Origin of the sequence: Cellvibrio sp. QJXJ, from assembly GCF_024452345.1 — a bacterium.
In the GTDB taxonomy this organism is placed as follows: Bacteria; Pseudomonadota; Gammaproteobacteria; order Pseudomonadales; family Cellvibrionaceae; genus Cellvibrio.
In genome coordinates, this window is record NZ_CP101663.1 from 1 (window position 1) to 57,671 (window position 57,671).

A 57,671-nucleotide genomic window follows, 5' to 3' on the forward strand; every position below is an offset into this window, starting at 1 on the left:
AACTCAGCAAATTGGTGGTTGCTATGACAGCCGCAACCGCATTCTCAACCGTGTCGCCGATGCTGGTGGCGCAAGATGAGGGATTGGAAGAAGTGATGGTTACCGGTATTCGCGGCAGCCTGCAAAATTCAGCCGCAATTAAACGCAATGCGGGTGAAGTTGTTGAATCGATTACCGCAGAGGATGTGGGTAAATTGCCTGATCCTAATGTTGCCGAAACCTTGACTCGTATTCCCGGTGTGCAAGGTTATCGTTATGGCGGCGAAGGTGCATCGCCAGTGGGCGAGGGCAGTGGCCTCACTATTCGTGGTCTGTCTGGTCAAACCGCGTCACGCTTGAATGGCAGAACCTATTTCACTGCCGGTGGCCGCGAATTCAATATTGAAAGTGCAATCCCAGGCATGATTGCCGGCATCGATGTATTTAAAAATCCCAGTGCAAAACATATTGAAGGAGGTATTGGGGGTTTGATCGACATTAAAACCCGTCGCCCGTTGGATATGGATGAGCGGGTGATAAGTGGTGCTGTCACGGCGCGCTATAACGATTTTGTAGGCGATATAGATCCGGAAATTTTTGGTCTTTACTCTGAAACCTGGAATTTGGAAAGCGGTGGTGAGTTGGGCTTTTTATTTGCGGCAACCCAACAAAAAAGTCACAACCGTTCCGACTCCACGCCGAGTAATACCGGTGCAAATTTGCGTCGTGCCGTACGTGCCGATTCAGCTGAGTACACAACCCTGGCCGCTGCCAATCAGAGTTATGTAGGAAGAAGCGATGTTTGGCATTTGGTAGATGCAACGGCATCGGATGATCCATCAAATTTAATTGCAACCACTTCGCAAAATGCCCACGTATTTCAGGAAGATATTATCCGTGATCGCAAAGGTGTAAATACGGCAATCCAGTGGGCGCCCAACGACGATTTTGAGCTTTACGCCGAAGGTAATTACAACTACTACAAATACGAGCAGGATTATCGTTTCATGATTATGAGCGATAGTCGCACGGTTCAGGGTTTAGAGACCGAGGCCTTTGATACTACTGAAGCGTGGGTAAATCGCAATGCCAATGGTGGCGAAAATGCAGTGCTGGCAACGCAAGCCTTAGCGTCGGGTACTTTTTTAAATTCAACCTTCAACTCACTGGGCGGTAAAGAAAATCGCCCTTATGAAACCTGGTTGGTTGCTACCGGTTTTGATTGGAATATTACAGATCGTTTGAATATGACTACCGATGTGTCATATGTGAAAGCGGATCAAACCCAGGATAACCGCAGCGTGACTTTGCGTCCAAAAGTAGGGAATACTTGGGATATCACCCGCGATTTAAAAACATCGCCACATAACATCAGTATTTCTGGGCCCGATTTGGCAGACCCCAACAATTTTGTATTTGTTGATTACGGCAACGGTACCCATCAGGTTTTTGATGATAGTGGTTATGCCGTACAAACGGATTTTAAATACGAAGTGGATGGTTTCTTTAATGCTGTCTTGTTTGGTGGACGTTTTGCATCGCAAGAATCCAACTACAACAATTACAGCTTTGGTGGTAAAGCTTTGACCACAAATGGCTCGGGATTATTGGCAGATCAGTCAAATGCGATTTCTGTTGCTGACTTTGCAGAACTTACTGAAACTGCACCTAAAGATTGGGTGAAAAATAAAACGGATTTTGCCGGTGGTTATTTGGTGTTTAGCCCCTCGTTATTAAACAGCGATGCGCTGCGCACGAATTTCCCACAAGCAAATATTCCTGCTGATGGCAGTATTCCGGAGAATTTGGGTGGCCGCCGTTACGCAAAAGAGGACACGCTAGCCGCTTATGTAATGGGTGAATTTGCAACTGCAGGCGAACGTATTCGCGGTAATCTGGGTGTGCGTGTTATCCAGGCTGATGTCGATGCGCGCGCAATGGTGTGGGATACGACTGGCACAACGGCGCAGTTTGTTCCTTTCGCAGCATCCAGTTCCTATACGGATGTATTGCCATCATTCAACATAACCGGCGAGTTGCAGGATGATTTGTTGTTGCGTTTTGGTTATAGCAAAGGGATCACTCGCCCCACCTTGGGCTCGCTTAATCCAACTATTTCTGTGGATCAAACAACTGGCCGCGGTAGTGCTGGCAATCCCGACTTGAAGCCGCTTGAAGCTGACAGTTACGACCTTTCTTTAGAGCACTATTTTGGTCCTGCAAACTATGCATCGATTGCCGTATTCAATAAAGAAATTGATGGCTTTATTAATACGGCAGAATCTTGTGAAACGGTTTCTGTTGCACCTGCCTACACGGGTGCGGTCGACAACCTATGCAGCAATGGCCAATATTTTATTACTCGACAAGTGAATGCAGAAGCAGGTAGTGCGCGCGGTGTTGAAGTGGCGGTACAAACCTTCTTTGATATGTTGCCAGGTGCCTGGAGTAATTTCGGTGTATCGGCATCCTACACGCACGTTACAACCGAAAACCCGATTGTGCGTGATGGAAAAGTGGTAAATGTTCCGCAAGCATTCCAATCGGATGATAGTTATAGCGTTGCGGGTATGTATGAAAACGAAGGCCTATCGGCGCGCTTAGTTTACACCTATCGTTCTGATTTTATTTTGTTTGGTGTTGCGGCAAACCCTGCTGTTGGGCGTTATGTGAAGGGGTATGGTGTGCTTGATGGCTCGATTAACTACAACATCAGCGATACTTACTCAGTAACTTTTACGGCATCAAACCTGACAGATTCGGCTCCTGTTCGCTACGTGGGTGAACCCGGCTCAGTTACCACCGGATTCCAAAATCAGTACTACATTAATGGCCGCAATTTTGCAGTTGGCTTAAGAGCCACCTTCTAGCGTTCGTCTATGGGAGCCGCATGGCTAACCGTGCTTGGGGCATTACAAAATGCCCCCTTTTTATTGAGAAAAATAAAACGATTTCGCAAAACCGGAGTGTTCGATGCCAACATGTAAATTTATAACCTTAATGGCTATTTTGTTTCTGCTGACTATTAACCTCAATGCGGTTGCAAAGCAAGAGCAGGTTAAATCCCTAAGCTCTCCAGATGGTAAAATTAAATTTACATTCTACGCCGGGCAAAACCGAAAAAAACAATCTTTATTTTTCTACTCTGTCAGTAAAGAACAGCAGGATGTAATCAAAAAATCCCGAATGGATCTGGATTTGGATAACCATTATTCCGAGTGGGCCCTGGCTATCAAAAATGTTCCCCAGGGATATTGGATGCATGGTTTGACATTAACCGACAGTCAAATTACAAGTCATGATTCGACATGGAAACCGGTTTACGGTGAGAGGGCGCTGGTACGTGATAATTATGCAGCCTTGAAGCTTTCATTTGTTCATCAACAGAACCCAGCCTACACCATGGAAATTCGCGTTCGTGTGTATAACGAAGGGGTGGCTTTTCAATATTTTTTCCCTGATAACCCTACCGGAATTTATTACCGGGTGATGGCGGAGAATACGGAGTTTGCATTGCCCCCCAACACCTATGCGTGGCATACGCCCTGGGCGCAGGCATTGGCAACTCGCGTGCCATTAAAAAATTGGGAAAATGAAAGCGAGCGGCCATTAACGCTGGAACTTGAAAATGGGCTTTACGCGGCTTTGGCTGAAGCGAATGTAAAAGACTATGTGCGTACTCGTTTTTCACTGTCAAGCGACAAAAAAAATACTGTCATTACTAAAATGCACGATCCGGTTAATTTGATTACCGGCACTGGTACGCCGTGGCGCGTAGTAATGATTGCCGATAGTGCAGCGCAATTACTGGAAAATAATGATTTATTATTGAATCTCAATGAACCATCCAAAATTGCCGATACTGACTGGATTAAGCCCGGAAAAATTGTCCGCGACATGAGCCTTACCAATGAGGGCGCATTGGCCTGGATTGATTTTGCTGCCGAACATAACCTGCAATACCTCTTATTCGATTGGAAATGGTATGGGCCATCCTTCACGTTTGATTCCGATGCAGGAAAGGTCGCCATTGATCTTGATATGGAAAAAATCATCAAGTATGGCAAAGAAAAAGGCATTGGCATTTGGTTGTATGTGAATCAACAAGCCTTGTTAAAGCAAGATGAAGAAATATTTCCTATTTATAAAGAGTGGGGAGTTGTTGGCGTTAAATATGGGTTTGTGCAATTGGGTTCCCATCGCTGGACTGCCTGGTTATACGATTCCATTAAACGTGCGGCTGACAATAAATTAATGGTAAATATTCACGATGAATTTCGGTTTTCCGGCGAGCAGCGTACCTGGCCAAATGTCGTTACCGTAGAAGGTATTCGCGGCAATGAAGAGATGCCGGATGCGAACAACAATACCACCTTACCATTTACGCGTGGTCTGGCAGGTATGGGTGACTACACTATTTGTTATTACGATGAACGCATAAAAACCACCCATGCCCATCAGTTGGCGTTAGCGGTTGTTATGTACAGTCCATTGCAAACCTTATTTTGGTACGACGAAGCGGCGGATTATACCGGGGAAAAAGAAATCGAATTTTTTGCCAAAGTGCCAACGGTATGGGATGACAGTAAAATCCTTGCGGGAGATATCGGACAATTTATTGTTACTGCAAGACGTTCCAGCTCGGATTGGTATCTTGGTGCTATTACCAATAATGACGCGCGCAAGGTGACCGTTGATTTTAGTTTTCTTGAGGCTAATACCAACTATATTGCAAGAATTTACTATGACGACAATACCTCATCCAGTAGAACCAAAGTAAGCATGCGCGATGTTGACGTGAATAATCGCAGTAAAATAGATATCGAGTTAAAGGCATCTGGTGGCGTGGCTTTATGGATTCGCAAAAAATAATTTATGGGTAAGTCCTGGCTACTAAGAGTGCGATCAATGAGATTAATAATGCTTAAAAAACTAAATTTCATTCTCTGCTTGGCGCTATTGGCCATAAATATAGTGAGCGTTGGTGTACACGCAAAAACCTACAAAATTGCTACTGATGTGCAGGCGAATGGCACTGCCGGTCGTTTGCTCAGCGAATTTGCACAGAATGTACAGCGCCGCACCAATGAACGTGTCAAGTTTAAAATATTTCACGGTGGCGTACTGGGCGATCAATTGCAGTACTTTCAGCATGTACAACGCGGTGTGGTTGATATTTGTTTGATCAATAGCGCTTCGCTTGAATCCGTTATTCCGGCGATAGGTGTTATGAATATGCCTTATCTGTTTCGCTCTGCCGAGGAATATAAGGAAGTCATGACCAATGGTGATTTTCGTCGCGCGTTATTTGATTTTTCAACCAAGCATCGTTTTGCTTTTTTAGGGTTTTTAAGTAGTGATTTCCGCAGTATTTACAGCACCAAATCTATTCGCACCATTGCAGATTTAAAAGGGCAGAGACTGCGCACAATCTCCAGCCAAACTTATATTGATATGCTTACCCGCTTTGGTGCGGTGCCAAGTGTATTGCCCTTTGGCGAATTGTATTCCGCTATGCAACAAGGGGTAGTGGATGGCGCCGAGGGTGGAATAGCCGGTTTGTATGAAGCCAGATTTAGCGAGATTGCCAAGTATGTGGTGCTAACTGAACATACACGCTTAACCGATTTTGTTCTCAGCAGCGTTCAGTTTCAAAATCAGATTTCTCCGGGGGATTTAAAAATAGTAAACCAGGAATTTGAAAAAATAAGCCTTAAATCTATTGCCTATGCCGATGCCAAGGAGAGTGAATATAAACAGCGGGCAATGGATGAGTCTGGTGTGCAATTCTTTGAGGTAGACAAAAGCCCGCTTATGAAAGCGGTTGAGCCTATCTACCAAAAGGCGCTTGAGGACGAAGAGAAGTCCAAATTGCTAAATGCCATCTTAACCATCGAAAAACGTAAGCTGTAAGTATCGCCTGCTGGTGTTTTCCCTACGGAATAAGACAATGAAAAACATAAAAGTAAAAAATAATTTTTCTTCCGGTTCCGTGTGGATAAGCAGGCCGTTTGTAGGTGTGTTGCGCGACTTTCTGGTAGCTTTGTTGGCTGCGATGGTGGTGGCTATTTCCTTCCAAGTGATTTCCCGTTTTGTATTCAACTCACCCAGTATGTGGCCCCAGGAATTTTTACGCTACGCCCTTATTTGGCTGGGATTATTGGCGGGAGGATACTGCTTTTTAGTGGGGCGGCATCTTACTTTGCCTTTTTTGCTGGATAGATTTTCCGGTACAACATATGGCGTTCGCCTTAATCTATTGAATTCCCTGTTGATTATGATTTTTGGCTTTATCTTCATCTTTGCTGGTTACCAGTCCTATTTGGATAATTTATTGATGAAGACTGCGATATTCAAAATACCCGTGGGAATTTTGCAAACAGCAATGTTGTTATCTGGTGTTATTACAGTCTTATCCCAGTTTTCTGAAATTTTTCGTTTATTTAAATATCAATCTGCGAAATTCATCGATCTCGCTTTGGTCATTGGTTTGCTGGTCGGTACTGGCTTGTTAATAATCCTCGTTGCTCATTCATCAATTTTTAATTTATTGGTGGAGGAAAATCTGGAAATAGTTTCCCTATTGGTGTTGTTTGTCAGCTTTTTTATTTTTTTGATTATCGGGACACCTATTGCTATAGGGCTTGCTTATGCAGGTTTATTTACCTTGGCGTTGCAAATAGATTTTAACCAAATATTTCCAACAGCGGGTCAAACTATATTTAATGGCTTGGATAGCTTTGGTTTTCTTGCACTGCCATTTTTTATCCTGGCGGGTAACATTATGAATCAAACCGGGCTTGCAAGAAGGTTAATTGACCTTGCTATGTTAATTGGCCGGCGTATTCCTGGTAGCTTGTGGCAGTCCAACATTTTGGCGAACATGTTATTTGGTACCCTATCGGGTTCGGGCATTGCCTCTGCCTCAGCAATCGGGGGAATAATCACTCCGGTTGCACGGGAAAAATGTTATGACATGCCAATGACTGCTGCAGTTAATGCTGCATCGGCTCCCTGCGGCATGCTTATTCCACCTTCGGGTGCACTTATTGTTTATTCGCTGATTACGGGGGGCAGTGCATCGATTATTGCTTTGTTTCTCGCGGGTTATTTGCCCGGTATTATCATGGGCATAGCAGTAATGATTGGTGCCTATTTATACGCAAAGCGTAAAGGTTACACAGCGGACGACAATAAACAGAGTATGTCGGAAATGGTCACCATTTTTCTCCGTGCGCTGCCGAGCTTAATGCTCATCTTCATTGTTATAGGGGGAATACTGGGCGGCGCTTTCACCGCTATCGAGGGGTCAGGAGTTGCGGTTATTTATAGCTTGCTACTTGCACTTGTTTATCGCGCGCTTTCGCTACCAAAATTAATCGAAATTTTTCTGGATACAGCAGTAGTCTCCGGTGTTATTTTATTTTTAATCGCCTGTTCCGGCATGATGAGCTGGACCATGACTTTTGCTTCTATCCCTGACACTGTTGGCAGTTTACTAACCGGGTTTAGCGATAATAAATACCTGGTTTTGTTACTGATTGTCGCTATCTTGTTGTTGGTTGGTGTTTTTATGGATATGTCACCCGCCATGTTAATTTTCACCCCGATATTTTTTCCCGTTGTTACTGCGCTAGGTGTTGATCCGGTTCACTTTGGCATTATCCTTGTTTATACCTTGTCGATGGGCTTGGTTACACCACCAGTAGGTACGGTGCTTTTTGTAGCTTGTAGTATTTCAGGCGAAAAAATCACGAGTGTACTGCCCCCCCTCATGCCTATTTTCTTGTTACAACTAGCGGGTTTGTTGTTAATTACGTTTGTGCCTGCTATCAGTTTGGCGCTGCCTGAATTATTTGGCCTATAGCAATAAAAAGTACCAATAAAAAGTAAAGATAAAAAGTGGTGCTCTGTTACGGGCTTGCCATAATCAGCCGCGGCGAGGATTTATCAGCATGTTGAATTTTTTCAGATGGTATTTCGCACTGTGCGTACTTTTTTTGTCAGCCGCGATTACTTGGGCAAATGAACCACCCCGCATGACAATTGATCAAACTGCAGCGACAGGTGTGTGGATATCTGACCAAGGCGATGGAACTTATATTAATCCTGTATTACAAGGCGATTACTCTGATCCCGATGTGGTCAGGGTAGGAGATGATTTTTATCTCACATCATCCAGTTTTACCAATGTCCCCGGTTTACCCATATTGCATTCTAAAGATTTGGTGAATTGGAAAATTATTAGTCATGCGCTGCAGCAAATTGAACCTGTTGCGCATCACTCTGTTCCGCGTCGCGGCGGAGGTGTGTGGGCGCCCTGCATTCGCCACCACAATAATCAGTTTATGATTTATTACGCTGACCCGGACTTTGGTGTATTTGTAGTTACCGCAAAATCAGCTACAGGCCCTTGGGCTAAACCCCAATTAATTGATTCAACCAAAGGTGTTATAGACCCTTGTCCCTTTTGGGAGGAGGGCGGTAAAGGTTACATGGTTTATGCCTATGCCCATTCACGTTCCGGAAAAAGCAATATTATTGAGTTAAAAGAATTAGCTAAAGATGGTTTGAGTGTGAAGGGCGATGGAAAAATCATTATCGATGGAAATTTATTGCCTAAAGTGAAAACCTCCTACGGTGATTTGCCCTGGTTTACCTTGGAAGGCCCCAAACTTTATAAACGCAAAAATTATTACTACCTATTTGCTCCGGCGGGCTCCGTAAAAGGCGGTTGGCAAGCGGTGTTTCGCGCAAAACATATCACCGGCCCTTATGAGGCACGTTCAGTGATGGATCAGGGCGACACAATAATTAATGGCCCTCATCAAGGTGCTTGGGTAAATACCGTAACAGGCGAAGACTGGTTCTTACATTTTCAACAGACAGATTCTTATGGTCGCCGCGTATTATTGCAACCTATGCGATGGATGGCTAATGACTGGCCAATTATCGGTTCACCCCAAAAAGAAAATCATTTTGGACAACCCGTGCATTCTTATAAAAAACCGGATGCGTTTGTTCAAACCCGACAGGCGCCCATAGTAAATGATGAGTTTAATCAGGGATTTCATTTAGGCTGGCAATGGAGCGCCAATCCGCAATCTGATTGGGTGGATTCAACAATCACAAACAAGTTGCGGTTGAAATCTGTGTCCTCCTCGGAGAATTTGTGGGAGGCGGGCAACTTATTAACACAGAAATTACCGGGAATGCGTTTTACGGCGAGCACGCAATTCACACTTGAGCCAAAGCGTATCGGTGAGCGAGCCGGGTTATTGGTGCTCGGTTACAACTATGGTTGGATAGGTTTGGAAAATACCGCTGACGGTATTCGATTGGTGCAGGTCACGCGAGAAAATGCCAATTTATTTGCCGCTGAAACCAAGCTGACCGCACCGGTCACAGTGAGTGGCGCGGTTTATGTTCGCATCCATATTAAACCGGTAATCGTGGCGCAACCCGAACCGGACTATCCGGTAATTTATCCCTCGCTCTTGCGCGCATATCATGCTCAAGTCACGTTTAGTTACAGTCTTGACGATACGCATTATTATGCAATTGGCCCAGGTTTTATTGCGCAGCCAGGTCGTTGGGTGGGTACTCAGGTAGGATTATTCGCGCAGGCCGCAAGTGGAACCCCCGCTTATGTTGCAACCTCAACGGGGCACGCGGAGTTTGATTATTTCCGTATTGAGTCTGGTGATAAAGAGCGTTGATGCCGGGTGTACTTTTTCTCTGTGACATAAAAATATACGGTGAGAGCAGAATGAGTTTATCGATGCACAATAATAAATTGATACAGCTGGTTGCCATTTTTGGAATGGGTTTTAGCAGTAGTTTTTTTGCAGTCGCTGGCGATCTCGTTACCTATGAGGTACCCAAACAAGCGTTTTATACGCACCATAACGATGACTACACCGTTCGTGTGAGAAAACTGGGTGGTGAGTGGCAGGACTTATATGAGTACAAGGTAAAAGTAGACTTGGATAACCCGCAAAATGCATCCATGGTATATTTTGATATGGGGGAACCGGTTGAAGTTTCCGTTAAAAAAAATAATGGTGATATACGACGCGTTGAAATTCGCCCCAAAAGTGCAGGAATAAAGCCGAAACTAGCGGGAAATGTAGCGCTATTCAAACTTTCAAAACCAGCAAATATATCTATTGAATTTGATGGCGATCGCCTTCACAACCTGCATTTATTTGCCAGTGCGATCGAACAAAATATTCCAGATAAAAATGATCCCGATGTTATATGGTTCGGTCCCGGCTTACATCTTCCACCGGAAAATGCCGAAGGCGCGTTCCGTATCGCCTCAAACAAAACTGTGTACCTACACGGCGGTGCAATGTTGCGTGGGAAATTGCTAATAGACAACGCCATTAATGTGACAGTAACCGGGCGCGGTTTAATTGATCAAGCGGGGCGTGGTTTTGAAATTACTAAATCCAGTAACGTGGTGATTGATGGGCCAATAGTTATTAATCCAAAACACTACACGGTGTATTGCGGCCAATCCAATCATGTAGATATCCGCAACATTAAAACATTTAGTGCGGCATCCTGGACCGATGGCATAGATATGATGGCCTGCTCTGACGTTAATATTAATAATGTTTTTTTGCGAACCTCAGACGACAGTATTGCTATTTATGGTCATCGCTGGGACTACTATGGCGACGCCCGAAATATCATGGTTAGCAATTCTGTACTCTGGGCTGATGTGGCGCACCCTATCAATATCGGCCTGCATGGCAATAATAAACAACCTGAACTCATTGAAAATATCCGGTTCAATAATATCGATATTCTGGGGCATGATGAAGATGATCGGAATTATCAGGGCGCAATGGCGATTACCAACAGCGACGATAATCTGGTTAAAAATGTTTACTTTGAAAATATCCGTATAGATGGCGTAGAGGAGGGCATGTTATTTAACTTCCGCGTAGTGTTTAACGAAAAGTACAGTCACTCTCCTGGTAGAGGCATTAAGAATGTTTACCTGAAGAATATTTCTATAGTAAACAGCAGTCTCAACACATCGGTCATTGGCGGGTACAGCAAAGAACGGGCGGTTAACAATATTGTGTTAGAAAATATTCGCCTTGACGGTAAGCGCTTAAAACCGTCCGATTTCACTCTGGGTGAGCATGTTAGCGATGTGATCGTTAAGCCCTAATATTTTCTTCAGGTTTCTTTGGTATTCCTCAAAAATGCTCCCGTATTTGCAGTGGGGCATTTTCCCTCTGTTAACTGTGTTGAGTTGTTATTCAATTTAGATATTTACTCGCAGCCCAGCGCTTTCTCTGTTGTTACCCTTGTTCGCATTAATATCCTTCCATGTAAAAAATGGTAACGATATTTATTGCACATGGCGTCTAAATAAATCAATTACCCATTAGTTTTTGCACCATTAGAATAAATTTTTAATGTTGCTATGGGGTTGTTGCAATTCAAACATGGTATCGATACCATAATTAATGCCATATAAATATGATTAATGGCTTGGTGGTTTTTATCACACCTAAAACGCGGTGCTATCAACTGGCTTGCCCGATGTAAAGTTGGGTGGGTCGCATTTTCAATCAGCTAGCAGAGGCAGCAATGATAAATATAAAAGTTACTCGCTCATTTACATTTTTGAGGTGTTTTTCCCGCAAAGTATTTATTGGTGGAGTTAAAGCCCTGTGTGTGTCGGTGATATGTATATCCGCCAATGCACAGGATTTGCCGGCCATTACCGACTTTAATCCCAGTATTCAAGAATCAACCGATACAGCAGGATTCATCCACCCTGGGGTGGGTTTAACCAAACCGATTTTGGAAAATGTGCGTGCGCAAGTGATTGCACAACAAGAACCCTGGTATAGCTATTACAAAGATATGCTGGCGACCTCTGCGGCTTCGCGTACTGCAATTTCAAGTAATGCCAGTTCGGCCAACCCCACAACACCCTTGTCATTGGCATTTAATAGTCAATCGTTTAATTCGCGTTTTATCGCGGATGGTTTGAAGGTGTATACCCAAGCCTTGCTGTTTTACATCACGGGCGATGATGTTTATCGAACTAACGCGATGAATATATTGCGTGTGTGGGGGCAGATGGACCCTGCGCAGTATGCTTATTTTAGCGATGCCCATATTCACACGGGTATTCCGATGAATCGCATGTTGGCCGGTGCGGAAATCCTGCGTTATACAAACTCACAAAATAGTGCGTCGGCATGGACTGAAGCTGATACACAGGCGCTCACGAATAATTTAATTATTCCGGCTACTGAAACCTTCATGCATCGCAATAATGAGTTTATGAACCAGCATGGCTACCCACTGATGGGCGCCATGGCGGGTTATATTTTTACCGGCAATAAAGATCGTTACACCGAAGCGGTCGAGTGGATGACGGTTAACAAGACTGCATTGAACCAAGGGTTTAATGGTTCTATTAAACGTTTATTTCGTTTGGTTGATCGCAACGCAAAAACGGGTGAGCTATTGGCAACACCCGTTGTGCAGCATGTTGAAATGGGGCGGGATCAAGCGCATGGTGCGGGCGATCTCAACAATGCCACGATTATTGCGCATATGTTTTACGCACAGAATTCCAAAGTTGACCCTGTTTCCGGTGAGCTATCCACGGCGCCCAACGCTGTTGGCATGTACGAGTTTTTAAATGATCGTGTACTCCATGCCGCCGATTTTTTCTGGCGCTATATGGCCGGTAATCCTACCGATTGGGTGCCCACAGAATTTTCTATTTTTGCGGATGGTCAAGTTGGTGGTTTGTATAATTTTATTTCAAGCCAATATCGCGGGCGTATGTTAACCACCAACTTTTGGGATCTTTATTATTACTACACCTACACCAAAGGTGTCGATCTCTCGGTGGTGGCTCCCTATTTTTATAAGGGTTTTCAGAGCCGGGTGCCCGGTCGTTTTTATTACGCACGTGGTTTGGCCAATGCGTGGGAAAACGTCGATGGTGGCGGTGATTTTTGGCTCTATATTCCGCCGGAAGTAGCAAACGAAGGGGCTGCTAGTTTGCCCAAACCCCAGCTAAACGCATCGCTTATTGAGCCTGAAGAACGCTACACCGCGTTTGATTCAAACAGCCAAACTCTTAGCGAAGCGGGTACGGATTTTGTGCGTTTGATGGCGACGCCTGAAGGCGCAAAAATTTGCTTGTTTAATTTCTCCTATGGTGGGCGCCCCAGTGTTTTACCTTATGGTATTAAGGTCAGAACTAACGGCGTTGCAACCTTGGCGCTGAGTACTGGATTGGAGGCACAGCCTTATCAGAAAATTGAGTTACCCAATACCAATAATCAATGGCGCTATGTGGTTTATGACGCGGGAACCGGCGCTATTCCAAGTGGTATTGGTGGTAGCTACAGCTTGAATTATGTATTTATTGAAGGTGATGGCACTCAGGTTGATATCGATAATTTTAATGTGAATGCGGGTACCGAATTAAGTGCACCGGTGTTTGTCGAGGGTGTGGGGAACCAGGTAATTTATACCTATGTAGGCGCCGCTATTAACAAAAACTTCGCCGCGACTGATCCCAATCCTGCCGATGTAATTTCCTACAAACTTGATCAGGCTCCTGCGGGCGCCGGGTTTAATGAGCAAACCGGCGCGTTCACATGGATACCGCAATCCGCTGGTCACTATTCTTTTGTGGTTTCTGCAAATGATGAGTTGACCAGCACCACTAAAAAAATTGACGTTTATGTCGAGCAAGATCGCAGTGCAGCACTGTCCAGTATCAATGCGGGGTTCGATGGCAACGCAATTTATTCAACAGATTCTTTGGAAAATTATGAACAAGCGTATGCGGCGGCGACAACTGGTTTGAATAATGCGAGTGAAGCAGAATTTGCAGCACTGCTTCAAGCTCTGTTTGTCGCGGTGAGTGAATTGCAATTGGTGACGCCGTTATTGGGTGATGGAAGTTTGAATTTCGCAAGTACAGTTGCGAGCACAACATTCGGTGGTGTCTATTCACTTGTTGATGCAGACCCTGACACCTTTACCGGTTTTTTATCTGGCGCTAATCTTTATCACATTCTCGATTTTGGCATAGACCATAAAGTCAGTGCGACCGCATTCGGTGTTCAAGCACGGATGAATTTTGCAGATCGCGGCGCGGGCATTACAGTATTTGCTTCCAATGATTCGCAAAATTGGACGCGTATTACACCGGATGAGTCCCCATTTCAGGATGACCTCGCTATTTTGCCAGTCGATGCCGCTTACCAAAACAGTAAGTATCGCTACTTCAAATTGCAAATGGTTAACCCGCACCCCGATGCATTACGCAATCAAGTTCTGAATTTGATGGAGCTGGGTGAGGTGCGTATTTGGGGTGAGCGCTTTGAGACAAATAATAAAATTGAAGCGATCAACGTAGCGCCAGAGCAAGTGGGTACGCGCGGAATTGTTTTTACTGGCAGTGAGCTGACGTTGAGTTTGGTTGCGAAAGAGGCGATTGAAAATCTGGTGTTCAATGTGCAGGGCGTCAATGCGGTAGTTTCAACGACCGATGGTATTCATTGGACTGCCAGTGTGACCTTGCCGGTGAATGCTAATGCGGGTGCGCTGTCGTATTACTTGAGCTACGTTATCAGCGCTACCGGTCAAAGCAATGATGCTTTTATTAAATCCAATTTATATGTGACCAATGGCACCAATATTATTGATGGAATTTCCAGCCTTGCTGATTTGATTGACCCGTCCACTTCATTCGGGCGGCCAAGTGCAGCGGTAACGGCGCAACAGGTTGGCAATCTGTTTGATAATAATGCTGACACCATTTCCGATTTTAGATTAGGTGGTAATGGTGCTGGTGGTTACATCACGTTTGATTTTAAATTCGGCGGCTCTGTTGCGCTAACCGGGGTTGATATTTTGGCCCGTCAGGATGGCTACTACACACGCATTAATGGTACGCGTATTCAGGCTTCACAGGATAATCAAAATTGGATCACTATTTCCAGCTCAGCGATTTCAACTAACGAATGGCAAGCGCTGACAATTACTGATCCTCAGCATTATCGTTACATTCGCATCTACAACAGCAACAGCTGGTTTGGAAATATGGCGGAAGTGAAATTCCACGGTAGTCATCGCGGCCCTGTGGATTTGATCAGCACCGTTGGTTTGTCTTCTACCTCTGCGGATGCAACCGGGTTGATTCATATTGGCGATGAGGTGAGCATTTCTATAGGTGCAGTTGGTTTAATTGCAGATATGGATGTGATTATTCAGGGGGTTCCTGCCAGCGTATCCCAAATCAATGATAACGCCTGGATCGCAACCGCAACTATGTCAGCCGACGTCAACCAAGGTTATGTTGGGTTCACGATTAACTACACCAGCACAACTGGCGCAACTGGAACGCCTGAAAGCAGCACGACCGATGGCTCAAGGTTGTATCTCATCAATGGCGATGACTTGCTGCTTAATATTGCTGAAATTGCAGATCTGATTGACCTCTCAACGACTTTTGGTCGCCCCAATGCAGCGGTAACCCTGAGCAACATAAACGCGCTTTTTGATGGTAATGCCGGCACCGTTTCCGATTTCCGAATCGGCACCAATGGCAGTGGTGGTTACATTACCTTTGATTTTAAAGAAGGGAACTCGGTGTGGTTAACCGGTGTGAATATGCTGGCGCGCCAGGATAACTATTACACCCGTATCGAAAGTGCAGTGGTGCAAGGCTCGAATGACAATATCAATTGGACCACAATCACCTCGCCAGCACTTGCTACCCGGGATTGGCAAAACCTGAGTGTTACCACTCAGTCTGGTTACCGATATCTGCGCTTATATAACTGGCGCAACTGGTTCGGCAATATGGCGGAAGTGAGGCTGCATGTGGACAATAAACCGCCTATCACTCAAGCGAATATTCCTGCGGGCTGGGTGAACTCCGATGTCCTGCTTGAGTTCAATGCGATTGATGACGCTTCCGGTGTTGATGCGACTTACTTTGCGCTTGGTGATGCGCAATCGCAATCGGCAACTTCAGTTGTTGTCAGCACCGAAGGTAGTAATGATCTGATGTTCTGGAGTGCAGATAGAGCGGGGAATGTTGAAAATATTAATTTTTCCCAGGTGAAACTTGATAAAACCTTGCCGCAATATTTGATTGAGTTGAATGGTGAACCTTTTGTTGCGGGGGAGTCGATACAAGATAATCAGACGCTCAGTTTGACCATTTCAGATACATTGTCTGGCTTGGAACTTCAGCAGGTATCTTTGGATGGTCAGATCATTGCACCCAGTGTGAATACAACTAGTTACCGAATTTATCTACCCGGTAAAATTGGTTCTCACCAATTGCATATAACTGCAAAAGATTTAGCGGGTAATCAACTCAATGAACAGCTAACCTTCAGAGTAGAAACTAATCTGGAGTCGCTAATCTCCCTGTTCATTGAAGGTGTAAACTCGGGCGATATCACCGGAAAATTAGCTGATAAGCTCAGCCGTATCCTTAGGCAGATACAACATATTGTTTCGCAGTCAGAAATTGCACATGGTATGAACAGCGATCGAATTATTTTGCAATTGCTAACAAATATGTCTCATGAGCTTTCCAGGAATTCAAATGTGATAGATGCTAATACCTTGGAAATTCTTAAAAATGATGTTGAGGCATTAATACGCCTCTATCGGGAAAGAGTCGAAGGGCTTTAACGAGTATTTTATTCCCCTGATATAAGTTTTTTAGTCGAATAAACCTTATCTTGGCTGGGCAATCATGCCCAGCCATTTTTATGTTTTTAGGATTAGCACCACTAATCAACCGCCGTGAGAGTCTCCAATCAATAGCAGTGCAGCACTTCCTATGATAGCAGTCTCATCCCCTGTTGAACCGCTGCGAATCCTGTTGCGAAGCAGGGTTGATGCTTTACTTTTGACGTTATCAGTCAGCGTGAAAAGCCAAGTTTTTGGCATAGAAGAGACAATAATGATTTCGTCAAGATGGTGCAGACTGGCGCTGGTTTCAATGGAAAATGCCAGTGCACTGGCGGCATTTTGGATCCATGCAGAAATTATCTGATTGGTTGCCGGGTTTTGGTCTTGATAATTAAAATGCATTAATTCTAATGTGGATGCCACGCCAAGGTGTCGGCATAAACTAGCAAGGGATGATTGCTCATTGAGCGAGTTGTATTGTGTTGCTTCAGTTCTACTATGAGCTGCGAATACGATAGGCATGGATCCAAGAAACTTTTTTTCAACCGGTCGATGCAGATTTATTTCGTTGGCAAAAATAAAGCAGCCGTCAATGTCCAGATCTATTTGAATATAGAGCGAATCTTTTTTAATACTTGTGGGATTTTTTATGATCTCTGCGGCGGCCGCCGTAATTCCTGCAGGAACGATTACAAGCACAAGCTTGTAAAGTGATTGATCGTTTTGATTTTTTAATCGGTGGCTTAGGCGAGCCTTTATCTCACGCACGCAGATTATTTCATCGCCGCTGTCGATAAGGCCGATTCCAATTAATGCCCGTTGCTCCAGTTTCAGACATTTAACCAGCTCAACGATCTGATGATAAATTTGATCTGCAAGAGCTAAATTTGTTTGCTGGTGGACTGGATACTCCTGAATAACCAGAATGGTTCCATGAAAATTAATCACGGCGATCAGAAAAATGTTTTCTCTAATCTCAATCCCTATAGCCAATCGGCCATTAGCTCGAATCTCGTACTGGGCTGTTGGCTTTCCTCGCGGTTTCTTCTGGGGGTAGCAGGAACTTCCCGCCATGGATTACATAAACCGCTTAGAGGCCTTGCGGCGCAAGGGTTTCACGCCAAAACTGATTTAAAAACTGACACATTTATTCTCACGGTACGATGATTCGCGTGAATATGTGGGTTGAGCCCAACTTGGTTAGTCGGCCTTGGTTAGAATCCGCCCCTTTTTAAGGGCAACCAATGGTAAGCACAGATAATAGAATCGAAATCTTAACCAAGTCGGAGATCAACGACCTTTACGCAGTACCAAACTTATCTGAAGCCGAGCGAGAAGAATACTTCGTCCTGCATGGTGAAGAAACCGCACTCTATTCTCCACGTAACGAACCTATTATCAACGCATACGGCATTTTATTACTGGGGTACTTAAAGTATAAGCCAGTAATGTTGGAGATATCCCTCGCAACAGTAAAAACGGATCTAGCCTACATCAGGAAGAAATATGACATTCCCCTCAATCTGATAAAGGCAAAACTCTCACCTACGCAAAAGTCACGCATTTATCAAAGCATCCTTAAATATGGCGGATATCAGCAATTTGATGACAAATCCGCAGATCAACTCAAGAAATTCGTAATTCAATTAGCCAAGCAAATTGTCGAGCCTAAGGAGATATTTGACGGGTGTACTAATTATCTGAGCTCGGCCAACATCTTGATCCCTGGTTACAGCACCTTACAAAAGATCATTTCTGCGGGCATTAATCATGAAGAGCGTCACCTTGAGAAAAAGATCCTTAGTAAATTAACGGAACATGATATTGCCACCCTCAAGAACATGGCTCAATCGGCTGACGGCAAGCCGTTAATAACTAAAATTAAAAACCTGCCAAAAAGCTTTCAGCGTAAGGAAATGTACAGCGAAATAGATGTTCTAAATAAACTTACTGACATATTTCCTCTTATTTGCAGTGCCGTTGAATCGTTGGACTTATCGCCTAAAAATATCGATCATTTTGGACACTACGTTAATCTGTACAGCATTACCCGACTGCGTAATCTGTCTACCGAGAAATTTGCACTCTATCTCTCATGCTTTATTTATCGAAGATATCACCAAATAATTGAAATTCTTATAGAAGCTTTTCGATATCACGTGCGTAAGCTGGAGACCGATGCACGGATGCAAGCTCAAGACAAGTATGTGCAGGAAATGGAAAGCATGGCAAAAAAGATGGAACGGGCTGGCGACTTGGTTAGATTATGGGTCGATGAACGCTTTGGTGGAGAAGATATTGCGCACTGTGACGTTAGGAAAGAGGCATATGAAATTATTTCAAAAAATGATATTCCCACGGTCAGCGACTTTATAACGAAGGCTACAACCGACGTGAAAAAGCACCGGTGGCAGTTCTATGACGAAAAAAGTCACGTGATAAAGGGATTGTTGCGAAAAATTTTTCTGTGTCTGGATTTTGATTCTCACGATGAGTCTGCTCAAGCTTGGTTGACTCAGGTAAATACCGCGAAAACCGAGCTGTTAGCACATGGTACTTTACATACTTTCGACGCAAGACTAATCAAGCCAGAATTCAAACCCTATTTGATTGACGAGGTTGACGGCAAGAATAAAATTAACATGATCCGTGCCGAAATGTTGCTTTACATAAGAATTGTCGCAAGGATTGAAGAATGCAAATTTTTTGTGGACCGGAGTGTTTCTTACAAATGGTATGAGAGTGATCTTGTTAACGCTAAAGATGTCCCGGAGTTGGTTTCGCTTTGTAATTTGCCAACAATTCAAAAACCGATAAGGGAACTGTTGGATGTAAAACTTGCCGAATTTGATCGAAAACGAAAAGCTGTAGGGGCGCGAATTGCGACTGGGGAAAACCAATCGGTTATTTTTACTGAAATTGATGGCAAGAAAAAATGGAGCGTTAAAAACGTAGTTAAGAATGGAAAAGAGAAACAAGAAAACTATCTCAATAAGTTAAAACAGTGGCATATTGGCGATGTACTTGCGGAAGTTAACATTCATACCCAATTTACCAAAGCATTGACTCATCGTCGGTTAAATAAAACTGTTCCTGATCTTAATACGATTATCGCATGCATTGTTGCAAACGGCACTCGGTTTGGTACGCACCGTATGGCTAAGCTTTGCAACATTCCTTACGATGTGTTGGTAGAGAATGAAAAAAATTATTTATCTAGTGAAACACTTCATAATGCAATTGACAGGGTCAGTGACGCAATAGGTAAGCTACCTATATTCAAATATTACAACATCCAGGAGGAGGTTTTGCACGCGAGCTATGATGGGCAGCGATTTGAAAGTCATTTCAATACCATCACTACGCATTTCTGCAGAAAATATTTTGGTCGGGGTAAAGGCTTCTCGGCGGTGAGTATTAATGCCAATCACGTCCCGGTGAATGCGCAGATTATGAAGCCGTATAGCCACGAATCCCATTATTTATTCGATGTGCTTCATAACAACACCTCCGAAATAAGACCCGACGTAATATCCACCGATAATCACGGCACGAACCAATTTAATTTTGCAATTCTTGATTGTTTTGGGTTTAGTTTCGCGCCGCGATATGCTCGCGTCGGTAATGAATTGGCGAAATCGTTCAATTTAGTTAATAGTGAGGACTCTGCCGAAATTGTGTTGACTAAACCGATTAACCGTAAATTAATTGAGGATAATTGGGATTTTATTCAGCAGATAATGGTGAGTTTAGATAGTCTCCAATCATCGCAAGCAAATATTGTTAGAAAGATGTCGCGGTTCAAATCGAAAAGCAATCCATTCAAGGCTTTAGCTGAGTACGACAGGTTAATCAAAAGCATTTATTTACTTGATTTCATTGATGACGGTACATTTCGCAGTTATGTGCACCGAGCGTTAAACCGGGGCGAGTCCTACCATATGCTCATGCGGAGAATTGAAGAAGTGAATGGCAAATTTCGCGGCAATTCCCCTGACGAGATAGCTAACTGGTATGACTGTAGTCGCTTGATTGCCACCTGCATCATTTATTTCAATGCACGTATATTGTCATTTATGATGCAAAAGTTTGAGCTGGAGAATAGACTGGAAAATCTTGAGAGAGTGAGGTGCTGCTCACCAGTGGCTTGGCTGCATATCAATTTCAACGGGAGCTATAGTTTCTCTTTTGATGGAGAGCAACTAGACATGTATGAGTTGATTGACGAGATGCTGGGTAATTAGAAAGTTCTTGCTCCTCCACTCAAGAAACTTAATTCGACTCTACTAAGGTTTCGTGGCATTCGCCGCAAATTACTGCGAGGTCAGGCTTGCCCCAAAGTTGCATATGGCATTTGGGGCATTTGTATTTATGTTTGTTACTGGCGTAACGCGGTTTGGTAGTGGAAATAAACGGTCGAGGTTGCAAGGATTGTGGAAAGTACGTTTCGTTGAAGGCCGCTTCAAGCTCTTCTATGGAGTAGGGAACACTATGAATGGTGGCCGTATCCTGATGGCGGGTTTCCAGCATTAATGCGTTGGGACCAGGTGCGGTTGAACTAGCGGGGTAACCATCCTTTGTATATATGAAAGTTTTTTTCTCCTGGCGAATTACTGGATATCGGTCAATCCAGGTTAATTGAAATCCAGACGCTATTAATTCATCGAAAACTATTTTAAAGCGGCCGTCCTCTATTATGTAGTCCATTATCGACTGCCCAATCATTTCGCCCCCGGGTTCACCTGTGGATGAGGGCATCAATCCGATGGATATCATTTTTTTCGCCCACTCCATATTGTGGTATCCCTGCCGTCCAGGATTGCCGAAGTGAGACTGCCAGATATGTACCATTTCATGACAGAGTGCTTGGCAAATTTCGATCAACGGAAAGTTGGCAAAATACTCTGGGTTAATTGCGAGTTCGTGGGTATACTCCTTTTGGCTATTCACCCACCGCTCCAAAGAAACATACCCCATTATGCGTTTTTGCCGCTGGAAAGTGATGAGGCATGATGGAAGCTTACCTTCAAAAAGCCGCTCGTTAAAGAAGTCATAAGCGGTTTGAAATGGGAGATAGGATTCTATGGTGGGCTTCATTAATAAGAATAATTCTCGTTTATTTGTATCGTACGAAACAGTAAAATGCAATTTTAGTTATTAAAATTTTATTTATATTCTTTTTTACTAAAAAGCCATGCGTATCTAGTTTACCCTTTGTAGAATCGTACGTTAATAATTAAATTAACTAAATGCGGCTGGATAGCAGTGTTTGGTTGAACTCTTCGAAGTGATCCTTTGCATCCACATACCGGAGGGCACTTCGCACGTCTTTCCAGCCTACGTATTCCATAATTGTTTTGATATCCCATCCGCTGGAACTCGCCCAGTTAGCGAACCCCCGTCGCAGTGAATGGCCAGAAAGACGATCCCCGTCGATAACACCTGCATCGCTGGACTCTTTGCGCAGCACACTAATGAAACTGTTGGGATGCATACCAGTATTGCCTAAATGGCCCCATCGACTAATTGAGGGAAATAGTGGGCCTTCGGTCAACCCTATCTCCATCAACCACTCGTGACAGGCGTTGACCGGGCACAGCCATTTCAGTGCGGGTGTTTTGTAGGTGACGCCAGCGAACTCTGTTTTGGTGTGCGGTAGATACAAAGATATGCCCTCATCCCGAATAATCGAAACGTGTTCGACTCGAAGGCGGCTTAGTTCATCGCTGCGAAAACCCCTCCAGAAACCTAACAAGATAATTGCACGATCCCGTAATGCTTGCCGGAGCAGACTTGAACATTGATCAGTGCGAGCTTTCGAGATTTTATGTTGAAGATAGAGGTCAATTGTCTCTATATGGTGTAGTGCTAACGGTTTAGCTTGTTTGGGCTGTACTGGGTGAAGTGCTTGTATCCCTTTGAGTACCTTTTTTACCATAGGGGTTTTGGTAGGATCCGGGAATCCTTGGTCAATGTGCCATTGGGCAATTGCCGCTAGTCGTTGGCGCAACGTGCTGACTGCTAATTTATCTGCATAAGCGGCCAGATATTTGGCTATTGAATCGGCAGTGGCAGGTAAAAAACCTCCCCATTCCACCTCGAAATGTTCAATCGCAGCACGGTAACTGCGTCGGGTATTGTCACGTGTAGCGGCATGAATGTAACGATTTATATCGCTCATAATCGGTAAGCAGTCTGTTTCGTAGATGATTGCATGAGGCTAATCAGCTTTTGGCATTCCGGCAAGCGATCACTGGGTTACCGAGCGTACAGATGAGATAGCTGTAGCAGCTCCTGCCGGAAACGGCCGAACATATTGATGGTGGTGTCGTATGATTGTGCCAGGATCGAAATCGCTAGTGGCTGGGGTGCTTCGTTATCTGAGATACCTGTCAATGCAGGAAAATTTCCGAAACTAATTTCTGTTTCATCAATAACGTCGGGAAAGTTGGCTATCGATACCGGCAAAGTAACTTCAACGTCATTTTCAGACATAGTTTCCCGTTTGATTTTCGCGGATTCCGGTATTTCTTCAGCAACCCGCCGCGCATATTCAATCAGGTTAGGTTCTGCTGGCAAATAAAGGTAGCTATCTCCTGGCGCGTCGTTACCTACGCGCAAAATACGTCCCAATACTTGCCTGAAATGTAACTCAGTCTTTACCCGCGTCAGATGGCAGCACACTCTTAGTCGCGGGATGTTGGTTCCTTCGCTAATCATGCCGACCGAAATAATCCACGCTTGATTATCATTGCGAAAGGTATCAATTATCCGATGAGCATCGTCCTCCAGATAAGTCGCAATAACAGCTCGTTGACCAAGGTGCCGTTCAAGCAAGCCCGCTATTTTATGCGCATGGTCCACCGAAGCAGCCACAATGAGTCCTCCCGCATTGGGTTGTACTTTGCGGACCTGGGTGAGCTTTTTAGCGGATTGCTTAAGCAAGTAAAGAATCAGTTCATCGTTATCAATCAGCTGTTGATACGAACAGCGAGCCTTGCTTAATAGCTCGGCGAACGATGAATATTTGTCGATTTTGTTTCCACGCTTTACCTGAATACGATCATTATCGATTAAGGTGATACTGGGAGCTCGACATACGTTTTCTTTAATCGCTTGGGCGAGCCCATAAATGTAATCGCAATGAATTTTGTCGTCCTGACAATAGCTGGCCAATGCGATTGGAATGCGGTCAGATCGCCAGGGAGTTCCTGTTAGTGCGAGAGTATAGGTTGCACGCCCTTGAATACTTCGGATGATCGTTTGACCCCAGGCATTAGCATTATCAATGGAATCGCCGGCGCAATGATGAATCTCGTCAAAAATAACCAGGATGTGATGGCTATTGAAGAGTTCCCAAAATGCCTGATTTAATCGCAACATTGATTGGTAAGTTAATGAACATCCTCGGGCACCAAGAGATCCATCCATGCGTTTACCGGTGTGGGTTTCAAGCGCAACCTGGAAATCGGATGAAACGATAATGGAAGGCGAAAAGCACAATACCAAATCAATCATATTGTGAGTCAGGAGCTGGTTAGCCAGCGTTGCTGCCATTGCTGTTTTACCGGCACCTGGTGTGGCCAGGCATAAAAAATGGCTGTCCTCACGTTGAAATTTGCCAAATGCCTGATCCACACAATTGGCCTGCCATCGCCTGAGTTTCATTGCGCAAATCCTGTTTCCCGTGCAAGCAAGCTTTCAAGCGCCTTTACCTTTCCGAGCAATTTCGAACATTTATCTCTCGACGAGTTGTATAGCACCTGCACTTGGTCACGCAGCTCTGGAATCTCCTTGCAGATTGCATCGTATTCCTCGGTTTCCCCCATTGCAGTTAGCATTTCCAATTTATGATGATTTAATCGTTCCCGGAGACTCTGCCGTGGATCCGGTTTAACCGACTCAACATTTACCGCAGCCTGTGCTTCTTCTTTGACCAAAGGTGATGACGAAGATATAGCAATAACGGATTTAGACCGCGCGAAAAATTGCGGTGTTAGTCGGTACTGCGGCCATCCTCCATCCACCACAACCCGGGTTAAATCACCGCTGTCGATCAGCCGTAACATGTTGCGATAGACAAATTGGCGGGCTGCTTTCTTGGATTGATGAAGACAACCATGATCATTCCGATAAGCTTCCGTCAGATCGTCAACGGTGAAATCCCGCCCCTTCAATTGCGGTAGGACGGCGAGTAACCCGGTTTTCACTTTGAGAGATTTCACGATAGAAATTGACGCCTTATGTCTCGAATTTCGCGACACCCTATCTTGTCTCTATTATCGAGACAATGAAATCATCTCCTTATTCCCCTCATTATGAAAAGCTGCGAGCCTGGCTGAAAGAGCAGCGGGATGAGAGTGGTTTGTCCCTGCGCGAAGCCTCTCTTGCTATGGGGCGGCATCATTCTGTGCTGGGAAAGATGGAGCAGGATCGACGAAAAATTGAAGTGCTGGAGTTTGTGAGGTACTGCCAGGTGTTAGGTGTCGATCCTCATGAGGGTTTGGATATCCTCATCACATCACTCAAAGATGGTGATTGAAAAAGCAATGAAAAAATAAAATGCCCGACACCGAATGCCCTCTGCAAGACAATTGATCGGGCAAAAAATTAAGCGTGCCTTTCAGAAAGCCTGCAAAAATTGGCCTTGATTCCAATCGTGAAAATGTGTTTTGGTTAATATTGAGCATGGATATTAGCTCTCAACAACAGTAGAAGCTTATTTGTCGGTATCGACCGGTTTTATTGCTTGGAGGCATTAATTGCATTGGTCCTGTCGAAACAAGTCGCCTCAGAGTGATACGCTCAAAAAAACAAAAAGCCCGACGATCTCAAGAATGGTCGGGCCTTTAAACTGTGGTTTCACTCTGCTTTTTCAAGCAGCTTTATATCGTTTTCTGTGTATTCCATCCCGTAAATATATTTCCTGAATCTCAATCATTTTTTAAGTTTTGATCTTCCTACGGTAGGTTTTAAGCCAATTAACACTGAAGTATCCCCATGCTATCAAAGCAACCGCTATCTGTGCAGTAAACGTCTCCAGCGTCGGATAAAGTCCGAGCCATTCTACGCGCGGAGTAGCAATTAAACTTACACTAATCCATCCTGCTTCTTGCAACGCTGACACACCTTTGCCAGTCAATATTACTGCTAGGATCATTACCAGAATGGAAGTGAAAGAGAAGAACTTCTCTAACGGCATGCGTGCGGTGGTGCGTAACAATATCCATGCAATCACAGCCAATAATAATACTGCTGTGAAAAAACCGGCTATAAGTGCTTCACTATTTCCATCTGCTGCCAGAGCGGAATAGAACAGCACAGTTTCAAAAACTTCTCGATACACCGCGATGAACGCCAGCGCAAATAGCGCCCATGCTGATCGACTCGAAACCGCCGCTGATAATTTTCCTTTCAGATAATCTTGCCACTTACCCGCACTGCTTTTTTGATGCATCCATAGCCCAACACTCAGCAAAACGACAGCGGCGAGTAATGACCCAACACCCTCGGTCACCTCGCGGTTAGCACCACTGATTCCTATCAAATAAGTTGCTACCACCCACGTCAGGACTCCCGCTATCAAGGCGCTTATCCATCCCCTGTGAACGTGGCGGAGCGCATCGGGTTTATCAGTCTTTTTCAGGAATGTGATCATGCCGATAACAATTAACAATGCCTCAACACCTTCGCGCAAAAGAATGGTGAGCGCCCCGATGAAAGTAGTCGCAGGGTCTGCTTTTGCTTCTTGTAATACGCCATCAACTTGCGAAAAAAGCAGCTCCAATTGGATGGCCGCCGCTTCAGCATCCTCGATTGTTCCTTTGGCAACCGCTGAGCGATAGTCGAGCATCGCTGTTTCAACAGCAATCATCAGTGTGCTGTCGCGAGTGGCGACTATGGGCTCAAGTGGTTCGAAACCATCCAGATAGGCCGACAAGCTCAAACGGGTAGCAAGATTTCGATCTCCGGCTCGCACAGCGGCGAGACTTTCTGCAAGACGCAACCGCGATAACGCCAAGCCTATGGGTTTATTTGCTTCTACTACAGTGGGATTGGCCCTGAGGTATGCCGTTATAGTATGAGCTGTACTTTCTTTTACTGTCTCGGCCAGACCTGCCTCGGTGATCGTTGTAAGCGCGGTTAAATCGACGAAGCGGCCCTTTATCTGATCATGGTTGTTAGCCCACAGTTGTTTACCGTGTTCGCGCATGGTCTCATCGTGGGAAAGTGTTCCGATATAAAATGCGAGCGACCATCGATCTTCTTCCGATAGTGAATTAAAACTCACCATCGAAGTGCCTTCCACACCTTGGGAAATTACTTGGTAGAGAGCCATCAGACTCCTTGTACGAGCACGCTCCGCATCCGTAAACGCAATCGGTTTAGGTTCCAGGTTTTTTGCAAGCAAACCATCGCCTTTTCCTTCTGCTCCATGGCATGAAGCGCATTGCGCTGCATACAGAGATTGACCACGAACAAGATCGGGAACAGTTCTTGGCGCTACCGGAAAGGGATAGGCGGTTATCAAGAGTGCGTTTGCTTGTTGCGCTAGTTGGGCGACGTTTTTACTCGCTTCCTTCCGCAGAACAGCTGCTCGCAGTTCAGCTATCTTGTCGGCAATATTTTGTTTAGATTCATGCTCGGGTAACAACTGTAATTGCGCGCCTGCGTTCTCCGTGAAATCCAACATTTCAGCATATTCGGCTTCGCTGATGATGACGCCGTCTGCAACCGCTCCACTGTAGTCAACCGCGACGTAATCAAGCAGCTGCCATAACTGCTTCGAATCTCCGGGAGCAACACTTTGTGCAAATGCAGAACCTGCAATAAGAAACCAGGTTACAACAACACTGACGATACACATATGGAAACGTTTCAAATCATTCACCTTTATTTTTACCTTCGAGCTTAGGGAGTGGGCAGATATAAATCAGTATCAAAATTTCATCCGCTGAATTCGCACCGCATTTAAAATGGCCAGTAATGCCACACCAACATCGGCAAAAACAGCTTCCCACATCGTTGCCAAACCACCTGCACCCAATATCAATACCACCACCTTTACACCGAAGGCGAGGGAAATATTTTGCCAAACGATGCGTTTAGTTTGCTTGCCGATAGCAATGGCAGTGGGAATTTTGCTGGGTCTGTCATCTTGAATGACGACATCGGCTGTTTCGATAGTTGCATCGCTGCCTAAGCCGCCCATCGCTATACCGACATCGCTCAATGCAACTACGGGTGCGTCATTAACACCATCCCCTACGAAAGCAACGGTTTCGTTTTGCGCTTTGATTTCTTTTAGCTTGTTAACTTTATCCTCGGGTAACAAATCGCCAAACGCGTTTTTGATACCTAATTTTTGCGCAACAAATTGCACCACAGAGCTTTTATCACCACTTAGCATTGTGATGTTAACGCCGAGTTGTTTAAGCGTATCTATTGTTAATTGCGCGTCCTCCTTTATGCTATCAGCAATGGTCAAATAGCCTGCGAATTTACGGTCGTAACTGATGGCAATAACCGTATGCACAATGCTGGCAGGATCTACATCGTATTGAACAGAAAATTTGTTGAGCAATCGAAAATTTCCAACTAGCAATTCTTTACCGTTGATTTCAGCTTTAAGTCCGTGGCCAGAGATTTCTTCCACATTGTTCAATGTAATATCGGTATCAATAGCACCAACAAATTGACTGATGGCGGTGGCTACTGGATGCGTACTTTGACTTTCCAGTGCATTGACCATGTTGAGGATTTCATCTCGATTGAAGTCAGGCTTGAGATTTACTTCTTGTACTTTGAATGCGCCCTCCGTCATGGTGCCAGTTTTATCCATCACCACGTTTTTAATAGTTGACATGGTGTCCAGGAAGTTGCTGCCTTTGAATAAAATTCCATTTTTACTTGCAGCGCCTATGCCCCCAAAATAGCCGAGCGGAATACTGATTACCAAAGCACAAGGGCATGAGATCACCAGGAAAATCAGTGCGCGATACAACCATTGGCTGAACACATAAGTCTCAACAAAAAAGTACGGCAACAGACAAATCACAACACCTAATACAACCACAATCGGAGTGTATATTTTGGCGAATTTACGGATGAACAATTCGGTGGGAGCTTTTTGTGCAGAAGCGTTTTGCACTAGTTCTAAAATTCTGGACAGCTTGCTGTCGCTATAGGCGGCGGTCACTTTGACTTGCGATACCACATTTAGATTAATCATGCCTGCTAAAACAGTCTCACCTTTGGTTTTGGTGTCAGGATTACTTTCACCTGTCAGTGCTGCTGTATTGAAGGAAGCGGTTTCGGATAAAAGCGCACCATCCAAACCTAATTTTTCACCTGCTCTAAGCTGGATAATATCCCCAATGCTGACTGTTTCTGCTTTCAGCATAATTGCTTGATTATTTCGTAATACAGTTACTTCATCGGGGCGTTGGTCAAGCAGTGTTTTAATATTGGTTTTCGCTCTTTTGACTGCAAGAGTCTGAAATACTTCACCTACGGAGTAAAACAACATCACGGCAACACCTTCAGGGTATTCGCCAATAGCAAAGGCGCCAAGAGTTGCAATGCTCATCAATAAAAATTCAGAAAATACTTCACCTTTGACAATGTTCTCAACCGCTTCTTTTAACACAGGTAGACCAACAGGTAAGTAGGCAGCAACGTACCAACCAATGCGCAGCCAGCCAGTAAACCAAGTTTGCGGAACATAATTATCCAGAATTATCGCAATTAGCAATGCAATTAAACTAATCGCAGCGGGTAGAAACAGTTCGAAGTTACGGTCGCTACTGCTGGCATGATTATGGTCATCATCATCGGTATGCTGTTCGTGATCGTCAGCCGCACAACAACAATTTTTCACGGATTTGTTTTTTATTAGCGCATCAGCCTGGACATTTATTTTTCCTTCTTCTGTGCAGCACAGTTGTTTTCCCTGTGCATCGTAGCTGTGTGTATGTTCCATAGCGTTTTTCCTTGACTCGAAAAATTGCGATAAAAATGGGCGTCATTAATAGTGCTGACCCAGCACCAGCTCACAGTAAGTAACGTGGGCATGAAAGACGATCAGTGAGCCTCATGCGGCTTTTTTTGATAACTGGCTTTAATGATCAATGCCTGTTGGTGAATGTCATTGATCACTACCGAAAAAGATCCTGTACGTCGGGTATTGGGGCCGTAATGCAGGTGACAGGGTGAATAATCTGTATTGAGAGTTTTTAATAAAACACCTTGGGTATCAAGTATGCGAAGCTGCAATTGTCCGCAAGCGATATGCGGTCTTTTTTGTGTTGGGCCAATGCCACCGCTTATGGTCAACGTGCCGTCGTTAAAGTTGGCTGTCGCATTGCTTAATTCAAGGTTGTGCTGACGCAACGCATCCTCTTCAAACACAATACCGGAGGTATTGGGTACTGTTGTTTGGCAAGCGCTAAGAAATAAGGCAACGACGATTGCAATGAGTATCCGGGAAAGAGTGAGCATAAAAATTTTCCTGTAGTGAATTGAAAGGCGACGGGGAAAAACTTTCCCGTCGCACATTTTTCAGTGCCTACACTTAGGAACCCCCGATGGGCCACGCCTGTTCAATAGCACTCACATAAACCCATCCGGATACATCGGTGCCGATACGACCAGTCTCGCGGATAATGCTGGTAATCGATTCCACTTCCCCGTCTTCACAGGGGAGTGACAATTGCACCTCAGAAATAACTAGCCGGGCTTCTGACGAATAGGTCAATTCAAAATCACCCAACGGTTTAAGTGTGCCTTTGACATCTTGCAAATTGAGATTGCGATAACCAGCATCATTCAGCGCATCAATAACAGCAGTTACCCGCACGTGGTGTAAGAGAGCAGTGATCAGTTTCATAGTTCCAGTCTCCTGACAAAGGCGCGCCTCAGGTTTTCAACGCGCCAGAATTGGGTTGTCACCAGCGCAGGGCTGGTGACAGCTCAGGTTATTGACCTTTTAGTGTTTCGCGATAAGCCATACGGTATAAGCCCGGCAAGACCAGCAGGGTCAATATGGTGGATGAAATAATCCCGCCAATGACCACCGTAGCTAATGGCCGTTGCACTTCTGCGCCGGTACCAGTATTTAATGCCATAGGCAGGAAGCCCAATGCCGCTACCAGCGCTACCATCAATATCGGCCGTAACCGCAGCATGGCGCCCTCGCGAATGGCAACTTCCAATGGTAAGCCGCTCTTCAACCCATCGCGGAATGCCGACACCATCATCACCCCGGTCAATACCGCGACACCGGATAGGGTGATAAAACCTACACCTGCTGTAATCGACAACGGAATGTCCCGTAGCCACAGGAAAATGACTCCGCCCGTAAGCGCCAGTGGAACACCACTGAACACAAGCAGCGCATCCCTGGCCGAACCAAAAGTCATCAATAGCAATGCGAAAATCATCAGTAAGGTCAAAGGCACCAGTAGTGTTAGGCGCGCAGATGCGGACTGTAACTGTTCGAAGGTTCCACCGTAATCGAGCCAGTAGCCTGGTGGCAGCTTGACCTGCTGCGCGATTTTTTCTTGTGCTTCGGCCACAAACCCGCCCAGATCCCGATCACTTACGTTGGCTGTCACCACCAGCCGTCGCTTGCCGTTCTCACGGCTGATTTGGTTGGCACCGGGAGCCAGGGTGATACGGGCAACTTCACCCAAGGGGACATAACCGCCGTCCGGGAGGGGAATGGGTAAATTGGAGAGTGCCTTCAGGTCATTGCGCAGAATTTCTGGAAGCCGGACCACCAGTTCAAAGCGCTGGTCGCCATCAAACATCTGTCCTGCCTCTTCACCGCCCGTCGCGGCAGCCAGCGTGTCCTGGACCTCGGAAATGTTCAGGCCGTAACGCAACAAGATATCCCGATCAGCTTCCACAGAGAGGATGGGTAAACCCTCTGTCTGTTCGATCTTCACCTCTTCAGCGCCCTCAATGCGGTTAAGCACGGCAGCAATACGGTTTCCGGCTGTGCGCAACTGTTCCAAATCGTCGCCATAGATTTTCACACCCAGATCGGAGCGGACACCGGAGATCAATTCATTAACCCGCATCTGAATGGGTTGGCTGATTTCGTAGGCATTGCCAGGGACTTTTTCCAAGGCTTCTTCAATGGCTTCAAGTACCTCCGCCTTGGGCTTGTCCGGATCCGGCCAGTCCGCGTTATCTTTCAACATGACATACCCATCGGAAACATTGGGTCCCATAGGGTCACTTGCCACTTCGGCGGTACCGACCCGGGCAAAAACGGTATTTACCTCGGGTACCGCTTTCAATGCATGCTCCACCTGGAATTGCATCTCCACAGATTGGCTGAGGCTCGTACCGGGAATCCGTAAGGCTTGCACTGCAATATCGTGTTCATCCAGTTCTGGAATAAACTCGGTACCCATGCGGGACGCCAGCCAGCCGGATCCAATCACCAATACCACCGCGCTGATCAGGATGGGTACACGACGGTGAAGTGCCATGTCGAGTGTCGGTCCGTAAGCAGCGCGAGATTTGGCGATTATCCGGCTTTCCTTTTCCTCGATCCTGCCCGTCATACACAGTGCCAGTGCCGCTGGAACGAAGGTCAAGGACAGTACTAGCGCACCGAGTAAAGCCATGATCACTGTGAGCGCCATCGGGATGAACATTTTGCCTTCCACGCCGGTTAGCGCGAGGATGGGAATATTCACCAGGATCACCACCAGCACACTGATAAGACTAGGCGTGAACACTTCACGGGTTGCCCTGAACACTGTTTCCAACCGTTCCTCCAGACTCAGAAGCTGGCCCACATGGTGTTGGCGTTGGGCAAGTCGCAGCAGGCAGTTCTCAACAATGATCACGGCACCATCCACGATAAGGCCAAAATCCAGTGCACCGAGACTCATCAGGTTTGCGCTGACTTTGGTCTGTACCATCCCGGTCATGAGAATGAGCATGGACAGAGGAATCACCAGGGCGGTGAGCAGTGCGGCGCGGACATTGCCAAGCATGACCAACAGCACAACGACGACCAAAATTGCACCTTCCAGCAGATTCTTTTGTACTGTAGAGATGGTCTTTTCCACTAATGCGGTGCGGTCATATACGGCTTCTGCCGTCACTCCATTTGGTAAGGTGCGGTTGATGTCGTCAAGCTTGGCGGCCACAGCGCGAGATACGATTCGGCTGTTTTCACCGACCAGCATGACAGCCGTACCGAGCACGGTTTCCTCACCATCGCGAGTAGCAGCACCGGTACGCAATTCGTTACCCAGCCCCACCTGTGCCAGATCGCCAATCGTCACTGGAACCCCGTCACGACGCCCGATAATCACGGTTTTAATCGCTGCAATATCGGCGAGCTGACCCGGTGCCCGAATCAGGTATTGCTCGCCGTTTTTTTCGATATAACCAGCCCCGATGTTGGTGTTGTTATTTTTGAGTGCATCAACGAGATCATCAAATACCACACCATAAGCCAGCATTAGTGCTGGATCCGGGGTGATATGAAGCTGCTTTTCGAAACCGCCGATGGTGTTGATCTCGGTAACCCCCGGCACCAGGCGTAATTGCGGGCGTATTATCCAGTCCTGCAAGGTGCGTAGCGCCATGGCATCGTAAGGTTCGCCATTGGGTTGACGTGCTTTGGGATCGGCGTGTACTGAATAGTGAAAAATCTCACCCAGCCCCGTTGCTACTGGCCCCATCTCCGGTTCAATGCTGGACGGCAATTGACTTTTTACCTGTTGCAGGCGTTCGTTGAGGATATTGCGCGCAAAGTAAATATCCGTGCCGTCTTCAAACACAACAGTCACTTGGGACAGCGCATACCGGGAGATAGATCGGGTACTTTCTACATGGGGCAGTCCGGCAATGGCCACCTCAACTAGGTAAGTGATTCGCTGCTCGACTTCCAGGGGTGAATAGCCTGGAGCCTGAGTATTGATCTGGACTTGGACATTGGTAATGTCCGGCACCGCATCGATAGGCAGGCGCTGGTAATTCCAGATTCCGGCTACCGCAATGACCACTACGAAAAACAAAATCAGCCATCGGCGCGCGATAGAAAATTGGATCAGTGCATCAACCATTGCGTGTTACTCCTGTCAGGCAGGAGGACACAATGCCGCCGTTATTGTTATTAATCGTCATCTTCAATGCTCTCCTTGCCCAGATCTGCTTTCAGGATAAAGCTGTTAACTGCGACATAGGATTCACCTGCCACCAGACCGCTGACAATTTCGGTGTAACGGTGATCGGTACGCCCGGTTTGAATTGGCCGAGCTTCAAAGCCGTCAGCTTCTTTAACAAATACAACCGTCTCTCCATCTAGGGTTTGCAGGGCTTCATTGCGTACTGCCACGGCGGCCGGGGTTTCCGAAAGAATGACCTCTGCATTCACAAAGTGCCCTGGTATCCAATGGCCTTCGGTATTTTTTAATGAGGCACGGGCAATGATGGACTGGTTGACCGGGTTGGCGATTCCACTCACATACTCCAATCGGCCTTCTGCTTCCAACTGGCGTTGTGGTTGCTGGATAAGGACTGGCTGGCCTGACTTGACCTGACCAACATCCCGGGGGAAAACATTCAAATCTACGGAGACGGTCGCAGCATTCATGATGGTAAACAAAGGTGTGTCTGTGGTTTGTTCACCTACGGCACCCTGACGGTTGGTAATTACACCGGAGACCGTAGCAGTCACGTTGTACACCTTGAGGCTTTCGTTGCTTTCAATGGTCGCGAGCACTTCACCCGCAGAAACATTGTCTCCTGGTTTGCGGGCCAACTGTCTGATAACACCGGGAAAGCGTGCTGCGATATGTTGGAAGCCCTCGGCATTGGGCGTTACGACACCGTACAGCGGCAATGTTTGACGAACGGAAACCGGTCCTGCTTTGACGATTTGAATACCGGCCTTGCGTAATTGCTCGGCAGTCAATTTGATTTTTCCATCCGCCTCATGCTTTTCATCCTCTTCGGATTTTTCATCTTTATCGACCTGTTTGGGCGATTTCTTGGCTCCTTCATGTTCCGTATGTTTCTCGTCGTCCTTATCCGCCGCGTGAGCTACAGGGAGACTGCTTACAATACAGGCCAATGCCAGAACGCAAGCCATGGCTTGCGTCCTGGTCAGCCAGTTCAGATACGATAAATTCATGGTGCAACCTCGGTGTGTTGTTCGGTAAATGCGGCACCTGTCAGCCGCTCCAGTTCAATCCGGGTGTACTGCACACGTTGTGCAGCATCGATTACGGCGAGTTGTGCATCCAGCAGCTCCCCTTGGGCGAGGGTCAATTCCAGATAGCTGTACCGGCCCAGATCAAATCCTTGGGCGGTCTCATGTCGCGCACGTTTTAATGCCGGTACCACCCGGGTACGAAGCATTTCAAGTTCGCTCACTGCTTGCTGCTGCTCTTCAAAAAGACCGGCCAATTCAGCCTGAAGGCGAACACGCGCACTAAGGTGGGCTTGTTCGGCTCCGGATTGTTGCGCTGTTGCTGTGGCGATGGCGCCCGTAGCGCGTTTTGTTGTACCTAGCGGCATACTCAGGCCAACTACAGCCGCTGAGTCACCGGTTTCTTCAAGCCGTCGGATACCTGCACTCCATTCCAGATCTCCCCGCCGGTTCGAACGGGCTTCGCGCAGTTCTGCTGCCCGTAAGTTAATTTCGGTGGCCAGCATGGCCAGATCCGGGTTTGCATCCAGGCGCGACTCAAGCTCGGGCAAGGAGATCGATGGAGGTAACGCGTACAAGTCACCTTGGGCAGTCTGGAAGTCAGGGGTGGGATCTGCCCAATAACCCGACAATCGAAGGCGTTCACTGCGAACCTGCTGTTTGGCTTGCTGTAAGGCAATTGAGGTGCGAGCCAGTCCAGCTTCAGCGCGCAGCAGCTCTGCTTCCGGAATGCGCCCGGCTTGTACCAATTTGCGAAGGGAGTCCATGGTATTGCGGGCAAGTTGGTCGGCTTCGGTGCGTATTGCCAACTGCTCTTGCGCGGCGACCAGTTGCAAAAATTGCCGGGTTACATCCGATAGCAAATCCAGCGTGAGTAGCCGTTGTTCAGATTGCAATTGTTGCTGCCGCGCCGTGACCACGCCCAAACGGGCATCACGCTTATCGCCCAACTCGATCACCGAGGAGACGGCGATAGTCAATTCGCTGGCTTGTGTACCGCGCAGCTCTCCGGAACCGGCAACATTTTCGAGTTCAGCCGCGAGCCGATATTCCGGACGCAATGCGGCTGTTTGTTGTTCGCCTTTCAGGGCGTCTTCCTTGAATCGGTATCCGGATAGCTCAGGGTTGTATTGGAGTGTTGCCTTAAGAGCATCGTCCAGTCGGATCAACTCCGTGGGTGCTGCCGTTACCCAAGGGGAATAGCACAGGATTGTGATCGCCAGACGTGCGATCACGGTAGAAAAAAAACGCATGGTGTTACTCCAGCCTCAATGACATTTAACTCAATAAGCGATGCTTATTAGAGTGTGTAAGGATTTCCGAACAAGGAAACAATCAGGCGTGGATATATGGCGGAGCACGCAGCGGTGGGCGCAAGCCCGACTGATGACGAATCGGGGGATGAGGAATTGGTAGCGCGGATAATGCAGGCAAACCTACAGAAAGTACAATCAGGAAGACAGTGAGCAATGGCCCTAGCACATCCCACTGATAGGGTTTGGTGGAGAGCGATTGTGACTGGTTTATATCGACATCCTGGTCTGCGTCTCCAGCTTTACTCACCGGGTGACCATCCATTACATCAATGTGAAAGGATACGGGTGGTTCATTGCCATCGAGACAAAAATACCCATGCACACCTGCCCAACTGGTCATTAGCCAAAGCAGTGTGGACAGTAAAGCCCAATACTTATAACGCAGGAAGTAATTCACGTTACTTGTTTGTTCCCAAAGAGTTGACTGGATTATGGCAGTAAATGAGCGATTATTTCCAGTAATCACTACCATAGTATGAAAAACGGCACTCAAAATTACAGTTCCTGGTCACTGCATTGCCCGTAACGAATATTTGCTCGGAAGTCTTCCTGTACACAGCAATCATGTTAGTGGTTCTCACTATTTTGTGAGGATCCACAAGGTTTATCGCAACAGGAGGGTTTTGGAGTGCTGTGCTCTTTCAGCTCCCGTTTGGCATCGCTCAATATCAGCCAGGCGCCGCGCAAAATGAGGATGACAATCAGGCTGCCGATGACAATGTCCGGCCACCGTGAACCCACCCAGGCCACGAGCGCACCGCTGATAATCACTCCAAGGTTCGCCAGTACATCGTTGGTAGAAAAAATCCAGCTTGCCCGCATATGCACCTCGCCATGACGGTGCTTCTGAATTAATAACAGGCAGGTGACGTTGGCGGCCAGCGCAACCAGCCCCATACCCATCATGAGGTGTGATGCAGGGTCGCTGCCAAACGCGATGCGCCGGATAATGTCGATCAGGATGAATATGGCCAGCAATAACTGAAAATAGCCGCTGATTAATGCTGCTCTGGCTTTATCGGTGATGGCTCGGCCAACAGCATAGAGTGCAATGCCATACACAATAGCGTCTGCCAACATATCGAGGGAATCTGCAATCAGCCCGGTGGATTGGGCAAACCAGCCGACCCCCAGCTCTAGTACAAACATGACCGCATTAATACCCAGCAGCCAATACAGAACGGTTTTCTGGTCACCGTCTTTCAACTCAACTTCACAATCGCAATCACTCATGGCGCTGGCTCTTAACTAGTCAAGATACGTATAGTGACTATAAACTCTATAGTCACTATAGGGTCAAGTGGAAAACATCACATGAAAATTGGTGCCTTGGCGAAGCAAATAGGCTTATCTGTTCAAACGATCCGGTTCTACGAACAGGAAGGGTTGGTATCAGTTCCACAACGGACCGAAGGTAACTATCGCCTCTACGATGCAGAGTCGTTACGGCAGTTGGGGTTTATCAAACAATGCCGAAATCTTGGACTCACGCTCGATGAAATACGTGAATTGATTCGGTATCAAACAACTCCTGATGAGGCCTGCGGTGAGATTAATAGAATTATTGATGCACATGTGCAGGAGGTAGACTCTCGTATTACTGAATTCACCGCATTGCGAGGTCAATTAAATGCATTACGTATCCAGTGCAACACAAACAGAGTGGTTAAAGACTGCGGTATTCTGCACGCCCTTACCAAAGTCGAACAGTAGGGATTAGCAGCATGACGACCCCTCGTCACAACAATCATGGCTGTTATTGGTATAGGCTGCCTCAACCGAGCTGAAAACAATGGCAAACACTAAATAGCGCAATTTTTCAAAGTTGACAGGTAACCATCTACCTTCTGGTGATTGCTCTCTGGCATAAAGCGCTTTCATCCAGGGATAGCTCCGCCTCTCTCGATTATCAGATTCTCCGCATCGTGATAACATAGTTGCCACCACTTACAGTGATCGTCTATAAACGAGGTCTGCGCCGCGTGCGTGCAGTTACCCAGTCTTAAGGAACGGTCCCCATGGTGCTCCACAAACTCCTCAACAATGCCCTCGCGTCGCAGTTGGAAATTGACGGTGTAAGTATCACGCTGACGCAGTGCCAGGTGAGTAATCCGGTCATCTTCCAAGGCTCAGGCAAAATCTTTCAAGACAGTGAAGGACGTCTGACATTACAAATGATTCATGTCGGTACACCGGAACAGTTGATGTCGCAAATGACCACCGATGAGGCATCGCTGGGTACACTTCCGGGAACAATTATTCCGGATGATTATTATTTTGACATGGTATGCACAGATGCTTTCGGTGTTGAGTGGACGGCAGAAAAAATAAACCTGTCCAAAAACCATTATTATTTTCCTACCAACAGCGTTGTGATCAAGCCTCACTTGTACGCGGTCACTCGCAGGGTTGCTATCAAAACGCCCCGCGAACACGACACGCTGCAATTTGTTATTCCTTATTCCGTAGAACTTCCGTGTAACGAATTTGAACCCTACGGTAACGGTGGCAGGCGTCGATCCATCTTTAACGTGCAGCTCGATGCGTTCGACATGACGATAAATACTGCGGAAGAAAAATTGGTAATATCGGTAACCACACATCGTGCAATGCCTACTGATACGTTATCCAAAGCGATTCTGAGTGGCCTTTCAATATTGGTGGGACGGCAGCTGATGCCGTTAACTACAGAAATTCATGAAGGTTCCCTCGCGTCCATCGACATAAAGTCGTTAAAGAAAATTTCCTCGCATGGACTTCCGCGCCCGTTTCAATCAACCTTTCCCAACAGTTATGGCAACGCGCTACAATTTCTGGATCATTACATCACTGCCTATTTACAACATCCTGATCAGCTGGCGGAGTTTTATGGTTATTGGCATAAAATATTCGTGGCACATGGCGCGAGCCTGGAACTGTGGGCGCTTGCGCTCACGACGTCAATCGAAGGCATATTTAAACAGCATTTTGCTCCACTGTTGAAGCATGATGCTGCGTATGAAGAAAAATTAAATGCGTCAATTGAAAAATTAAGAAAAACGGATATTGATACTGACGTAATGCAAAAACTGGAAAACACATTAATCAATTTCAAACAAAAAAATATCACGGCAGGATTGCGCACTTTTGTGACCGAAAAACCTCTGTTCAGTCATTGGCCAACGGATTGGTCGAAGCTGCGCAATCAAGCGGCGCATGCCGATATTTTGGAAAACTCACCGAACAAAGTGCAAAAATATTACGACAGAACCTTTACCTGCCTTGCAATTTTTTACCATCTTCTTGCAGTAACGATTCACTACGACGGAGCGTTGATTGCCTATGGGACTCCGGGTTGGCCGGAATTACCCTGGACGAAACCCACGTCGGTTCCTGATGATCAACAGCAGGAGTATTGACCTGTGACAATGATTCCTAACTCTGTCATGAGTACGGTAGCATCGGTTCTCTCGCAGTATTATGTGAGCCATTCCAAAATCAATTTACTGTTCATGGACGCTGGTGCACCGGGGGACCCGCCTGAAGGAAATTTGGAGACAAAATGTATTCAGTGGTTCAAGCGCTGTAATGAGGACGAGGTGTTAAACCCACTGGGTGTGTTGGGGTTTTGCATCCAAACGCTGATGGATGCGGATCCATCCATTGATGAACGGATCAGTACGGCGCAACACCGCATTGGCGACAGTCTTGCGAAAAACCAATTAGGTTATCAATTGAATGGCGTTGTCACGGTGGCGGGCGCGGGATTAACAACCAAAACGCTGGCTGATTTTTTTATCAGGGGGACTTTGCGTCTATTGAAGCAGAATTTACGCGTGCGATTACCCACTTGCATGCAGACCCACACGCGGCCATCACGGCGGCGAGTTCCATCATCGACGCTTTATGTAAAACCTATATCAATACCTTCGCATTGGATATGCCCTCAAAGCAATCCGTGGCTCCCTTATGGCGGGTCATGCAAGAGCATCCGGGTTTAAATATTGATGCACTGTTAGCCGGATGACCAGCGAAAAATTTTGCAAGGGCTTTCGGCGATTGTCGATGGCGTCGGCGCTTACCGAACCCATATCGGTTCAGCCCATGGGCGGGGCTTGCAGCCCCACCTATCACCATGGCGGAAGCCCGTCTTGCTGTCAACGCCTCACACAGTGTGGTGACATTTCTCATAGAGCGGTGGCACTCACGGGATTAACACGAGTGTGCAAGGCCATTGATAATCGGGCAGTCAGGACGCTGATCGCCTTGGCAGTGCGCGACCAGTTTCTGGATAGTATCCCGCATCTGCGTCAGTTCAAGAATTTTGGCACTGAGCGCGTCCAGGTGATGCTGCGCCAGCACTTTTACATCCGCGCTGGCGCGATCCTTAGCTTGCCAGAGGGACAAGAGCTGTTCGATATCGTTAAGCGAAAAACCCAGTGAGCGTGCACTTTTAATAAATCGCAGGTTATGCAAATCCGTTGACGAATACTGCCGATAACCCGCTTCCGTGCGGTGCGATTGCGCAATTAGCCCGATGGTTTCGTAATGCCGAATCATTTTTGCTGTCACACCCGTGGCTTTCGCCGCTTGCCCGATATTCATAGTCGCTACCTCAGCGTGGTGGATGCTGGTTTTTTTACAGTTGAACCGGGTTTCCAGCGCTTCAACAACAGCGCGTTACTGACAACACTGACACTGCTAAACGCCATGGCTGCACCGGCGATGACCGGACTTAACAAGCCCAGCGCCGCCAGCGGAATTCCTACCAGATTGTAAATAAATGCCCAAAACAGGTTCTGCCGAATTTTCGCGTAGGTGCGACGCGAAATATCGATAGCATCGACTACACGCTCCGGATTACTTTGCATCAGGGTAATACCGGCCGTATGCATGGCCACATCAGAACCACTGGCCATGGCGATTCCGACATCCGCCGCCGCCAACGCGGGCGCATCATTGATCCCGTCTCCGACCATTGCCACCACGGCATCCCGTTGTTTCAACCGACTTACAGCCGCTGCCTTATCGGCGGGTAATACATTCGCGAAGTAATCCCGAATGCCCAATGCCGTTGCGACCGCTTTGGCGCTGCCTTGGTTATCGCCCGTAATCATGACGGCATTAATGCCCAGATGGGTAAGGTTGGCTATCGCCGACTGTGCCTCCGGTTTGATTTGATCACCGAATGCCAATAAACCGATGAGTTGACTGGTGTCGCCAACACGTGCCAGCCAGGAAATGGTATTACCATCGGCTTCGAGTAAATCTGCCCGGGCTTTCAAAGGTGACAGATCTACCGCTAGTTCATTCATCAAGCGAGTATTGCCAAGATTTAGTAACGCCCCGTCAACAAACGCGGCAACGCCACGTCCGGCAAGTGCTGTGTGATTAGCAACCGTCGGTACGTCCAACTGTTGCTCCCAGGCAGCGGTAGTGGCTGCTTGCGCCAACGGGTGGTCACTACCGCGCTGGAGCGCCGCTGATAGGCGCAGTAATGCATGGTGGTTATCATCAACGGCTTCATATGCAATAAGGCGTGGCTTGCCCAAGGTTAAGGTACCGGTTTTGTCGAACACCACCGTGCTAACCCGATGGGCGATTTCCAGCGCTTCGGCATCCTTAATCAAAATGCCGTGCTGCGCCGCTACACCCGTGCCCGCAATAATAGCAGTAGGTGTGGCAAGGCCAAGCGCACAGGGACAGGCAATAACAAGGACCGCCACGGCGTTGATGATCGCTTGCTGGACATCGCCGCTGTGCAACCACCAGCCGACCATCGTGAAAAACGCTATACCAATCACAACAGGAACAAAGACGGCGCTGACTTTATCGACTAACCGCTGGATTGGCGCCTTGGCAGCCTGTGCGTTTTCAACCAGTCGAATAATGTTAGCCAAGGTGGTTTCTGCGCCCACCGCCTGTGTATTGATCAAAACTAATCCTTCAGCATTGATCGCCCCGCTGGTCACGGTGTCCGATACCTGTTTAGTCACCGGCAGGCTCTCGCCGGTGATCATGGATTCATCCATGTGACTTTGCCCCTCCAAAATAACCCCGTCTACCGGTACCCGTTCACCGGGTTTTACGACTACGTGGTCTCCGGGCTTCACCTGCTCAATAGGCGTTTCGATATCCCGCTCACCCCTGCGTACCCAGGCCGTTGCCGGTTGCAGGGCTTGCAACGCGCGAATCGCCGTTGCGGTTTGATGCTTGGCACGGCTCTCAAGCCATTTCCCCAGTAACACCAGCGTAATCACGACCGCCGAGGCCTCAAAATAAAAGTGGCTGCCACCGTGACCTGCATGGGGCGAAAATAATTGATAAACGCTCAATCCGTATCCGGCACTGGTTCCCAGTGCCACCAGCAAATCCATATTGCCTGCACCGGCTTTTAGTGCTTTCCATCCGGCTCGATAGAAGCGTGCACCCAGCCAGAACTGAACCGGTGTTGCCAATGCCCACTGGATCCAACCCGGGATTGCCAAATGGATACCCGCCAGTGCCACAATCATGGGAAGTACCAGCGGCATCGACAATAATGCCGCGATGACTAAATGCCGACTATCGCGATTTTGCCACCACCCCGTGGGGTGAGACAGTGCGGGTGCGGATAAAATTGTACCGGTACTGGCTTCATAGCCAGCCTTCTGAACGGCGGCAATCAAGATACTGGTCGCGATTCCCGTCAGGGTATTGATATGGGCTTTCTCCGTCGCAAGATTTACTGATACCGCAGTGACCCCGGGTACAGCCTTCAGTGCTTTCTCAACGCGACCGACGCACGACGCGCAGGTCATGCCCCCGATAGCCAGCGTGACCTCCGCAGTGGCCAAGGCGTAGCCCGCTTTTTCCACGGCCGCTATCAAATCGTTTACGTGAATGCCCTTGTCGGCAACGACATGGGCTTTTTCAGTCGCGAGATTGACGCTCACGCCGCTTACCCCGGGCACACCACTCAAGGCTTTTTCAACACGTCCGGTACAGGACGCACAGGTCATCCCCTTGATAAGCAGATCAAACGACGCAGATGGGTTAGTTGACGGGTTCATGAGTTCTTCCTCGTAAATGGGATGCATCCAGTGTCGACCTTACCCTCGTGGTAAGGTCAAGCGCTTGCGCTATTTTTTTGAGAAAGGAAATAAATGCTTGACCTTACGACGGTAGGAAGCGTGAGACTGGAGATCCTGTTAACTGCTGTGGAGTAAGACTATGACAACTTTGTTCGTAAACAGCATGAGCTGCGGCAGCTGCGCCAGACACATCACCCATGCGGTGAAGACGCTGGATCCCGATGCGCAATTGACCATCGATTTACCCGCACGGAAAGTAAGCATCGCGAGTAGTAAATCGACAGAGGAGTTAGTGAACGCCGTTAAGGCACTGGATTACGAAGTGAGTGTTGTTGAGGAGTAAACACGCCGTTTTATGTTGAGATGGCTGGAGGATTTTCCAGGTCCGGTTCTTTAAGGGGAACCGGGTCACCGGATGAGCAGCGCCCCGGGGGCGCTGTCACACCTGCGCGGAGCCGGAGCACTTCCCGAGCCCAGGCGCGTAGAGTGCACCTATTGGCTGGGTCAGCAGCTGATTTATTTTGATTTCGGGGAATGCGCCGCAAGCCATTTGTCGAACTCGGCAATTTCTTTTTTCTGCGCTTCCACTATTTTTTTAGCAGCGGCACGCATGTCAGGATCTTTGCCTTTTTCGATTTCTTTCTGAGCCATTTTTACACCTTGTACATGATGCATGCGCATCATCATGGCGAAATCATAATCTTGATCTCCAGTCATTTTCATCTGTTTATGATCCATGTCCATGTGATCCATTGACATGGTCTTGGCCTCTGAAGACATTGTATCGGCGTTAGCCGTCAATGACGTTGATAACGCGGTTACGATAAGTCCTGTGAGCACCAAGCTTGATGCGGTGCCGCGAGCAAATTTCTTAAGTTGAAGTGAATACATGATAAACCTCGGTAGTTGGGGGAAAAGTCAGGGTTTCGCAGTCAGATATCAATGCGTGTGAGAGGCCATTGCGGTACAACTCTCAGCACAGGTTCGGCAGGCAGAAACGCACTCGTCCATTCCGCCGACTTCCTCGCAGCTATCGGCACACGCGGTGCATATTTCTGCACACACCTTGCAAATATCTCCACTGTATTTCGAACCACTTAATTGGAAACAGACCGAGGTTTCGCAGATTTTGGCGCAGTCCAACATCAAGCGGAAATGCTCCGGTTCCAGATGTTTTCCTCCCATGTTTAAACAGTGCGTCATGGCGGTTTGCAAGCAGGTTTTATGGCAGTTTGAACAGTTATCGATACACGTTGAGTCCGTTGTCATATGGTTCATAACATTGCTCCTGTCTAATCGGCTAGGTGATGCTGTTTTTCAACAGGAGGACAGGAATACGCCCGAACAACGCATTTAGCTGTGCGCTGGAACACATAGAAAATAATCAGTGTGCTGAGTTACATTAACTATACGAATGACGCATGAGTATGATGAGCCTACACCGTCATTCCACACCGATCTGATTCGCCCGAATTGTCCCGACGCTATCGCCATCAACGGTTGAGTTGCGCAATAGCCTAAACGTTACGGCAGCACAAAGAGCGACAATAAGGGCGCCGTTAACATGCCCCCACCATTGGTGCTGCAATCGGCTTGTGATTTCCGAACCCGTACTGCTGCCTAAAAGTATCGGCAACAAGCCGGCAACAATCACTGTCACCGTCATCATTTTGGGACGTATCCGCAAGACAGCACCTTCCTGGATGGCATCAAGCAAATCCTCTTTGTTGTTGTATTTGCCTCAATGCGCCGCTGCCAGGCCTGTTATGGCAGTGACTATAACCAGAGCAGGAAATCCAGCGTATCGGCCTCATTTTATAGGGTGAATCCTCGTTTCCACATTTGGACTTACTCCTGGTGCGTATTGGAAATATCGGCACGGGTTGTAGAGGACGTAGCGCCTTTCAGAGCCTTTTGTATCAACAATTCAAATTGGGCGCTGTTTTTGATGCCTGTCACCATAAGGCCGTTGATAATGAATGTCGGCGTACCTCGCACGCCCAATTCGGCAAATGCCTGCTGTTGCTCATGAACCACTGAGCGTTCAGACTGCGGATCGTTTAGGCACGCACGAAAAGTCGTTCGATTAAGCCCGATTGCTGAAGCCTGCTCGATAAGAGCATTATCCAGTTCCTCCGCTTGCGCCCAGCTTTTAATCGATGTGAACAGTTGATCGAGCATTTGGTAAGAGTGGTCCCCCGCGCAACTCGCTGCAACGGCTCCGCGCATAGCAGCCGCGCTCGTTGGATAATGGCGAAAGATAAATCGAACCTGCCCATTGTCGATATGTTGGGCTCTAACGGATGGCAACACCTCTCGATGGAAACGAACACAGTAATCGCAAGTAAGTGAGCCGTACTCAATAACTGTTACTGGTGCCTGTGCTTCCCCCAATGCAATTTCTGCATGGGTGAATGTAGAAAATACGGATGCCATTAGTAGCGAGCCCATCAGCGCTGCGGTGTAGCCGTTAAATAATTGTTTTTTCATGAGGGGTCCTTATTCTCCAGCACATTAAGTTTGGTGAAATGTTTCTTGAGCCACCGAATATACGCTTCCAACACAGGGTAAGCATCCGGCGGTAATTCAGGAAATTGAAGTCTAGAATCTATCAGGTCATCTTCCCTGGTTTCCGGACCCGCATCAACTGATAGCCCACTGGCAAGACAAACAGAGATAACAAGGGCGCCGTTAACATGCCGCCCACCATCGGCGCTGCAATTCGACTCATAATTTCCGAACCCGTACCGCTGCCTAAAAATATCGGCATTAGTCCCGCAACAATTACCGTCACCGTCATCATCTTCGGGCGTATTCGCAATACCGCACCTTCCTGGATGGCATCAAGCAAATCCTGCTGTGTTGTTGTGCCCAATTCGATGCGCCGCTGCCACGCCTGTTTCAGGTAGAGCAACATAATCACCCCGAATTCGGCGGATACCCCGGCCAGTGCAATAAATCCGACGGCTGTCGCAACTGATAGCTCGTAGTCCATTAGATATAACAGCCAAATACCTCCGGTTAATGCGAAAGGTAAAGTGCCCATGATTAACAAGGCTTCATCCAGGCGGGAAAAGGTCAGGAATAACAGCACCAGAACGATAACGAGAGTTGCGGGGACAATCCATTGCAGGCGGGCATTGGCGCGTTCCATAAATTCAAACTGGCCTGCGTAGCTGATGCTGGTGCCCGGTAGTAAAGTCACCTGTTGGTTAATGGTTTGTTGTAGATCCCTCACCGTCGAACCCAAGTCGCGGTCGCGCACATCAATGTAAACCACACTGGTAGGACGGGCATTTTCGCTTTTGAGCATACTGGGGCCATCGGTGACCTTGATGGTGGCAATCGTACCCAGCGTGATTTGGCTGCCGAGTGGAGTAATGATGGGCAGTTTTTGCAGCTTGCCAATGCTGTCACGCCAATCGCGCGGATAACGCAGGTTGATAGGAAAACGTGCGCGACCATCTACGACTTCGCCAATATTGTCGCCGCCGATCAGACTGCTCACTACCGATTGCGCCTGAGTGATGCTCAGACCATAACGCGCGAGTGACGCGCGGTCGAACTGGATATCAAGATAACGCCCACCACCCAAGCGCTCGGCAACTGCCGAGGAGATACCGGAGACGGTTTTGGCAACCTGCGCAACCTGTTGGGCGACCTGGTCAATATCGGCCAGGTTCTGGCCTGCAACCTTGACGCCGATGGGGCTTTTGATCCCGGTGGCCAGCATATCGATACGGTTGCGGATGGGCGGAATCCAGATATTGGATAGCCCCGGTATTTTGACCCGTGCATCCAGTTCAGCCATGAGTTTTTCCGGAGTCATACCGGGGCGCCACTGATCGCGCGGCTTAAACTGGATGGTGGTTTCAAACATCTCCAAGGGGGCAGGATCGGTGGCGCTGTCGCTGCGGCCAGCCTTACCAAACACACGCTCCACTTCCGGGACAGTTTTAATCAGCCGATCTGTTTGTTGCAGCAAGCGGCTGGCCTGTTGGGCACTTAACCCCGGCAAGGCACTGGGCATGTACAGTAAATCCCCTTCGTCCAGCGGCGGCAGGAATTCACTGCCTAGCTGGCTCAGTGGCCAGGCGGTGCTCAGTAATACAAGCAGCGCAAAACCCAGCGTCGTTTTCGGGTGGCACAATACCCCGGTTAACAGCGGGCGATAACCCCGGATTAGCCAGCGATTGATGGGATTTTGATGTTCCTCCGGAATCCGGCCACGAATCCAGTAGCCCATGAGCACCGGAATCAGCGTCACCGACAGGCCAGCCGCTGCTGCCATCGCATAGGTTTTGGTGAAGGCGAGTGGGCCAAAGAGCCGACCCTCCTGTGCTTCCAGCGTAAATACCGGAACAAACGAGAGGGTGACAATGAGCAGCGAGAAAAACAGCGCGGGTCCCACCTCGGCGGCGGCTTGGGTCAATACTTGCCAGCGTTTCTCACCGATGAGTTCTTGCTCGGGATGTTGTTGCTGCCATCGCTCCACATGTTTGTGGGCGTTTTCAATCATAACGATGGCCGCATCCACCATCGCCCCTATGGCAATCGCAATACCGCCGAGCGACATGATGTTGGCATTGATACCTTGATGGCGCATAACAACGAAAGCGATCAACACCCCAAGTGGCAGAGCGACAATCGCGACCAACGCAGAGCGCCAATGCCAGAGAAATAGGGCACAGACAAGTGCAACCACCAGAAATTCTTCAAGCAGTTTATAGGTCAGGTTGGCGACGGCGCGGTCGATCAGAAGACTGCGGTCATAGGTGGCGATGATCTCGACTCCGTCTGGCAAACCGCTTTGAAGTTGCGCCAATTTTTCCTTAACCGCCGCGATAGTGGCGCGGGCATTTCCGCCCGAGCGCATCACCACAACACCGCCAGTGACTTCGCCTTCACCATCCAGTTCCGCAATACCCCGGCGCATTTCCGGCCCGAGCTGGATGTGGGCAACATCGGCCAGCGTAATGGGAATGTTATCCACCAACTTCAGCGGTATGGATTTGAAGTCATTAAGAGTGCGCAAATAACCGCTAGCACGAACCATCAGTTCGGCTTCACCCAGTTCAAGAACGCCGCCCCCGGTTTCCTGATTGGCCTGCTGCACAGCGGTAATCACCGCCTCATGGGACAGGTTATGGGCTGCAAGCCGGATCGGGTCGAGCACCACTTGGTATTGCTTGACCATACCGCCGATAGCGGCGACTTCGGCCACATCCGGTAAAGGCGCCAGTTCAAAACGCAGGAACCAATCCTGCAATGCTCGCAATTGGGCAATATCGTGTTGGCCCGTTTTATCGACCAAGGCGTATTGAAATATCCAGCCAACACCGGTGGCATCTGGCCCTAAAGCCGGTGTGACACTCGCCGGTAGCTGCGCCTGCATTTGGCTCAAGGACTCCAGAACACGGGAGCGGGCCCAGTAAAGATCGGTGCCATCTTCAAATAAGACATACACAAAACTATCCCCGTACATCGAATAACCGCGCACGGTTTCAGCGCCGGGTACCGAGAGCATTTTGCTAGCGAGGGGATAAGTCACCTGATTCTCTACTAGCTCCGGCGCTTGTCCCGGAAAGCTGGTGCGAATAATGACTTGCGCATCCGAGAGGTCGGGTAAGGCATCAATCGGTGTGGTTTTGACGGCCCAAATGCCCCAGCCGGTCAATAGCAGTAACGCCAGAAGTACCAAGATCCGGTTGGCGACAGACCAATAAATCAAACGGCTAATCATGGTCGTGTCCCTCCGCTGTTTTTGGTGCTATCCCTAAAAAGGAGGCTTCGGAATCCAGTAGAAACTGCCCGCTGGCAACTACCTCTTGACCCTCATCTAATCCTTGCAGAATGCGTGTGTGTGAGCCTTGTTCATGACCTGTGACCACATTCATGGGCATGAACGTGCCGTCGGGTTCAGCTAGCATCACCAGCACCCGTTTGCCGGTGCGGATGACTGCCTCAGTGGGCACAAACACTCCTTTTTCTTCTGTGGATGATTTTAAGAGTACGCGTCCACTGGTGCCGGGTTTCAGGCGTCCTTCGGGGTTATCAAGCAAGATGCGGGCGGTCAGCGTGCGTGAGCTGGCATTGATCGAGGGCAACAGGTACTCCAGCGTGCCGGTTAGGACTGGATCACCGGGGCTAGCTGAATGGAACACCGCCTTGGCGCCCGGTTGCAACCCCGTGGTTTGTGCTTCGGGAATCGCGGCATCCAGCCACAGATTGTCCAGGTTATTAACCATCGCCACCGTATCGCCGCTGGCCAGCGCCATACCAGTTTTAACATCCAGCATATCCACCACGCCCGAGATGGGCGACGTGATGGTTACACGGGTCTCCGGTTGGCGGGTTTTTTCCACCTTGGCAATGAGGGCATCGGGCATTCCGAGTAATTGCAGGCGTGCGCGCAATGTGGCCAATAAACGAGGGCTCTGTCTAACCGGTTGGGAAAGCAGCTCATTTTGGGCATCCAGCCATTCGGGTATCTGGAATTCGGCAATCGGCTGACCGGCGCTGACCTGGTCACCCACCGCTAGCGGCCAAGCTTTTTCCACAAAACCCGCCGCGCGCAATTGCAGTATTACTTGGTTGCGCTCGTTAAATTGGAGTTGCCCGACTACTTCCAGCTCGTTGGCTATTGGAAGACGCTGCACCTTGGCTTTGCGCATACCGAGGCTTTGCACCAACCCTGCGTCAACCGTTAATGCGGGAGCATCTACATCGACTTCCGCGTATTTGGGTACCAATTCCATATCCATAAAAGGTGACGGACCCGGCTTGTCAAAGTGCTGGTCGGGTACCATCGGATCGTACCAGTAGAGAATTTTGGGCTCGGCCTTATTGAATGGTTCTGCAGCCTGCACCGGTTCCGCGTACTTAGGCACCAGTTCCATATCCATGAAGGGTGAAGGACCCGGTTTATCAAAATGCTGGTCGGGCACCATAGGGTCATACCAATAAAGAACCTTCGGTTCCTGTTTGGCCTCTTCAATAGCATTATTTTGAGGCGGCGCTGTAGAGGTGAATTTATGCAAGTGCTGCCAACCAACACCTATCGCAATGCCAAGTACTAACGTGCTTAACCCAACGGCTGCAAGCAGGCGTATAGAGAGATTATTCATTCAGATGATTCCTGAGAAACGATAAAAAAACGTCCCGCCTAAACACCCGGCATCAATACCGGTTCAAGCGAGGTGTAATCGTATTAACTCAGGAGGCGTTTGGAGGTCGCCAGATACTGGCGGGATTGAAAACAGCAATATTCAATGGACGAGTTTTTGAGTGTGCTGACAAGCTTGAAAGAGAGAAAAACGACGCGGAGGTATAGAGGTTTACCTGTACGGGTGTTTTGCAGAGGTGACAGGATTTGGCAGTTTTACAGGGATTTAGAGTGTCGCTGTCATCCACATCAGGACAACAAGGCATGGCTTCACTACCACCGGATTCATCCATCACCATTGTCATTTCTTCAGGGCACGGCGAAGCGGACAGCAGAATTTCTGCCGCGACTTGCAGGGGCATCATGAAACTCAGAAGTAAGATAAATAACAATGAACAGCGGCGCATAGTGTCAGCATAGCTCAATGCAGGCGATAGAAAAATACGTCACCCAAGATTAAGGGTGCGTAAGCTCTCAGAATTCACGCGCGCAAGCCTATTAATCTTTGATAGAGATTTTTTCCCGTTTCAACCGCAGGGCATTTCCAATCACCGATGCAGAACTGAGGCTCATTGCCAGTGCTGCAATCATTGGCGACAGCAGCCAGCCCGTCCAGGGAAAAAGTATTCCGGCAGCAATCGGAATTCCCAGACCATTGTACAAGAATGCAAACATCAGGTTCTGTTTCATATTGGTCACGGTCGCCTCCGATAAAAAGCGCGCGACCGCAATACCGCGTAGATCACCTTTCACCAAAGTAACTTGTGCGCTGTTCATCGCTACGTCAGTACCCGTGCCCATGGCAATACCCACATCGGCTTTAGCCAAGGCGGGTGCATCATTGATTCCATCGCCCGCCATGGCAACAACCTTGCCCTCGGCTTGCAAGCGTTCAACCAAACGCAATTTATCCTCTGGTTTCACTTCACCGTAGACTTCATCGATACCCAGGCGCGCCGCCACGGCTTTGGCTGTTGTAAGGCCATCACCCGTCGCCATAATAATGCGCAAACCAGCGGCTTTTAGCGTTGCCAAGGCTTCCGGTGTACTGGCCTTGACGGGGTCAGACACCGCAAGCAGACCCGCGAGCTGCCCATCCACTGCCAGGTACATAACACTGGCACCTTCACTGCGTAAGGTTTCGGCTTCGGGCACCAGCGGTGCGACAACTACACCCTGTTGCTCCATCAGCACCGTGTTTCCCAGCGCCAGCTTGCGCCCCGAAACTGTTCCGTACACACCGATGCCGGAACCTGACTCAAATTGTTCAACTTTTTCCAATGAGAGATTGCGCTCACGTGCGGCTCGGACAATGGCATCGGCCAGCGGATGTTCGCTTCCTTGATCAAGGCTTGCGGCAAGGCGCAACACATCCTCTTCACTAAATCCCTGAGTAGATACCGCACGATCAAACGCAGGCCGACCTTCAGTCAAGGTTCCCGTCTTATCGATAATGAGTGTATCTATCTTGCGGAAATTCTCGATGGCGGCAGCGTCCCGAAACAGCACACCCTGGGTGGCACCACGCCCGGTGGCCACCATGATTGACATAGGTGTAGCCAGTCCTAGCGCGCAAGGGCAAGCAATAATCAGTACTGCTACCGCATTAATTAATCCGAATACCCAACGCGGCTCAGGGCCGAACAGACCCCAGGCAAAAAAGGTCAGCACGGCAATCGCGACCACCGCAACGACAAAATAACCGGCGACCGAATCCGCCATGCGTTGCATCGGCGCTTTGGAGCGCTGCGCTTGCGCCACCATCTGAACAATCTGCGCCAACATGGTAGCCGACCCTACGCGCTCAGATTCAATGGTGAGTGCACCATTGGTATTCAGTGTTGCGCCAATCACTTTATCACCCGTGCGTTTCATCACTGGCAGCGGCTCGCCGGTCAGCATGGATTCATCCACAGCGCTGCTGCCTTCCACAACGACACCATCCACGGGTACTTTTTCGCCGGGGCGAACACGCAACTTGTCACCGACATGGACATGCGTGAGTGGCACATCCTCCTCAGTGTTATCGTCGCGAATACGTCGCGCTGTTTTTGGTGCTAGCCCCAGCAAGGATTTGATCGCCGCTGAGGTCTGCGAGCGCGCTTTTAATTCCAACAGTTGCCCTAGCAGCGTCAATGAAATAATGACCGCTGCTGCCTCGAAATAAACGGAAACTCGTCCCATGGATACGAAGGAATCCGGGAATACACTGGGAGCCAATGTCGCCACCAGGCTGTAAACAAACGCAGCACCTGTACCCAAGCTAATTAAGGTCCACATGTTGGGACTGCGATTGATAATTGACTGCCAGCCGCGTACAAAAAAAGGCGCGCCAGCCCATAGGACAATAGGTAACGTCAGGATTAATTCGATCCAGGTTTGGGTAGACACAGAAAATAGATGAAGCTGATGACCAAACATGGCCAGCACGGTAACCGCTAGTGTCAGCGGCAACGTCCACCAAAACCGGTGTTGGAAATCCCGCAACTCAGGATTTTCCTCCTCTTCTAATTCGGGAATTAGTGGCTCCAGAGCCATTCCACACTTTGGGCAACTGCCGGGATGATCTTGACGAATCTCGGGGTGCATTGGGCAGGTATAAACGGCTCCCGACCCAGATATTGCCGGTGCTGTATCGCCAACATTACCGTTACTTGGTGTCATCAGATACTTGCCGGGATCAGCTTTGAACTTTGCCTGACAGCTCGCGCTACAGAAATGATAGATTTTCGCCAGATGCTCAATGTGATGGGGCGATGCAGGGGTGACCGCCATACCGCAAACCGGATCTTTCAATGTTGTAAGGTTCGCCTTTTGTTCATGGTGAGAATGTGCGTGTGTGTGTTCCATCAGTAAACCTCTTGGCAGTTGAGTTATTCAGTAATCATAGGGGTCACTGATAGTGCCTGTTTGAGATGTATCAAACCGATCCCTATTTATCGGGCGCTTAGTGGTGGCTGGTTTCAGCTGGCTCGCGTGCGGTCAGGATCTGGTATTGCTCTGGAGTCAAGGTCGGCAATTTCTGGATAAACGCCACCATGGCCCAAATCCGTTGGTCATCATGGGTCGGCCCCCAGGCGGGCATACCACTAGCTTTGATACCGTGCTTGATGATCCAGAATTGGCGCTTCGTACTGGCTGTGTTATCACCTGCATGGGTGTGCTCGTGATCATCCAGCGCTAGAGACAAATTAGGTGGGCTGGGATAAAGCCCGATACTCATATCACTACGCTTCACGCCTGGTTTCAGATGGCATTGCGCGCACATGTCGTTGTAGTCAGGTCCACCCGTTAAGAGTAATTCCGCATCCGAAAGATCCGGTACTCGAATATCGGCGGCAGCGCGCGCAATCGATTGTTCCCGTAAGGTTTCCAATGCTCGATAAGTCAGTTGGTTATGCGGAACATCGGCCCCCATTGGGTAAACGCCTGAATAAATAAAACCCAGCCCTGCGAGCAGCATAATAACGGCTGTTAGCAGTATCACTTTGATCAACGTCATACAGTCTTCTCCTCATAGAGATGGGAGGGCGACGACCGTCGCACTCCCATCAATTTGTTAATGGCCGCCATGACCTTCGTGGTTTGTACTGGATGCCGCTTTACTGGTGGTAGTTGTCTTACCATGGTCCATTCCCTGGTGTTGATCACCATGCTCGCTGTGTGCAGCGCTGCATTTTTTCATCAGCGCTTGCATGACCGGATCGTTCATATCCATTTTGGAATGATCCATTTTCTTCATGGCTTCACAATCCGGTGCTTCTGCCGTTTTGGCGTGTTCTGCCGGGTCATGCGCAAACGCTGGAGCGATCAGCAGTGTGCTGGATAAGATCAGAGCAGCATTCATCAGTATTTTTTTCATCATTAAGTCCTCGTTAGTTAACGTTGGATAAACAGCTATTTAAAACCAGGCGCGAACGCCAGCTACCCATTGGGTATCACTGGTTGATTCGCCATGGTCTCTTACAAAATCGGCGGTATTGCCGAAGCTTCTCGTCCAATTCACACCGGTATGACAACTTCGTAGTCCTGCAGGAACAGCATGCTTTTCTTTCAGGGCTGACAGCGCCTGATCATTCATGACGTGAGTTCGCACTTCAAACCCGGCTTTTTCCATCGCCTTGCCCCACAGGGAACAACAGCCACAGTTTTCAGATTTGTACATATCAATGACTTTTTCACTCGCCATCACGGGCAGTGAAATGCCGAGAGCCAGGATCATTAGAATCATTTTTTTCATACTCACCTCTGTATGTTATCGATATAAACCCTGATGCCAGGGTGAATTTATGCAAAAGGACACCCACAGGGGTGCCCTTTCAGGGTTATGACACGCTCTTTTTATGTCTGCGCAGCCAGATGAGTTTGTAGGCGGCAGGAATAATGAACAGGGACAGCAGCGGAGCCGTGATCATCCCGCCAATCATGGGGGCCGCAATACGGCTCATGACCTCTGAACCTGCGCCGGTTCCCCAGAGTATGGGCAGCAGGCCCGCAATGATCACCGCCACGGTCATGGCTTTCGGCCGGACACGCAATACGGCACCATGATAGAGGGCTTCATCAAGACCTTCCGGTGTGAATGTCTCTTTACGGGACAATTCCGGGTGCGCTTCAATGGCATGACGCAGATACATCAGCATGACCACGCCAAACTCTGCTGCCACCCCGGCCAGGGCGATAAACCCGGTGCCGGTCGCCACTGACATATGGAAGCCCTGCCAGTACAGGAACCATATCCCGCCTACCAGCGCAAACGGCAGGCTCATCAGAATAAGTAAGGCCTCATCAGCCCGGCGGAATGCCAGATACAACAGAATGAAGATGATCATCACCGTCATCGGCACCATCAGCTTCAGTTTCTTGTTGGCATGCTCAAGCAGTTCAAACTGTCCGGAGAATGACACGCTGGTACCCGGTCTCAGTTTCACTTTCTGACTGATCGCCGTTTTAATGTCATTAACCACCGACACCATATCCCTGCCGCGCGCGTCAATGTAAATCCAGCTGGCTGGACGGGCATTTTCCGTTTTCAGCATAGTCGGCCCTGAAACGACCTTAATATCCGCAACATCGCCCAGTGTGATCTGCTGCTTCATCGGGGTCAGGATCGGCATCTGTTTCAGCGCCTGTGGACTGTTCCGGTAATCCTGCGGATAGCGGATATTAATCGGGTACCGGGCCACGCCTTCAACCGTTTCCCCTACCGTCGCGCCGCCGATGGCTGATGAGATGAACAGCTGCACATCGCCCACCGTCATTCCGTAGCGGGAGGCTTTTTCCCGATTGATATCGATATCGATGTAGCGCCCACCCTCAAGTCGCTCAGCCAGGGCAGACACCACGCCCGGTACCGTTTTGGCTACTGCTTCGATACTCTGCGCCGTCGCATCGATATCGGACAGAACCGTTCCGGACACTTTGATACCTATCGGGCTTTTGATCCCGGTTGAGAGCATATCAATACGGTTACGGATTGGCGGCACCCAGAGGTTTGCCAGACCAGGCAGACGGACGGTCTTATCAAGTTCATCGATAATCTTGTCAATCGTCATGCCTGGCCGCCACTGATCCTCAGGTTTCAGCTGAATGGTGGTTTCCACCATTTCGAGTGGCGCGGAATCCGTTGCGGTCTCTGCCTTACCGGTCTTGCCAAATACAGAGGCCACTTCAGGAACGGTTTTGATTAACTTATCCGTGGTCTGCAGGAGCGCCGCTGCTTCTGCCGGAGAGACACCTGGCAACGTTGACGGCATATAAAGCAGGTCACCTTCGTTGATCTTCGGCAGAAACTCACCGCCCACCTGGCTCAGTGGCCAGATAACCGTGAAGATAGACAAGGCCGCAACCAGCAGGGTTGTTTTTGGCCAGTGGAGGACCCGCAATAGTAATGGATGATACGCTTTTATCAGCATCCGGTTCAGGGGGTTACTGGTCTCGGCAGGAATTTTCCCCCGGATCAAGAATCCCATCAGAATCGGAATGACGATGATGGCCAGCGCGGCCGCGCCCGCCATGGAGTACGTTTTCGTGAATGCCAGCGGTCCAAACAGACGTCCTTCCTGACCTTCCAGGGTAAAGATAGGAATAAAGGACAGTGTGATGATCAGCAGGCTGATAAACAGTGCGGGTCCCACTTCCACGGAGGCGTCGGTAATCACCTTCCAGCGGGTGGCGTTGTCAATCTGCTCACCCGGATGCTGATGATCCCATTCCTCAAGCCGTTTGTGCGCATTTTCAATCATCACAATGGCGGCATCCACCATCGCTCCGACGGCAATCGCAATCCCTCCCAGCGACATAATATTGGCGTTCAGTCCCTGGAAGTGCATGACGATAAAGGCGATACACAGGCCTAGCGGCAGAGAAATAATTGCCACCAGGGCAGAACGTACGTGCCACAGGAACAGGGCACAGACGATGGCCACCACGATAAACTCTTCCAGGAGTTTGTAGCTGAGGTTATCAATGGCCCGATCGATTAACTGGCTGCGATCGTAGGTGGTCACAATTTCAACACCTTCCGGCAGGCTGGCCTTCAGCGTGTCCAGTTTATCCCTCACTGCCGTGATAACGTCGCGCGCATTCTTACCCGACCGCAGGATCACCACGCCGCCGGCGACTTCCCCCTGGCCGTTCAGTTCGGCAATACCTCGCCGCATTTCAGGCCCGGTCTGCACGCGGGCAACATCCCGCAGATAAACCGGTACACCGTTCTCGCCGGTTTTCAGGACAATGTTATTGAAATCATCAATGGTCTGAAGATATCCGCTGGCCCGGACCATATACTCCGCTTCGGCCATTTCAACGGATGAACCACCGGCCTCCTGGTTAGACGATTCAAGAGCCTGTTTCACTTCAGGCAGGCTGACACCGTACTGGGACAATTTCTCCGGATTGACCTGGATCTGATACTGTTTCACCACGCCGCCAACCGAAGCTACTTCCGCCACGTTCGGGATGGTTTTCAGTTCAAATTTCAGGAACCAGTCCTGCAAAGAACGCAGTTCTGAAAGGTCGTGTTTTCCGCTGCGATCGACCAGGGCATATTCAAATATCCAGCCCACTCCCGTGGCGTCCGGACCGATTTCAGAGCTCACACCCGCAGGCAGTTTGCCCTGAACCTGATTCAGGTATTCCAGCACGCGCGAACGGGCCCAGTACAGATCGGTCCCGTCTTCAAAAATGACATACACATACGAATCCCCGAACTGTGAGAAACCACGCACGGTTTTTGCGCCAGGTACGGACAACATGGT

General features: G+C 48.3%; 40 protein-coding genes and 2 pseudogenes (1 of these 42 running past the window's edge). 14 read left to right on the forward strand and 28 right to left on the reverse strand.

Going from position 1 to position 57,671, the window contains the following annotated elements:
* From NNX04_RS20925 to NNX04_RS20955, 7 genes are all read left to right on the forward strand, one after another.
* A partial coding sequence (locus tag NNX04_RS20925; protein WP_261948426.1) for a TonB-dependent receptor occupies nt 1-2,849 on the forward strand: 2,849 nt, incomplete at its 5' end.
* A gap of 103 nt (nt 2,850-2,952) precedes the next feature.
* Nucleotides 2,953-4,851 carry a glycoside hydrolase family 97 protein gene (locus NNX04_RS20930; protein ID WP_198284843.1) on the forward strand — a complete coding sequence of 633 codons (1,899 nt, stop codon included), beginning with the start codon at nt 2,953-2,955 and terminating at the stop codon, nt 4,849-4,851.
* A 48-nt stretch (nt 4,852-4,899) separates the two neighbouring features.
* Nucleotides 4,900-5,892, forward strand: a complete 993-nt coding sequence (gene dctP, locus NNX04_RS20935; protein WP_261948427.1) for a TRAP transporter substrate-binding protein DctP — start codon at nt 4,900-4,902, stop codon at nt 5,890-5,892.
* A gap of 142 nt (nt 5,893-6,034) precedes the next feature.
* Nucleotides 6,035-7,846 (forward strand): TRAP transporter large permease, encoded by a 1,812-nt coding sequence (locus NNX04_RS20940; RefSeq protein ID WP_261948549.1) that lies wholly within the window; start codon nt 6,035-6,037, stop codon nt 7,844-7,846.
* A gap of 172 nt (nt 7,847-8,018) precedes the next feature.
* Nucleotides 8,019-9,698: a glycoside hydrolase family 43 protein gene (locus tag NNX04_RS20945; RefSeq protein ID WP_261948428.1), complete on the forward strand. Its 1,680-nt coding sequence runs from the start codon at nt 8,019-8,021 to the stop codon at nt 9,696-9,698.
* Between the two features lie 62 nt (nt 9,699-9,760).
* Nucleotides 9,761-11,167 carry a glycosyl hydrolase family 28 protein gene (locus NNX04_RS20950; RefSeq protein WP_261948429.1) on the forward strand — a complete coding sequence of 469 codons (1,407 nt, stop codon included), beginning with the start codon at nt 9,761-9,763 and terminating at the stop codon, nt 11,165-11,167.
* Between the two features lie 425 nt (nt 11,168-11,592).
* Complete coding sequence (locus NNX04_RS20955; RefSeq protein ID WP_261948430.1) at nt 11,593-16,695, forward strand: discoidin domain-containing protein; 5,103 nt, start codon at nt 11,593-11,595, stop codon at nt 16,693-16,695.
* A 105-nt stretch (nt 16,696-16,800) separates the two neighbouring features.
* Here the strand turns inward: NNX04_RS20955 and NNX04_RS20960 are convergent, their stop codons facing one another.
* Nucleotides 16,801-17,772: a hypothetical protein gene (locus NNX04_RS20960; protein ID WP_261948431.1), complete on the reverse strand. Its 972-nt coding sequence runs from the start codon at nt 17,770-17,772 to the stop codon at nt 16,801-16,803.
* 170 nt (nt 17,773-17,942) lie between these two features.
* Here NNX04_RS20960 and NNX04_RS20965 point away from each other — a divergent pair, with 170 nt between their 5' ends.
* Nucleotides 17,943-20,942, forward strand: a complete 3,000-nt coding sequence (locus tag NNX04_RS20965; protein WP_261948432.1) for a Tn3 family transposase — start codon at nt 17,943-17,945, stop codon at nt 20,940-20,942.
* A 28-nt stretch (nt 20,943-20,970) separates the two neighbouring features.
* On the opposite strand, the gene NNX04_RS20970 is transcribed toward NNX04_RS20965, so the two are convergent.
* The 4 genes from NNX04_RS20970 to NNX04_RS20985 all read right to left on the reverse strand — a co-directional run bounded on the left by NNX04_RS20970 (nt 20,971) and on the right by NNX04_RS20985 (nt 24,923).
* On the reverse strand, nt 20,971-21,795 hold the full coding sequence (locus tag NNX04_RS20970; RefSeq protein WP_261948433.1) for a SprT-like domain-containing protein: 825 nt from the start codon (nt 21,793-21,795) through the stop codon (nt 20,971-20,973).
* A gap of 148 nt (nt 21,796-21,943) precedes the next feature.
* Complete coding sequence (locus NNX04_RS20975; RefSeq protein ID WP_261948434.1) at nt 21,944-22,879, reverse strand: site-specific integrase; 936 nt, start codon at nt 22,877-22,879, stop codon at nt 21,944-21,946.
* 77 nt (nt 22,880-22,956) lie between these two features.
* Nucleotides 22,957-24,366, reverse strand: coding sequence for a DEAD/DEAH box helicase (locus NNX04_RS20980; RefSeq protein ID WP_261948435.1), 1,410 nt, complete (start codon nt 24,364-24,366; stop codon nt 22,957-22,959).
* Entirely contained in the window at nt 24,363-24,923 is a 561-nt protein-coding gene (locus NNX04_RS20985; RefSeq protein WP_261948436.1) for a hypothetical protein, read from the reverse strand. Before NNX04_RS20985 ends, NNX04_RS20980 begins: the two co-directional genes overlap by 4 nt.
* An 8-nt stretch (nt 24,924-24,931) precedes the next feature.
* Between NNX04_RS20985 and NNX04_RS20990 the strand changes: the two genes are divergently transcribed.
* Nucleotides 24,932-25,240 (forward strand): helix-turn-helix domain-containing protein, encoded by a 309-nt coding sequence (locus NNX04_RS20990; RefSeq protein WP_261948437.1) that lies wholly within the window; start codon nt 24,932-24,934, stop codon nt 25,238-25,240.
* 402 nt (nt 25,241-25,642) lie between these two features.
* On the opposite strand, the gene NNX04_RS20995 is transcribed toward NNX04_RS20990, so the two are convergent.
* The 9 genes from NNX04_RS20995 to NNX04_RS21035 all read right to left on the reverse strand — a co-directional run bounded on the left by NNX04_RS20995 (nt 25,643) and on the right by NNX04_RS21035 (nt 37,428).
* A complete protein-coding gene (locus NNX04_RS20995) occupies nt 25,643-27,565 on the reverse strand; it encodes a cytochrome c/FTR1 family iron permease (protein ID WP_261948550.1) in 1,923 nt (640 codons plus the stop codon).
* 72 nt (nt 27,566-27,637) lie between these two features.
* Entirely contained in the window at nt 27,638-29,680 is a 2,043-nt protein-coding gene (locus tag NNX04_RS21000; RefSeq protein ID WP_261948438.1) for a heavy metal translocating P-type ATPase, read from the reverse strand.
* 101 nt (nt 29,681-29,781) lie between these two features.
* On the reverse strand, nt 29,782-30,198 hold the full coding sequence (locus tag NNX04_RS21005; protein WP_151031841.1) for a hypothetical protein: 417 nt from the start codon (nt 30,196-30,198) through the stop codon (nt 29,782-29,784).
* A gap of 73 nt (nt 30,199-30,271) precedes the next feature.
* The gene (locus tag NNX04_RS21010; protein ID WP_151031840.1) at nt 30,272-30,586 is read right to left on the reverse strand and encodes a P-II family nitrogen regulator; all 315 of its coding nucleotides are present in this window, start codon (nt 30,584-30,586) and stop codon (nt 30,272-30,274) included.
* Between the two features lie 88 nt (nt 30,587-30,674).
* Nucleotides 30,675-33,791, reverse strand: coding sequence for an efflux RND transporter permease subunit (locus NNX04_RS21015; protein WP_151031839.1), 3,117 nt, complete (start codon nt 33,789-33,791; stop codon nt 30,675-30,677).
* 50 nt (nt 33,792-33,841) lie between these two features.
* Nucleotides 33,842-34,861, reverse strand: coding sequence for an efflux RND transporter periplasmic adaptor subunit (locus tag NNX04_RS21020; protein WP_261948439.1), 1,020 nt, complete (start codon nt 34,859-34,861; stop codon nt 33,842-33,844).
* Nucleotides 34,858-36,132, reverse strand: coding sequence for a TolC family protein (locus NNX04_RS21025; RefSeq protein ID WP_261948440.1), 1,275 nt, complete (start codon nt 36,130-36,132; stop codon nt 34,858-34,860). The genes NNX04_RS21020 and NNX04_RS21025 overlap by 4 nt, the downstream gene beginning before the upstream one ends.
* Nucleotides 36,133-36,214: 82 nt before the next feature.
* Complete coding sequence (locus tag NNX04_RS21030; protein ID WP_261948441.1) at nt 36,215-36,688, reverse strand: hypothetical protein; 474 nt, start codon at nt 36,686-36,688, stop codon at nt 36,215-36,217.
* A gap of 74 nt (nt 36,689-36,762) precedes the next feature.
* A complete protein-coding gene (locus NNX04_RS21035; RefSeq protein WP_261948442.1) occupies nt 36,763-37,428 on the reverse strand; it encodes a cation transporter in 666 nt (221 codons plus the stop codon).
* A gap of 81 nt (nt 37,429-37,509) precedes the next feature.
* On the opposite strand from NNX04_RS21035, the gene cadR reads away from it, so the two are divergent.
* From cadR to NNX04_RS21055, 4 genes are all read left to right on the forward strand, one after another.
* Nucleotides 37,510-37,908 carry a Cd(II)/Pb(II)-responsive transcriptional regulator gene (gene cadR, locus NNX04_RS21040; RefSeq protein WP_261948443.1) on the forward strand — a complete coding sequence of 133 codons (399 nt, stop codon included), beginning with the start codon at nt 37,510-37,512 and terminating at the stop codon, nt 37,906-37,908.
* A 305-nt stretch (nt 37,909-38,213) separates the two neighbouring features.
* Entirely contained in the window at nt 38,214-39,593 is a 1,380-nt protein-coding gene (locus NNX04_RS21045; protein WP_261948444.1) for a hypothetical protein, read from the forward strand.
* A 3-nt stretch (nt 39,594-39,596) separates the two neighbouring features.
* On the forward strand, nt 39,597-40,175 hold the full coding sequence (locus tag NNX04_RS21050; RefSeq protein WP_261948445.1) for a hypothetical protein: 579 nt from the start codon (nt 39,597-39,599) through the stop codon (nt 40,173-40,175).
* A 39-nt stretch (nt 40,176-40,214) separates the two neighbouring features.
* Entirely contained in the window at nt 40,215-40,355 is a 141-nt protein-coding gene (locus NNX04_RS21055; RefSeq protein WP_261948446.1) for an abortive infection family protein, read from the forward strand.
* 31 nt (nt 40,356-40,386) lie between these two features.
* Here the strand turns inward: NNX04_RS21055 and cueR are convergent, their stop codons facing one another.
* Both cueR and NNX04_RS21065 read right to left on the reverse strand, forming a co-directional pair.
* Entirely contained in the window at nt 40,387-40,779 is a 393-nt protein-coding gene (cueR, locus tag NNX04_RS21060) for a Cu(I)-responsive transcriptional regulator (RefSeq protein WP_261948447.1), read from the reverse strand.
* A gap of 5 nt (nt 40,780-40,784) precedes the next feature.
* Nucleotides 40,785-43,226 (reverse strand): heavy metal translocating P-type ATPase, encoded by a 2,442-nt coding sequence (locus tag NNX04_RS21065; protein ID WP_261948448.1) that lies wholly within the window; start codon nt 43,224-43,226, stop codon nt 40,785-40,787.
* Nucleotides 43,227-43,386: 160 nt separating this feature from the next.
* On the opposite strand from NNX04_RS21065, the gene NNX04_RS21070 reads away from it, so the two are divergent.
* On the forward strand, nt 43,387-43,590 hold the full coding sequence (locus tag NNX04_RS21070) for a heavy-metal-associated domain-containing protein (RefSeq protein WP_261948449.1): 204 nt from the start codon (nt 43,387-43,389) through the stop codon (nt 43,588-43,590).
* Nucleotides 43,591-43,763: 173 nt separating this feature from the next.
* Here NNX04_RS21070 and NNX04_RS21075 read toward each other — a convergent pair whose 3' ends face one another.
* From NNX04_RS21075 to silA, 12 genes and pseudogenes are all read right to left on the reverse strand, one after another.
* Nucleotides 43,764-44,138 carry a DUF305 domain-containing protein gene (locus NNX04_RS21075; RefSeq protein WP_261948450.1) on the reverse strand — a complete coding sequence of 125 codons (375 nt, stop codon included), beginning with the start codon at nt 44,136-44,138 and terminating at the stop codon, nt 43,764-43,766.
* Between the two features lie 553 nt (nt 44,139-44,691).
* Nucleotides 44,692-44,970: pseudogene (locus NNX04_RS21085) on the reverse strand (efflux RND transporter permease subunit); the annotation flags it as partial.
* 125 nt (nt 44,971-45,095) lie between these two features.
* Nucleotides 45,096-45,737 carry a DsbA family protein gene (locus tag NNX04_RS21090; protein ID WP_261948453.1) on the reverse strand — a complete coding sequence of 214 codons (642 nt, stop codon included), beginning with the start codon at nt 45,735-45,737 and terminating at the stop codon, nt 45,096-45,098.
* A 121-nt stretch (nt 45,738-45,858) separates the two neighbouring features.
* Nucleotides 45,859-48,990: an efflux RND transporter permease subunit gene (locus NNX04_RS21095; RefSeq protein WP_261948454.1), complete on the reverse strand. Its 3,132-nt coding sequence runs from the start codon at nt 48,988-48,990 to the stop codon at nt 45,859-45,861.
* Nucleotides 48,983-50,374, reverse strand: a complete 1,392-nt coding sequence (locus NNX04_RS21100) for an efflux RND transporter periplasmic adaptor subunit (RefSeq protein ID WP_261948455.1) — start codon at nt 50,372-50,374, stop codon at nt 48,983-48,985. The genes NNX04_RS21095 and NNX04_RS21100 overlap by 8 nt, the downstream gene beginning before the upstream one ends.
* A gap of 88 nt (nt 50,375-50,462) precedes the next feature.
* Nucleotides 50,463-50,777, reverse strand: a complete 315-nt coding sequence (locus tag NNX04_RS21105; RefSeq protein ID WP_261948456.1) for a hypothetical protein — start codon at nt 50,775-50,777, stop codon at nt 50,463-50,465.
* A 133-nt stretch (nt 50,778-50,910) separates the two neighbouring features.
* On the reverse strand, nt 50,911-53,262 hold the full coding sequence (locus tag NNX04_RS21110) for a heavy metal translocating P-type ATPase (RefSeq protein WP_261948457.1): 2,352 nt from the start codon (nt 53,260-53,262) through the stop codon (nt 50,911-50,913).
* Between the two features lie 97 nt (nt 53,263-53,359).
* Complete coding sequence (locus tag NNX04_RS21115) at nt 53,360-53,914, reverse strand: c-type cytochrome (RefSeq protein ID WP_261948458.1); 555 nt, start codon at nt 53,912-53,914, stop codon at nt 53,360-53,362.
* 57 nt (nt 53,915-53,971) lie between these two features.
* Nucleotides 53,972-54,277 (reverse strand): hypothetical protein, encoded by a 306-nt coding sequence (locus NNX04_RS21120; RefSeq protein WP_012487445.1) that lies wholly within the window; start codon nt 54,275-54,277, stop codon nt 53,972-53,974.
* A 36-nt stretch (nt 54,278-54,313) separates the two neighbouring features.
* The gene (locus NNX04_RS21125) at nt 54,314-54,418 is read right to left on the reverse strand and encodes a copper resistance protein B (protein ID WP_261948551.1); all 105 of its coding nucleotides are present in this window, start codon (nt 54,416-54,418) and stop codon (nt 54,314-54,316) included.
* Nucleotides 54,416-54,652 (reverse strand): annotated as a pseudogene (locus NNX04_RS21130) (hypothetical protein); the annotation flags it as partial. The pseudogene NNX04_RS21130 and the gene NNX04_RS21125, both read right to left, overlap by 3 nt.
* 85 nt (nt 54,653-54,737) lie before the next feature.
* Nucleotides 54,738-57,671 carry the 3' portion of a Cu(+)/Ag(+) efflux RND transporter permease subunit SilA gene (gene silA, locus NNX04_RS21135; RefSeq protein WP_261948459.1) on the reverse strand. It continues 213 nt past the right edge of the window, so 2,934 of the gene's 3,147 nt are visible here — the last part of the coding sequence; its start codon lies off the right edge, out of view — the gene reads right to left on this strand; the stop codon is at nt 54,738-54,740.

Coding starts and splice junctions, on each gene's coding strand:
- NNX04_RS21090 (WP_261948453.1), bottom strand. CDS start 45,737: ATGAAAAAACAATTATTTAACGGCTACACCGCAGCGCTGATGGGCTCG.
- cueR (WP_261948447.1), bottom strand. CDS start 40,779: ATGAATATCGGGCAAGCGGCGAAAGCCACGGGTGTGACAGCAAAAATG.
- NNX04_RS21005 (WP_151031841.1), bottom strand. CDS start 30,198: ATGCTCACTCTTTCCCGGATACTCATTGCAATCGTCGTTGCCTTATTT.
- NNX04_RS21010 (WP_151031840.1), bottom strand. CDS start 30,586: ATGAAACTGATCACTGCTCTCTTACACCACGTGCGGGTAACTGCTGTT.
- NNX04_RS21095 (WP_261948454.1), bottom strand. CDS start 48,990: ATGATTAGCCGTTTGATTTATTGGTCTGTCGCCAACCGGATCTTGGTA.
- NNX04_RS20950 (WP_261948429.1), top strand. CDS start 9,761: ATGCACAATAATAAATTGATACAGCTGGTTGCCATTTTTGGAATGGGT.
- NNX04_RS21075 (WP_261948450.1), bottom strand. CDS start 44,138: ATGTATTCACTTCAACTTAAGAAATTTGCTCGCGGCACCGCATCAAGC.
- NNX04_RS20955 (WP_261948430.1), top strand. CDS start 11,593: ATGATAAATATAAAAGTTACTCGCTCATTTACATTTTTGAGGTGTTTT.
- NNX04_RS21120 (WP_012487445.1), bottom strand. CDS start 54,277: ATGATGAAAAAAATACTGATGAATGCTGCTCTGATCTTATCCAGCACA.
- NNX04_RS21045 (WP_261948444.1), top strand. CDS start 38,214: ATGGTGCTCCACAAACTCCTCAACAATGCCCTCGCGTCGCAGTTGGAA.
- NNX04_RS21065 (WP_261948448.1), bottom strand. CDS start 43,226: ATGAACCCGTCAACTAACCCATCTGCGTCGTTTGATCTGCTTATCAAG.
- NNX04_RS20965 (WP_261948432.1), top strand. CDS start 17,943: ATGGTAAGCACAGATAATAGAATCGAAATCTTAACCAAGTCGGAGATC.
- NNX04_RS20940 (WP_261948549.1), top strand. CDS start 6,035: ATGGTGGTGGCTATTTCCTTCCAAGTGATTTCCCGTTTTGTATTCAAC.
- NNX04_RS21110 (WP_261948457.1), bottom strand. CDS start 53,262: ATGGAACACACACACGCACATTCTCACCATGAACAAAAGGCGAACCTT.
- NNX04_RS21020 (WP_261948439.1), bottom strand. CDS start 34,861: ATGAATTTATCGTATCTGAACTGGCTGACCAGGACGCAAGCCATGGCT.
- NNX04_RS21015 (WP_151031839.1), bottom strand. CDS start 33,791: ATGGTTGATGCACTGATCCAATTTTCTATCGCGCGCCGATGGCTGATT.
- NNX04_RS21000 (WP_261948438.1), bottom strand. CDS start 29,680: ATGGAACATACACACAGCTACGATGCACAGGGAAAACAACTGTGCTGC.
- NNX04_RS20945 (WP_261948428.1), top strand. CDS start 8,019: ATGACAATTGATCAAACTGCAGCGACAGGTGTGTGGATATCTGACCAA.
- NNX04_RS21070 (WP_261948449.1), top strand. CDS start 43,387: ATGACAACTTTGTTCGTAAACAGCATGAGCTGCGGCAGCTGCGCCAGA.
- NNX04_RS21105 (WP_261948456.1), bottom strand. CDS start 50,777: ATGATGCCCCTGCAAGTCGCGGCAGAAATTCTGCTGTCCGCTTCGCCG.
- NNX04_RS21035 (WP_261948442.1), bottom strand. CDS start 37,428: ATGAGTGATTGCGATTGTGAAGTTGAGTTGAAAGACGGTGACCAGAAA.
- NNX04_RS21115 (WP_261948458.1), bottom strand. CDS start 53,914: ATGACGTTGATCAAAGTGATACTGCTAACAGCCGTTATTATGCTGCTC.
- dctP (WP_261948427.1), top strand. CDS start 4,900: ATGCTTAAAAAACTAAATTTCATTCTCTGCTTGGCGCTATTGGCCATA.
- NNX04_RS20995 (WP_261948550.1), bottom strand. CDS start 27,565: ATGTGTATCGTCAGTGTTGTTGTAACCTGGTTTCTTATTGCAGGTTCT.
- NNX04_RS20975 (WP_261948434.1), bottom strand. CDS start 22,879: ATGAGCGATATAAATCGTTACATTCATGCCGCTACACGTGACAATACC.
- NNX04_RS21025 (WP_261948440.1), bottom strand. CDS start 36,132: ATGCGTTTTTTTTCTACCGTGATCGCACGTCTGGCGATCACAATCCTG.
- cadR (WP_261948443.1), top strand. CDS start 37,510: ATGAAAATTGGTGCCTTGGCGAAGCAAATAGGCTTATCTGTTCAAACG.
- NNX04_RS21100 (WP_261948455.1), bottom strand. CDS start 50,374: ATGAATAATCTCTCTATACGCCTGCTTGCAGCCGTTGGGTTAAGCACG.
- NNX04_RS20970 (WP_261948433.1), bottom strand. CDS start 21,795: ATGAAGCCCACCATAGAATCCTATCTCCCATTTCAAACCGCTTATGAC.
- NNX04_RS20980 (WP_261948435.1), bottom strand. CDS start 24,366: ATGAAACTCAGGCGATGGCAGGCCAATTGTGTGGATCAGGCATTTGGC.
- NNX04_RS20930 (WP_198284843.1), top strand. CDS start 2,953: ATGCCAACATGTAAATTTATAACCTTAATGGCTATTTTGTTTCTGCTG.
- NNX04_RS20960 (WP_261948431.1), bottom strand. CDS start 17,772: ATGGCGGGAAGTTCCTGCTACCCCCAGAAGAAACCGCGAGGAAAGCCA.